The 53,712-nt window shown below is 60.8% G+C and carries 57 protein-coding genes and 2 tRNA genes (2 of these 59 only partly in view); 29 read left to right on the forward strand and 30 right to left on the reverse strand.

The annotated features are described in order from the left end of the window. Positions 1–247, reverse strand: the 5' portion of a protein-coding gene (locus SynA1825c_RS01305; RefSeq protein WP_186469957.1) for a folate-binding protein YgfZ. Its footprint begins 611 nt before the window's first position; the window shows 247 of its 858 coding nt (coding positions 1–247); it begins with the start codon at positions 245–247; its stop codon lies beyond the left edge, outside the window. Further along, positions 247–828 carry an orotate phosphoribosyltransferase gene (gene pyrE, locus SynA1825c_RS01310; RefSeq protein ID WP_186469958.1) on the reverse strand — a complete coding sequence of 194 codons (582 nt, stop codon included), beginning with the start codon at positions 826–828 and terminating at the stop codon, positions 247–249. The genes SynA1825c_RS01305 and pyrE overlap by 1 nt, the downstream gene beginning before the upstream one ends. 59 nt (positions 829–887) lie before the next feature. Between pyrE and SynA1825c_RS01315 the strand changes: the two genes are divergently transcribed. From SynA1825c_RS01315 to SynA1825c_RS01330, 4 genes are all read left to right on the forward strand, one after another. Further along, the gene (locus SynA1825c_RS01315; protein WP_255478427.1) at positions 888–1,397 is read left to right on the forward strand and encodes an occludin/ELL family protein; all 510 of its coding nucleotides are present in this window, start codon (positions 888–890) and stop codon (positions 1,395–1,397) included. A 14-nt stretch (positions 1,398–1,411) separates the two neighbouring features. Then, positions 1,412–1,484 (forward strand) — tRNA-Ile (locus SynA1825c_RS01320). A 13-nt stretch (positions 1,485–1,497) separates the two neighbouring features. Then, positions 1,498–2,811, forward strand: coding sequence for a hemolysin family protein (locus SynA1825c_RS01325; protein ID WP_186469959.1), 1,314 nt, complete (start codon positions 1,498–1,500; stop codon positions 2,809–2,811). A gap of 55 nt (positions 2,812–2,866) precedes the next feature. Further along, positions 2,867–3,871, forward strand: a complete 1,005-nt coding sequence (locus tag SynA1825c_RS01330; protein ID WP_186469960.1) for a Gfo/Idh/MocA family protein — start codon at positions 2,867–2,869, stop codon at positions 3,869–3,871. Between the two features lie 10 nt (positions 3,872–3,881). On the opposite strand, the gene SynA1825c_RS01335 is transcribed toward SynA1825c_RS01330, so the two are convergent. Next, positions 3,882–7,067, reverse strand: a complete 3,186-nt coding sequence (locus SynA1825c_RS01335; protein ID WP_186469961.1) for a glycoside hydrolase family 15 protein — start codon at positions 7,065–7,067, stop codon at positions 3,882–3,884. Positions 7,068–7,116: 49 nt separating this feature from the next. Here SynA1825c_RS01335 and SynA1825c_RS01340 point away from each other — a divergent pair, with 49 nt between their 5' ends. Next, positions 7,117–7,863 carry a WecB/TagA/CpsF family glycosyltransferase gene (locus SynA1825c_RS01340; RefSeq protein ID WP_186469962.1) on the forward strand — a complete coding sequence of 249 codons (747 nt, stop codon included), beginning with the start codon at positions 7,117–7,119 and terminating at the stop codon, positions 7,861–7,863. A gap of 4 nt (positions 7,864–7,867) precedes the next feature. Here the strand turns inward: SynA1825c_RS01340 and SynA1825c_RS01345 are convergent, their stop codons facing one another. Then, positions 7,868–8,011 (reverse strand): photosystem II reaction center protein K, encoded by a 144-nt coding sequence (locus SynA1825c_RS01345; protein ID WP_186469963.1) that lies wholly within the window; start codon positions 8,009–8,011, stop codon positions 7,868–7,870. Positions 8,012–8,040: 29 nt separating this feature from the next. Beyond that, positions 8,041–9,159 (reverse strand): tRNA guanosine(34) transglycosylase Tgt, encoded by a 1,119-nt coding sequence (gene tgt, locus SynA1825c_RS01350; RefSeq protein ID WP_186469964.1) that lies wholly within the window; start codon positions 9,157–9,159, stop codon positions 8,041–8,043. Positions 9,160–9,223: 64 nt separating this feature from the next. Here tgt and cobS point away from each other — a divergent pair, with 64 nt between their 5' ends. Next, positions 9,224–10,003: an adenosylcobinamide-GDP ribazoletransferase gene (cobS, locus tag SynA1825c_RS01355; RefSeq protein ID WP_186469965.1), complete on the forward strand. Its 780-nt coding sequence runs from the start codon at positions 9,224–9,226 to the stop codon at positions 10,001–10,003. Here cobS and SynA1825c_RS01360 read toward each other — a convergent pair. Further along, entirely contained in the window at positions 9,960–11,096 is a 1,137-nt protein-coding gene (locus SynA1825c_RS01360) for a sensor histidine kinase KdpD (RefSeq protein ID WP_186469966.1), read from the reverse strand. The genes cobS and SynA1825c_RS01360 overlap by 44 nt on opposite strands. Before the next feature lie 394 nt (positions 11,097–11,490). On the opposite strand from SynA1825c_RS01360, the gene SynA1825c_RS01365 reads away from it, so the two are divergent. Beyond that, on the forward strand, positions 11,491–11,859 hold the full coding sequence (locus tag SynA1825c_RS01365; protein WP_186469967.1) for a DUF3155 domain-containing protein: 369 nt from the start codon (positions 11,491–11,493) through the stop codon (positions 11,857–11,859). Between the two features lie 49 nt (positions 11,860–11,908). Here the strand turns inward: SynA1825c_RS01365 and SynA1825c_RS01370 are convergent, their stop codons facing one another. Then, entirely contained in the window at positions 11,909–12,517 is a 609-nt protein-coding gene (locus SynA1825c_RS01370; RefSeq protein ID WP_186469968.1) for an alpha/beta hydrolase, read from the reverse strand. Positions 12,518–12,575: 58 nt separating this feature from the next. On the opposite strand from SynA1825c_RS01370, the gene purH reads away from it, so the two are divergent. Both purH and SynA1825c_RS01380 read left to right on the forward strand, forming a co-directional pair. Beyond that, a complete protein-coding gene (gene purH, locus SynA1825c_RS01375) occupies positions 12,576–14,162 on the forward strand; it encodes a bifunctional phosphoribosylaminoimidazolecarboxamide formyltransferase/IMP cyclohydrolase (protein ID WP_186469969.1) in 1,587 nt (528 codons plus the stop codon). A gap of 79 nt (positions 14,163–14,241) precedes the next feature. Further along, positions 14,242–14,700 carry a DUF4079 domain-containing protein gene (locus SynA1825c_RS01380; protein WP_186469970.1) on the forward strand — a complete coding sequence of 153 codons (459 nt, stop codon included), beginning with the start codon at positions 14,242–14,244 and terminating at the stop codon, positions 14,698–14,700. A 100-nt stretch (positions 14,701–14,800) separates the two neighbouring features. Here the strand turns inward: SynA1825c_RS01380 and SynA1825c_RS01385 are convergent, their stop codons facing one another. The 5 genes from SynA1825c_RS01385 to sfsA all read right to left on the reverse strand — a co-directional run bounded on the left by SynA1825c_RS01385 (position 14,801) and on the right by sfsA (position 19,632). After that, complete coding sequence (locus SynA1825c_RS01385; RefSeq protein ID WP_186469971.1) at positions 14,801–15,208, reverse strand: hypothetical protein; 408 nt, start codon at positions 15,206–15,208, stop codon at positions 14,801–14,803. 6 nt (positions 15,209–15,214) lie between these two features. Then, a complete protein-coding gene (locus SynA1825c_RS01390; RefSeq protein ID WP_186469972.1) occupies positions 15,215–15,847 on the reverse strand; it encodes a DUF1997 domain-containing protein in 633 nt (210 codons plus the stop codon). A gap of 60 nt (positions 15,848–15,907) precedes the next feature. Next, a complete protein-coding gene (locus tag SynA1825c_RS01395; RefSeq protein WP_186469973.1) occupies positions 15,908–17,107 on the reverse strand; it encodes a 4-hydroxy-3-methylbut-2-enyl diphosphate reductase in 1,200 nt (399 codons plus the stop codon). Between the two features lie 146 nt (positions 17,108–17,253). After that, on the reverse strand, positions 17,254–18,717 hold the full coding sequence (locus SynA1825c_RS01400) for an ammonium transporter (RefSeq protein WP_186469974.1): 1,464 nt from the start codon (positions 18,715–18,717) through the stop codon (positions 17,254–17,256). A 150-nt stretch (positions 18,718–18,867) separates the two neighbouring features. After that, positions 18,868–19,632: a DNA/RNA nuclease SfsA gene (gene sfsA, locus SynA1825c_RS01405; protein ID WP_186469975.1), complete on the reverse strand. Its 765-nt coding sequence runs from the start codon at positions 19,630–19,632 to the stop codon at positions 18,868–18,870. Between the two features lie 82 nt (positions 19,633–19,714). On the opposite strand from sfsA, the gene murJ reads away from it, so the two are divergent. Beyond that, positions 19,715–21,322, forward strand: coding sequence for a murein biosynthesis integral membrane protein MurJ (gene murJ / locus SynA1825c_RS01410; protein WP_186469976.1), 1,608 nt, complete (start codon positions 19,715–19,717; stop codon positions 21,320–21,322). Here the strand turns inward: murJ and SynA1825c_RS01415 are convergent. Genes SynA1825c_RS01415 through SynA1825c_RS01425 form a run of 3 tightly spaced genes read right to left on the reverse strand, consistent with a single transcriptional unit; the run spans position 21,309 to position 22,172 of the window. Further along, complete coding sequence (locus SynA1825c_RS01415; protein WP_186469977.1) at positions 21,309–21,572, reverse strand: cytochrome-c oxidase; 264 nt, start codon at positions 21,570–21,572, stop codon at positions 21,309–21,311. The genes murJ and SynA1825c_RS01415 overlap by 14 nt on opposite strands. Positions 21,573–21,596: 24 nt before the next feature. Next, entirely contained in the window at positions 21,597–21,887 is a 291-nt protein-coding gene (locus SynA1825c_RS01420) for a DUF3181 family protein (RefSeq protein ID WP_186469978.1), read from the reverse strand. Between the two features lie 30 nt (positions 21,888–21,917). Continuing rightward, entirely contained in the window at positions 21,918–22,172 is a 255-nt protein-coding gene (locus tag SynA1825c_RS01425) for a hypothetical protein (protein WP_186469979.1), read from the reverse strand. Between the two features lie 92 nt (positions 22,173–22,264). Here SynA1825c_RS01425 and SynA1825c_RS01430 point away from each other — a divergent pair. From SynA1825c_RS01430 to SynA1825c_RS01460, 7 genes are all read left to right on the forward strand, one after another. Continuing rightward, positions 22,265–22,338: transfer RNA gene (locus tag SynA1825c_RS01430), tRNA-Arg, on the forward strand. 90 nt (positions 22,339–22,428) lie between these two features. Further along, a complete protein-coding gene (gene glyA / locus SynA1825c_RS01435) occupies positions 22,429–23,718 on the forward strand; it encodes a serine hydroxymethyltransferase (protein ID WP_255478428.1) in 1,290 nt (429 codons plus the stop codon). A 90-nt stretch (positions 23,719–23,808) separates the two neighbouring features. After that, the gene (locus SynA1825c_RS01440; protein WP_186469980.1) at positions 23,809–24,966 is read left to right on the forward strand and encodes a glycosyltransferase family 4 protein; all 1,158 of its coding nucleotides are present in this window, start codon (positions 23,809–23,811) and stop codon (positions 24,964–24,966) included. Continuing rightward, a complete protein-coding gene (locus SynA1825c_RS01445; RefSeq protein ID WP_186469981.1) occupies positions 24,959–26,233 on the forward strand; it encodes a competence/damage-inducible protein A in 1,275 nt (424 codons plus the stop codon). Before SynA1825c_RS01440 ends, SynA1825c_RS01445 begins: the two co-directional genes overlap by 8 nt. Positions 26,234–26,274: 41 nt before the next feature. Continuing rightward, complete coding sequence (gene leuC, locus SynA1825c_RS01450) at positions 26,275–27,678, forward strand: 3-isopropylmalate dehydratase large subunit (protein ID WP_186469982.1); 1,404 nt, start codon at positions 26,275–26,277, stop codon at positions 27,676–27,678. Between the two features lie 68 nt (positions 27,679–27,746). Then, positions 27,747–28,361: a 3-isopropylmalate dehydratase small subunit 2 gene (locus SynA1825c_RS01455; RefSeq protein WP_186469983.1), complete on the forward strand. Its 615-nt coding sequence runs from the start codon at positions 27,747–27,749 to the stop codon at positions 28,359–28,361. Positions 28,362–28,416: 55 nt separating this feature from the next. After that, complete coding sequence (locus tag SynA1825c_RS01460; protein ID WP_186469984.1) at positions 28,417–28,887, forward strand: pentapeptide repeat-containing protein; 471 nt, start codon at positions 28,417–28,419, stop codon at positions 28,885–28,887. 12 nt (positions 28,888–28,899) lie between these two features. On the opposite strand, the gene SynA1825c_RS01465 is transcribed toward SynA1825c_RS01460, so the two are convergent. Further along, positions 28,900–32,103, reverse strand: a complete 3,204-nt coding sequence (locus SynA1825c_RS01465) for a DUF3769 domain-containing protein (RefSeq protein WP_186469985.1) — start codon at positions 32,101–32,103, stop codon at positions 28,900–28,902. A 129-nt stretch (positions 32,104–32,232) separates the two neighbouring features. Continuing rightward, a complete protein-coding gene (locus SynA1825c_RS01470; protein ID WP_006042333.1) occupies positions 32,233–32,352 on the reverse strand; it encodes a photosystem II reaction center protein I in 120 nt (39 codons plus the stop codon). A gap of 60 nt (positions 32,353–32,412) precedes the next feature. On the opposite strand from SynA1825c_RS01470, the gene SynA1825c_RS01475 reads away from it, so the two are divergent. After that, positions 32,413–35,382: an alpha-mannosidase gene (locus SynA1825c_RS01475; protein ID WP_255478429.1), complete on the forward strand. Its 2,970-nt coding sequence runs from the start codon at positions 32,413–32,415 to the stop codon at positions 35,380–35,382. On the opposite strand, the gene psbN is transcribed toward SynA1825c_RS01475, so the two are convergent. After that, a complete protein-coding gene (gene psbN / locus SynA1825c_RS01480) occupies positions 35,370–35,510 on the reverse strand; it encodes a photosystem II reaction center protein PsbN (protein ID WP_011932239.1) in 141 nt (46 codons plus the stop codon). The two genes, SynA1825c_RS01475 and psbN, sit on opposite strands and share 13 nt — an antisense overlap. 86 nt (positions 35,511–35,596) lie before the next feature. Here psbN and psbH point away from each other — a divergent pair, with 86 nt between their 5' ends. Genes psbH through SynA1825c_RS01500 form a run of 4 tightly spaced genes read left to right on the forward strand, consistent with a single transcriptional unit; the run spans position 35,597 to position 36,950 of the window. Next, complete coding sequence (psbH, locus tag SynA1825c_RS01485) at positions 35,597–35,797, forward strand: photosystem II reaction center phosphoprotein PsbH (protein WP_006042330.1); 201 nt, start codon at positions 35,597–35,599, stop codon at positions 35,795–35,797. A gap of 22 nt (positions 35,798–35,819) precedes the next feature. After that, a complete protein-coding gene (locus SynA1825c_RS01490; RefSeq protein WP_186469987.1) occupies positions 35,820–36,056 on the forward strand; it encodes a TatA/E family twin arginine-targeting protein translocase in 237 nt (78 codons plus the stop codon). A gap of 4 nt (positions 36,057–36,060) precedes the next feature. Then, the gene (gene pth / locus SynA1825c_RS01495) at positions 36,061–36,693 is read left to right on the forward strand and encodes an aminoacyl-tRNA hydrolase (RefSeq protein WP_186469988.1); all 633 of its coding nucleotides are present in this window, start codon (positions 36,061–36,063) and stop codon (positions 36,691–36,693) included. Further along, on the forward strand, positions 36,693–36,950 hold the full coding sequence (locus SynA1825c_RS01500; protein WP_186469989.1) for a DUF3146 family protein: 258 nt from the start codon (positions 36,693–36,695) through the stop codon (positions 36,948–36,950). Before pth ends, SynA1825c_RS01500 begins: the two co-directional genes overlap by 1 nt. Here the strand turns inward: SynA1825c_RS01500 and SynA1825c_RS01505 are convergent. The 4 genes from SynA1825c_RS01505 to rph form a co-directional block, all read right to left on the reverse strand. Then, positions 36,934–37,365 carry a resolvase gene (locus SynA1825c_RS01505; RefSeq protein ID WP_186469990.1) on the reverse strand — a complete coding sequence of 144 codons (432 nt, stop codon included), beginning with the start codon at positions 37,363–37,365 and terminating at the stop codon, positions 36,934–36,936. The two genes, SynA1825c_RS01500 and SynA1825c_RS01505, sit on opposite strands and share 17 nt — an antisense overlap. Continuing rightward, entirely contained in the window at positions 37,362–38,567 is a 1,206-nt protein-coding gene (locus SynA1825c_RS01510; protein WP_186469991.1) for a DUF3084 domain-containing protein, read from the reverse strand. The genes SynA1825c_RS01505 and SynA1825c_RS01510 overlap by 4 nt, the downstream gene beginning before the upstream one ends. A gap of 58 nt (positions 38,568–38,625) precedes the next feature. Next, positions 38,626–39,360, reverse strand: coding sequence for a global nitrogen regulator NtcA (gene ntcA, locus SynA1825c_RS01515; RefSeq protein WP_255477019.1), 735 nt, complete (start codon positions 39,358–39,360; stop codon positions 38,626–38,628). A gap of 78 nt (positions 39,361–39,438) precedes the next feature. Further along, complete coding sequence (rph, locus tag SynA1825c_RS01520; RefSeq protein WP_186469992.1) at positions 39,439–40,161, reverse strand: ribonuclease PH; 723 nt, start codon at positions 40,159–40,161, stop codon at positions 39,439–39,441. A 135-nt stretch (positions 40,162–40,296) separates the two neighbouring features. Between rph and SynA1825c_RS01525 the strand changes: the two genes are divergently transcribed. Continuing rightward, entirely contained in the window at positions 40,297–40,905 is a 609-nt protein-coding gene (locus tag SynA1825c_RS01525) for a cob(I)yrinic acid a,c-diamide adenosyltransferase (protein WP_186469993.1), read from the forward strand. Next, the gene (gene dcd, locus SynA1825c_RS01530) at positions 40,905–41,498 is read left to right on the forward strand and encodes a dCTP deaminase (protein ID WP_186469994.1); all 594 of its coding nucleotides are present in this window, start codon (positions 40,905–40,907) and stop codon (positions 41,496–41,498) included. Before SynA1825c_RS01525 ends, dcd begins: the two co-directional genes overlap by 1 nt. A 20-nt stretch (positions 41,499–41,518) precedes the next feature. On the opposite strand, the gene thyX is transcribed toward dcd, so the two are convergent. Both thyX and SynA1825c_RS01540 read right to left on the reverse strand, forming a co-directional pair. Beyond that, a complete protein-coding gene (gene thyX / locus SynA1825c_RS01535; RefSeq protein ID WP_186469995.1) occupies positions 41,519–42,244 on the reverse strand; it encodes an FAD-dependent thymidylate synthase in 726 nt (241 codons plus the stop codon). Positions 42,245–42,313: 69 nt separating this feature from the next. Beyond that, positions 42,314–42,859 carry a thioredoxin domain-containing protein gene (locus SynA1825c_RS01540; protein ID WP_186469996.1) on the reverse strand — a complete coding sequence of 182 codons (546 nt, stop codon included), beginning with the start codon at positions 42,857–42,859 and terminating at the stop codon, positions 42,314–42,316. Between the two features lie 121 nt (positions 42,860–42,980). On the opposite strand from SynA1825c_RS01540, the gene SynA1825c_RS01545 reads away from it, so the two are divergent. Next, on the forward strand, positions 42,981–43,478 hold the full coding sequence (locus SynA1825c_RS01545) for a hypothetical protein (protein WP_186469997.1): 498 nt from the start codon (positions 42,981–42,983) through the stop codon (positions 43,476–43,478). On the opposite strand, the gene SynA1825c_RS01550 is transcribed toward SynA1825c_RS01545, so the two are convergent. Continuing rightward, positions 43,452–45,506, reverse strand: a complete 2,055-nt coding sequence (locus SynA1825c_RS01550; protein WP_370593765.1) for a transglycosylase SLT domain-containing protein — start codon at positions 45,504–45,506, stop codon at positions 43,452–43,454. The genes SynA1825c_RS01545 and SynA1825c_RS01550 overlap by 27 nt on opposite strands. Positions 45,507–45,555: 49 nt before the next feature. On the opposite strand from SynA1825c_RS01550, the gene SynA1825c_RS01555 reads away from it, so the two are divergent. Together SynA1825c_RS01555 and glmM are read left to right on the forward strand one after the other, a co-directional pair. Continuing rightward, complete coding sequence (locus SynA1825c_RS01555) at positions 45,556–45,759, forward strand: hypothetical protein (RefSeq protein WP_186469999.1); 204 nt, start codon at positions 45,556–45,558, stop codon at positions 45,757–45,759. Positions 45,760–45,845: 86 nt separating this feature from the next. Further along, positions 45,846–47,234: a phosphoglucosamine mutase gene (gene glmM, locus SynA1825c_RS01560; protein WP_186470000.1), complete on the forward strand. Its 1,389-nt coding sequence runs from the start codon at positions 45,846–45,848 to the stop codon at positions 47,232–47,234. On the opposite strand, the gene SynA1825c_RS01565 is transcribed toward glmM, so the two are convergent. Genes SynA1825c_RS01565 through SynA1825c_RS01580 form a run of 4 tightly spaced genes read right to left on the reverse strand, consistent with a single transcriptional unit; the run spans position 47,221 to position 51,510 of the window. Further along, entirely contained in the window at positions 47,221–48,204 is a 984-nt protein-coding gene (locus tag SynA1825c_RS01565; protein WP_186470001.1) for an N-acetylglucosamine kinase, read from the reverse strand. The two genes, glmM and SynA1825c_RS01565, sit on opposite strands and share 14 nt — an antisense overlap. Next, a complete protein-coding gene (locus SynA1825c_RS01570) occupies positions 48,201–49,499 on the reverse strand; it encodes an IctB family putative bicarbonate transporter (RefSeq protein WP_186470002.1) in 1,299 nt (432 codons plus the stop codon). Before SynA1825c_RS01570 ends, SynA1825c_RS01565 begins: the two co-directional genes overlap by 4 nt. Continuing rightward, positions 49,499–50,206, reverse strand: a complete 708-nt coding sequence (gene trmB, locus SynA1825c_RS01575; RefSeq protein WP_186470003.1) for a tRNA (guanosine(46)-N7)-methyltransferase TrmB — start codon at positions 50,204–50,206, stop codon at positions 49,499–49,501. The genes SynA1825c_RS01570 and trmB overlap by 1 nt, the downstream gene beginning before the upstream one ends. Continuing rightward, positions 50,206–51,510, reverse strand: a complete 1,305-nt coding sequence (locus tag SynA1825c_RS01580) for an FIST N-terminal domain-containing protein (RefSeq protein ID WP_186470004.1) — start codon at positions 51,508–51,510, stop codon at positions 50,206–50,208. Before SynA1825c_RS01580 ends, trmB begins: the two co-directional genes overlap by 1 nt. Positions 51,511–51,581: 71 nt before the next feature. Here SynA1825c_RS01580 and SynA1825c_RS01585 point away from each other — a divergent pair, with 71 nt between their 5' ends. Beyond that, the gene (locus SynA1825c_RS01585; protein WP_186470005.1) at positions 51,582–52,193 is read left to right on the forward strand and encodes a DUF3177 family protein; all 612 of its coding nucleotides are present in this window, start codon (positions 51,582–51,584) and stop codon (positions 52,191–52,193) included. A gap of 1 nt (position 52,194) precedes the next feature. Continuing rightward, positions 52,195–52,488, forward strand: coding sequence for a hypothetical protein (locus SynA1825c_RS01590; protein ID WP_186470006.1), 294 nt, complete (start codon positions 52,195–52,197; stop codon positions 52,486–52,488). On the opposite strand, the gene ileS is transcribed toward SynA1825c_RS01590, so the two are convergent. Beyond that, positions 52,473–53,712, reverse strand: partial view of an isoleucine--tRNA ligase gene (ileS, locus tag SynA1825c_RS01595; protein ID WP_186470007.1) — the end only. It continues 1,685 nt past the right edge of the window; only the last 1,240 of its 2,925 coding nucleotides appear in the window; its start codon lies beyond the right edge, outside the window; it ends in the stop codon at positions 52,473–52,475. The genes SynA1825c_RS01590 and ileS overlap by 16 nt on opposite strands.

Genomic DNA, 53,712 nt, shown 5'->3' on the forward strand with positions numbered 1-53,712 from the left:
CGAGATCGGCATCGCCATGCAGCACCAGCACATCGGCGCCTGCGTCATCCAGCCGAATCTCCAGCAGAGCTTGCACGCGACCCGTGGCATTCAGCCAGCACGCCGGAATCAGTTTTTCTTCGCTGGCACCGTTCACGCTTGCGCTGGTCTGGCCGTGCAAAAAGCCGGCGCAGCCGCTTCCCTCGAGCCGGAGGAGTGGGAAGGTGGCGTCCCAGATCAGGCTGTCCATCGGTGGCATCGCTGTCATCACTGAACCAGTTCTGAGGCTCGGGCCGCGATCTCGCTCAGGCGAAACAGGCTCTTCAACTCAAGGCCTGCGGCCTCCATCGCTTCGGCTCCACCTTCTTCTCGATCGACGATCGTCACCACCCGCTCCACGCTGTAACCGGCCTCCTTGAGTTGGTTGACAGCCTTGATGGACGACCCGCCCGTCGTAACCACGTCTTCAAGTACCGTCACCCGCGCCCCCGCTGCTGGCAACGGACCTTCGAGCCAAGCGCCGGTGCCGTGGCCCTTCGCTTCCTTGCGAACGATCAGGGCATCCAAAGCGCGGCCCTGTTGGGCAGCGGCCATGGCGACACCGCTCACCAGTGGATCCGCACCCAAGGTGAGCCCGCCGACAGCCGCGGCGTCCGCTTCCACCAGCGCCAGCATGGCAGGGCTGAGCAACGCCAGGCCACTGCCGCTGAGGGCCACGGGTTTGCAGTTCACGTAGTGGTCGCTGCTGCGGCCGGACGCGAGGGTGAACTGTCCATGCCGATAGGCCTCCTGGGCCAGGCGGTTGAGCAGAACATCGCGATCCATGGTCGTGTCGAAACGATCGGACATGGGGACTGGTGCACAGCGGATCCTCTGCCTAGTTTGCGCGCAGTGGTGACAGATCCCCTGTGAATCGGCAACGGCTGGCAGTGCCGCTCGTGTTGCTCACGCTGGGTGCAGTCCCGGCTGCGCAGTCACGACCGGTGATCTGTTCAACGACTCTTGAAGCGCCTCCATCTGCCGAGGAGCCCGGAATGCCGGTGGAGGTGACCTCTTGCGCAGCGGTGCAGACCACAACGGCTCTTATTGAGCGGCGTTTTTACACGTGGACAGCCCCTTTCTCCGCTGGTGTTGACCTCTTGCATCAGGTCACCGATGTGCTCGGTATCGCTGTCGGAGGGGTCCAGGGCAACCGCTTGATGGGCTTCGGCTTCCCCGATCAGACGATCATCTGGGACGGCACGGCGCTTCAGAACACCTATGCGGTTCTGCTTGAGGAGCAAAGCGACCCCGTGCCCTGGCGCACCGTCGACATCTACAACGGTTTTGATGGCAGCCTTGCGGATGAGACTCGCAGTTCCGTTCTGGTGGAAGCAATGGCTGACACCACCTTCCCGCCGGTGCGTGCCCTGTGGTAAGACCACCCATCAAGGGGGGTCTAGCAATCTGGTGAATGCAGCGAACTCATAATTCGCCTAAGGCGGGTTCGATCCCCGCGACCCCCATCATTTTGGATTGATGCGCACCCTGCTGCTGATCGCGCTGCTGGTTCTTCCGGCTCTGTTCGCAGCAGCCGAGGTGGCGCTGCTGCGACTCCGTCCCAGCCAGGTGCAGGAGCTCACGGACGAGGGTCGCCCAGGTGCCCAGTCGGTGCAGCGCCTGCAGCGGCGACTGCGCATCGCGCTGTTGATGACGCAGTTCGGAGCCTGCCTGTCTCTGGTGGCTCTGGGCTGGATCGGTCGAGGGTTCGGTCAGCGCTGGTGGCCTCTGGGGATGCCCTCCGGTCGCTGGTGGGATCTGGTCTGGTTTCTCTTGCTGGTCGTGCTGGCGACGCTGGTGGCGGGGTTGTTGCCCAGAGCTTGGGTGCTCAGTCGTCCAGAAATGGCCGCCCTGCAACTCGGTCCGGTGTTGGAGGGCGCTATCCGGGTGATGCGCCCGGTGCTCTCAGCGTTGAATGCCCTGGCCTCGTTGCTGTTGCGATTGGCCGGTCTGACCCAACGCTGGGATGAACCGGTGCCTGCTCTCACAGCGGGTGAGTTGGAGTCGCTGATTGAGAGCGGTGCTGTGACCGGTCTCAAGCCGGATGAACGCAACATCTTGGAAGGTGCGTTTGCTCTTCGCGACACCCAGGTGCGGGAGGTGATGGTGCCGCGCTCGGGCATGGTCACGCTGCCAGTGGAAGTGCGCTTCGCGGAGTTAATGGAAGCGGTTCATCGAACCCGTCATGCCCGATTCCCTGTGATCGGTCAGTCGCTGGATGATGTGCGCGGTGTGCTGGATCTGCGCCATCTGGCCGAACCCATCGCCCGCGGGGAGCTGCGTGAAGACTCATGGCTAGAGCCTTATCTCACACCGGTGGAGACCGTTTCCGAGACCAGCAACCTTGCTGATCTGCTCGCGATCATTCGGTCCGGACATCCCTTCCTACTCGTGGTGGATGAGCACGGCGGCACCGAAGGTCTTGTGACGGCGGCAGACCTGACCGGTGAGATCGTTGGCGATGAACCCGAAGATGAGACGGATGAGCCCGACTTGCTGCCGGTGGCGGAGCAGCCAGGAACCTGGTCAGTGGCTGGGGATCTTGAAATTGTCGAACTGAACCGGCAGCTGCAGCTGGATCTGCCGGAAGCCGACGACCATCACACGCTGGCCGGTTTTCTGCTGGAACGCCTTCAGCACATTCCATCCCCGGGTGAAGCACTCAGTCACGGTGGCCTCCAGTTCGAGATCGTGTCGATGGCCGGTCCAAGGATTGCACGGGTCTATCTCGTGCAAACGGAGGAATCCGAAGCGCCTCTGGATCCTCACAATCGGGCACAGGGCTCGACGTAAACCGCTGGGTTTCGCTGCGATCACCGATAATCAGCCGGTTCGCGTAGCCGCACTGATGACCGACCCCATGGTTCCGGTGAAGGTCGGCGTGATCGGGATTGGCAACATGGGCTGGCATCACGCCCGTGTGCTCAGCCTTCTCAAGGATGCGGAGCTTGTCGGTGTTGCTGACCCAGATGCGCAACGCGGGTCCCTGGCTACCGAACAATTCGGATGCCGCTGGTTCGCTGACTACCGCGACATGCTCAGCGAGGTGGAGGCGGTGTGCATCGCGGTGCCGACGCTTTTGCATCATCCAGTTGGTTTGGCCTGCCTAGAAGCGGGACTGCACGTCCTCATCGAAAAGCCGATTGCCGCTTGTCAGGAGGAAGCTGCGGCCCTCAGTGAGGCCGCCAGTCGGGTCAGCAGGCTGCTTCAGGTGGGACACATCGAGCGTTTCAACCCCGCCTTCCGCGAGCTCACCAAGGTGGTAGCCAATGAGGAAGTGGTGGTGCTCGAGGCGCGTCGTCACAGTCCCCACGCGGACCGTGCCAACGATGTATCAGTGGTGCTCGACCTCATGATTCACGACTTGGATCTTGTGCTCGAACTCGCCGGTTCGTCGGTGGTGCATCTGGCCGCGGCAGGAGGACGCAGCGCTGAAGGGCCGATCGATTACGTCAACGCAACTCTGGGCTTCGAGAACGGTGTGGTGGCCAGCCTCACGGCCAGCAAGATGAGTCATCGCAAGATCCGAACCCTCAGTGCGCACTGCCGCTCAAGCTTGGTGGAAACCGATTTCCTCAACCACAATCTGCACATCCATCGCAGGGCCCATGAGTGGTATTCCGCTGATCATGGGGAGCTGCTGTACCGCAATGACGGATTCATCGAAGAGGTAAGCACCACCTCCATCGAGCCGCTGTATGCAGAGCTTGAGCATTTTCTCCAGTGCGTGAGGGGCCGGGAGACCCCAGCTGTGGATGGGCAGCAGGCCTCGCGCGCATTGAAGCTGGCCGATCTGATCGAACAGGCTGTTGAGCAACCCGGCGTCGGTGTACCAATTCAGGCCCCGATCTGATCCGGATCCGTCAGTTCAGTCCTGATTGTTCGGCCAGCTCTCGTAAAGCCTGGATCTGCCACTGACGACAGTCCGCTGGGGAGGATCGGTAGAACTGTTTCCACGCCGCCGCCTTGTGGAGGGGATAGTCCTCTGTCTTTTGCTCAGGATGCGTGTTTCGCCAGCCCACCCGCACAGCATGTCCGATCACCACATCCAGGGCGATGTCGTCGTCGAAGCGCGTGGTCGGATTGGCCGTGGCGAAGGCCATCAGGGAGAGCAGGCTTTCGGTGCAGAGCTGGCGATATTCAGGAGCTCCGATGCGGCTGAGCAGGTGCTCCACCTGGATGGCGAAGTTTCGTTCTCCAGGGGTTTTTTCCAGTAGCAGAGCACTGGTTAGACGGTTTCGGCGTTCCAGCTTGTCGCCAATCACCAGACCTCGGCAGTGGTGGAGGAGTGACCAGATCCCGGCATAGAACTCTTTGGGCACCTGTTGGAGGGACCCCAGTCGAATGCGGTGCTGCAGCCAGTCGCTGCCGCCGGGGCGTTCGTCCAGGGGTTCCGGAATGTTCCATTGCACCTGTCCGCTCAGGTGAAGCAGCTCACGGCGTTGCAGTGCTGCACGGGCGTGATCGACATCAGCAAGCACCGTTCTCAAGCGCAGGCTGATTTGGTGAGGTGGCTCATCACACAGGGCCTCAAAGGCTTCGTCTTGGCTGAGCTGGCGTTCGCTGGCCAGCTCCGAGGTCAACAACAACATCAGCTGACCGAGCTGGAATGTCAGCGATCCCCGGATCATGTCGGGCTCGCGTCGCGCGATGCCGTCAAGGGCGAGCAGCAGCTCCTGCTGCAACATCCGCTCTCGGCTGTCGAGGCCGCAGGTGCGATCGATCAGGGCGGCAATGGCCTGGTTTGAGATGGGACTGACAAGCCGTGAGTCGCTGGTGTAATTGCGCCCCACCACCACTTGTTTCTGGCGGCTCAGCAGATCAATCACGGAATCTTCCAGCTGTGGATGGATCAGGCCCATCGCGCCGGCGCAGCGGCGGGCCACGTTCCAGTCCTCCTGGCTCAGTCCGCGCCGGTAGATCTCCTCCACAAGCGTGATCAGTCCGACAGGAGCGCCCTGAGGGCCCGTGAGGATGGCTTGATGCCCCAGCCGACGGGTGAGCAGTTCCAACACCTCCGCCTGTTCGCGCAGCGAGTGACTGCTCCACAGCCTGCGTCGAAGCTCCTTCAGTGGAACGTCGTCCAATTCCTGTTCCTGCGCTGCCGTGAGGTCACTCAAGTCGGTGGAGTCCTGCAGTAGCTCTGCAGCCTGGCCTTCAGCAGTCGGGCTGAAATGTTCAAGGTCAGCGGGTAGCTTTTGCCACTGGGCCTGTTGCGCCAGGGTCGCTAGGTCGCCGAACTGCACAGGCACTCCTTCCACGCAGCCGCTCTGCAGCCTTCCGATCAGCTCCAGTAGCAGGTTGCTGCTCCGCTCCAGCAGAGCGACCTGCACGGGAATCAGCAGCAGCGGTGCGCCAGGACCTTGCCAGTGCCGTTGCAGCAGATGCAATTCATTGACGACCGTGTCCACGAAATGACATGGGTCATGACTCAGGAAGAAGGTCCCTTCCTCCAGCACGGCAGGTAAGAACCCGAGTGACAGGTCGCCTTGGCGATACAGGCGGGCCGTGACAGTGGTTTCAGGTCGGAGTGGAGGGTGTCCCGTCAGGCCAAGTGCGGCATCAGCGCCGACGCGTTCCAGCCGTTCCCTCAGGGCATCGGAGGGCAACACCTGCAGACCGGCATGCTCTGGCTGACTAACAGGCAGCCCCAGGTTCAGCAGGCGCTGGGCGACATCTGCGTTGGCGGGGACTAGGGCCACCAGCACGGCGGGGCTCCCTAAGGCTCCCTGATGTCGCCGTCCGCACGGGTCAAGATCCTCGGCTTCGATCAACCCTTCTAGAAGCATCTCTCCAAGCCAGGCCAGGCTTTGGGTCCAGAGCAGTGGAACGTTCTCATTGGCAACCCTCCGCTGGCTGCCGGGGTTGCGGCGTTCCAGTGCCAGCAGCTCTTCAGGAACGAGATACAGCTCTGGGAAGAGTCGCTCACCATCGCGATCCACCTGGAGCGATTCCAGGCGATGCCGCCACTGCCTGGCGTCGTCCCAGCGTTGCTCGCAGCAGGCGGTCATCAATTCATAAGCCAGGAACAGGGGCCATTCCGATTCGATCCCTTCGAACTTGGCCAGTTCCTCCCGCTCGTAGTGCAGACGGCTGATGTCTTCCACCACGGTCTGATGGCCGTCGCGGCGGAAGCGCTTGTAGCCGTAAACGCCACCGAGTTCGCGCCGGATGCGTGCGTTGGTGCGCTCGATCAGGCCTGGGTCTTCGACGGCCCAGGCCGGGTAGCCGATTACCGAGAGGCAGGCGCTGTCGACTTCCTTGCTGGCGGATTCTCTCGGTAGCAGGCCCTGGAGAGCGCGTCGCAGACGCACGACGGCGCCATGGGGGATCAACACCTCGGTGCTGCCATTGCCGTGTTGGCCATAGAGATCGATGCCATCAAGGGCTTCGAGCGCCGCTTTGGCCATGCCTATGGAGCTGGCATTGCGCTCTGGCAGACCGTGATTGCCCTTGTCGCCTCGTTCCCAGATGCCGTAGTCCGGCACCCGGTAAGCCCGGGATATGTAGTACACCAGGTTCTGAACGAATGCCGCTTCGTGGCGGTTGTGGATCAAGGTGACTCCGCTGCGGGTCAGTTGCGCCAGCTGCAGCAGGAATAGGGATGTGGCATCGATCTGAAGATGCCCCCAGCCGTCATCCGGAACCACAGGCTCCCCGCTGGCGCTGTCGTATTTGGCATGTAAGGCATCGAGTGGATTCAGGCTGCGCTTAAAGCGTTCCACCTTCTCGGCCTGGCGCATCATTGCGTTGAGCAATCCGCGCATCAGGTCCACCACGCGCTGCTCCAGCTCCCAGCTGCGCTGGCAGGGGCCCTTCATTCGGCGATGCGCCATCGCCAGCCCCCACACACACTGGATGGAGTAAACACAGTCCCGCACCCAGGCATCGCCGTAATTGCCATGCACTGTGTGGGCCGTGCTGGCCGGCAGCAGTCCGCTGATCGGGTTTTGGCGCTGCAACACCACGGCTTCAATCGCCCGATCCAGGCTGTTCAGCTTCTCCAGTTGTTGGGCTTGGTCTTCAGCTGTCGGCTGCGACAGAACCATGGCGTCAAGCGCGACCAGACCTAGATTCTCTCGTGCTGGCGGTCCCTGGATGGAAGCAATCACCACTGGTCCTCGTGATCGGCGCCGGTGCCGCGTGCTCGGTATCCCCATTGATGTTTGCCGGGATGTTGCCTCCGCTGCCATCGCCCTGCACAGCGATGGCGGTGGTCAGATCGTCACCCTTAATGCCGAGATGACGATGCGTGCTCGTCGGGACAGCGATTTGGGTTCTGTCATCGAAGCTGCAGACCTTGTGGTGCCTGATGGTGCTGGCGTGGTTTGGGCTCTGGGACGGCAGGGCGTGAAGGTGCGCCGCAGTCCAGGGATTGAGCTGGCCTGGTCACTGCTTACCTTTGCCGCTGCCCATGGTTGGCGTGTCGCGCTTGTGGGAGCTTCTCCTGACGTGATGGAGCGTCTATTGGATCGCCTCCGTGCCCAGTTTTCCGACCTGCAGCTGGTGTTTGCAGAACACGGGTATCAGCAGCCCACCGACTGGCCGACGTTGGAAACACGGCTGCAAACCCTCAGGCCGGATCTTGTCCTGGTGGCACTCGGGGTGCCCAAGCAGGAGCTGTGGTCTTGCTCCCAGAGGCAAGGGTTACCAGGCATCTGGATGGGTGTTGGAGGCAGTTTCGATGTTTGGTCCGGCCTCAAGCAACGTGCACCCGAATGGACCAGTCAACTCCAGCTGGAGTGGTTTTATCGCCTCCTCCAAGAACCAAGTCGCTGGCGTCGCTACCTCGTGCTCCCACGGTTTGTTTGGGCTGTGTTGCGCTGCGGAGAACAGCGCCGCTAAAGACTTAGCGGAAGCCCACCGAGGCCTGCCAAACAAAGGCGAGCAGTAGAAAGAACACCGGGATGATCGGCAGGATATCGATCAGTGGACCGAAAGCTTGATAAGCCTCAGGAAGCTGGGCCAGCAGATCGAGGGAGAGTGCAGCCATCCCGGGAAACAACAGTCAGTCTGCGGACGCTACCACGTGTGATGAGCAGGCGAGGCCTCGTCCCAGGGAGCGAAATCCTCTGAAAAACAGCCATCCCGAATCGCCTGGCCCATTGCCGTCGTGAAACGGATCAGATGCGTGAGGTTATGCAGGCTGAGCAGGGTTAGCCCAAGCAACTCCTCACTACGAATTAGGTGATGCAGGTAGGCACGGCTGTGCTGGCTGCAGGCCGGACAGGGGCAGGTTGGATCGAGGGGCGTGTGGTCATGGCGGAAACGGGCATTACGCAGGTTCCAGCGCTCTCCGCCCACCATGGCGGTGCCGTGACGCCCCAGTCGCGTGGGCAGCACGCAGTCGAAGAGATCAATGCCGTTGGCGACAGCCACGCTCATCTCCCGAAGTGTGCCGATCCCCATTAGGTATCGGGGGCGATCATCGGGAAGCAGCGGCGTCACCTGGCGCACAATTTTGTGCATCTCTTCAGCGGGTTCCCCGACGCTGACACCACCGATGGCGATGCCTGGAAGATCAAAGCTGGCGATGGCGTGGGCGCTGCGTTCGCGCAGGTGAGGGAAGCAACCGCCCTGAACGATGCCGAACAGAGCCTGATCATCTCGCTGGTGCGCCTGAGCGCAGCGCTCGAGCCAGGCATGGGTGCGACGGCTCGCTTCCTCCACGTCGTTTTCTGAAGCCGGATAAGGGGGACACTGGTCGAAGGCCATGGCTACATCCGCACCGAGCGCCATCTGAATCTCCATCGAGCGTTCGGGTGTCAGCAGAATGCGGCTGCCATCGCGTGGGTTGCGGAAGTCCACGCCGTGGTCATCGATTCGATTGAGATCGCCCAGGCTGAACACTTGGAAGCCACCGGAATCGGTGAGCATTGGCCCGTTCCAATTCATGAAGCGGTGCAATCCTCCAGCGGCTTCGACCACCCCTTCTCCCGGTTGTAGATGCAGGTGATAGGTGTTGGAGAGCACCATCTGAGCGCCCGTGGCCGCGAGCTGATCCGTGGTCACGCCTTTCACCGTGGCCAGAGTGCCCACAGGCATAAAGCGTGGTGTGTTGACGGTTCCGTGGGGCGTTGAAAAGCTGCCGCACCGCGCGGCCGTGCGCTGGCACTGATTTGTGATTGTGAAGTCGAACACCCGCTTCTCCGACCAACCTCTGAACCTACGGTGAGCGCATCCCCGTGCGGTCAACGTCCTGCGGTTGAGCTCTCCTTCCTGGCTGCGTGATCTGGCCGGTGCCTGGGTCTTCTATACCGTCCTGCCCGGCTGGATCTGGCCGGCGCCCCGCTTTGAGCGCATCGCTCGGTTTGCCCCCTGGATTGGTGTGGTCATCGGAGGATTAATGGCGGGTCTTTGGTTTCTGCTTTCAGCCCTGAGTTGGAATCCTCTGTCGGTGGCGCCGGTCGTTTTGGCCTTTGGCTTATGGCTCACTGGGGGATTGCATCTCGATGGCCTGATGGACACAGCAGATGGTCTGGCAGCGGGGTCGGCTCGCGTGTTGGAGGCGATGGATGACAGTCGCGTCGGTGCCAGTGGCGTGCAGGCTCTCGTAATGGTGCTGCTGCTGCAATTCGCCGCCCTCGTGCGCTTGGACGCGTGGGCGCCGGCGGTGTTGATCCTCGCTGCTGTGGCGGGGCGAGTCGCGCCGCTTTGGGCGATGGCACGCTTCCGCTACCTGCGCAGTGAGGGCACAGCTGGGTTTCATCGTCGCCATCACCGGGGACTGCGGGAAGGCCGGCCAACGCTCCTGTTGCTGGCGGTGGTGATGGGGATGGCCCTGGTGCTGCAGCCAGCTCTGCTGCCGATGCTGCTGTTGGTTGTGCTGTTGGCCCTGGGTGCTGCCGTGTTGGTGGCGGAATGGCTGGGGCGTCGCCTAGGGGGACACACCGGAGACACCTATGGCGCCAGCCTGATGGTGACGGAAACTCTGATCCTGCTCATTGCAGCTGTGTTGTTGCCTGGGATGACCGCGGCAGTCTGAGCACAAAGGCATTGCCCACGGCAGGCAATGAAGCATGCAGAGTTTTTGGGGCGGTCTGCAGTGTGAGCGAGCCGCCAAGGTTGTCCGCCAGTTGTCGTGCCAGTGCCAGACCAAGTCCGGACCCTGGCCGGTCGGTGCTGCTGCTCCCTCGCTCCCCTTTCGCGAAGATGTGTTCTCTTTCTTCAGCCGGGATGGCCGGTCCTGCATCCCAAATGCAGATGTCGTGATCGAGCAGCGTCAGGCCCAGCTCGCATCCTGGTGGGCTGTAACGGAAGGCGTTTTCCAGCAGGTTGGCAACGATTTCCGCCACCACGGCATCGGGTGCGGCGCGGGGTGTCTGAGTCCATTCGGGCCACTGCGATGGCCCATTCCAGGGTCGGCTCTGCAGTGTTGCGGTGGCTGATGCCCTCTGAATCAGTGGAGATAACAGCTCCGCGATGGTGAGATCAGGAGCATCCGTTGGCACGGGCGGAAGCAGCAGAGGTGTCGCGTTGTCGGCTCCTAGACGTGGATCCGTCTGGCCGAGGCGATCGAGAGACTGCAGGTATAGGTTGAGCTGGGCCTGCTCCTGCATCAGGCTTTCCACCAGCGAACGATGCTGGTCGTCCGGCCCAAGGCGACGCAGCAACAGCTGGGCGTAGGTGCGCAGGGCCGTCAACGGGTTGCGCAGCTGGTGCACCACTAAATTCAGCTGATTTCGTTGCTGATCCAGCTGATCGTGCAGTCGTTGCCGGTCCAGCTCGAGGCCAAGGATGCAGGCGAGGGTGTCTGCGCAGGCCTGCAGACGCGGCGCCTCGTGGGCTTCTCGGCTGGGCAAGGCATGCTGCTCGGCACGCAAGACGCCCAGCAGGTTCTGGTCGTAGCGCAGTGGGTACCAGCGGCGTTCCGGTGCTGCGCTGCGCAGGCTGGGATCATCTGAAATCGCAGGGGGCAGGCTCTTGTCGTGAGGCCATTGCGCCACCAGGGTCAGCGTGGGCGTCTCATGCTGATCCCGTTCAGTGATGTAGAGCGCCAGGCGTGCGAGATCAGCATCAGCGGCCAGGAACTTCAGTTGCTGCTGCGCGAGTTCCAGAAACCGATCGGAGAGATGCATCGGCGGAACCGTGTTGCTGAATACAGACGAGAGGTCGGCAACTGACCCGACCTGCTTGCCAATTTTGGAAAAAGTCTTAAGATCAGATGAACGACAACAAGCACGCCCCTTGGGCGGCCGTGCTTCTTCGTTGCTCCAATTGAGGTTGCGCTTTGCGCTCAACCGAGGTTACAGCAGAGGTTGATGTATCCCCTGTTGACGTCGATGTCACGTCGGCGTGAGCCATGGAGTGTGTCCATATGCGATTCAGTGCCCCTGGATCCCTTCGATTCCAGTGCTGATGATTGCCGACGCTCGTCGCGAGGTGGTCACTGAAGAGCTGTGAGCAACAGCTCTGACGTTCAGCGCTCCCCCGTCCTCTTTCTTCACTCCCGTACGCGGGAACTTTTTTCTCATGTCCAAGAAGCGCAAGCGGATCAGTCGTCGTCGCCTCGCCGGCCAGCGTGTTCTCGCGCATGTGCCCACCTTCAATTTGGAAACCGGCGAACATAAGCCCGTGACGGCTGCGCGCCGTTTCATTGCTGAGGGTGCCCTCGTTCCTCCGGCGCTACTGTTCGTACGTCGTAATGAGCACACCACCGACCGTTTCTTCTGGGGAGAGAAAGGTCTGTTCAGCGCTCAATACGCCGAAGAGAACCACTTCTTGTTCCCCTCGCTCCGCAGCATTGTCGACAAGGTGGGTGAAGAGGTCATCTTCGAAGGTCTGGAGCTTGCTTCCGATGACTGGGAAGAGATGGAAGAGTACGAATACGCTTTCGTTTGACCCAGAAACTCTGTCACTGACGAACCCCTGGGATCCCCTCCAGGCTGATCTAACTCAGCCAGGAGGAGATCATCCAGACCATTGCCTGCTCCGCTTGCTGCGGGATCGCATGGCCTCCAGGAAAGTTCATCAAGTGACAGTCGACGGACGATCCCTCCTTCAGTTCCGCCTGCAGATTTGCGGATGCTTCTGGTGGAACCACCTCGTCATTCAGACCGTGCAAGAGCAGCACAGGGGGGCGCCATTGGGGAGCCTTCCAGTTCGGATGGCCGTAGGCGCTGCAACCAATCACGCCGGCCAACGGCAAGTTGCAGCCTGCGTGAACGGCCATGGCGCCTCCCTGTGAAAAACCGATCAACACTGTTCTTGATAGTGGAATCGGTGTTTGCTCGAGTGCCTCAAGACGTTGCTGTAGCTGCTCAACGGCTGGTGATACAGCCTGCCAATCGCCAGGGAACAATCCGTACCACTGTCGCCCCATGCCACCGGGATGCGGCTCGGGAGCAGGCAAGCCCAGGCAATCAATCGAGAATGGCAGTTGTGCGCTCAGTGCAGCGCCGAGGGGCATCAGATCATCTGCATCGGCACCCCATCCATGCAGAAGCACCAGTCGTGCCGTGGCTGGAGGCATGGTGGCCTGAAGCACGGAATCGGGCATGGGGGCGTGTCCTGTTGCTGCGTAGGTTGGCCCAAGGTCTGTTCCGTGTCCTGCTGCCATGGCTCCCATTGCGCTGCTGAGCGTTTCCGACAAGCGCGGGCTGGTGCCGCTTGCCGAAGCTCTGCATCACCGTTTTGGTTATCAGCTGTTGTCCAGCGGTGGCACGGCCAAGGTGCTTCAAGATGTCGGACTTCCCGTCACGAAGGTGGCTGATCACACTGGTGCACCTGAAATTCTGGGTGGCCGCGTCAAGACCCTCCATCCCCGTATCCATGGCGGAATCCTGGCCCGACGCGGCGATGCAGCCCATGAGGCTGATCTGGTCGCACAGAAGATCGATCCAATCGATGTGGTGGTCGTCAACCTTTATCCATTTCGCGAAACTGTCGCTGATCCCGCCGTCAGCTGGGATAAGGCCATCGAGAACATCGACATCGGCGGCCCCACCATGGTTCGCTCAGCTGCCAAGAACCATGAGCATGTGGCAGTGCTCACCGATCCTGATCAGTACGACAGGGTCCTGGCAGCGTTAGAGGCTTCAGGCGGCGTTCTTAGTCCCTCCGTCCGCCGGCAACTGGCGCTTGAGGCGTTTGCGCATACAGCGGCCTACGACGCGGCCATCACCCGCTGGATGCAAGCCCGACCGGAACTGGATCTGGAGCCAGAGACGTCGGACGCGGCTCTGCCCTGGCTGGAGGCGCTGCCTTTGCGTCAACAGCTGCGCTATGGCGAAAACCCACATCAGAAAGCCGGCTGGTTTAGCGCTGAGACATCAGGCTGGGGTGGTGCTGTTCAGCTGCAGGGCAAGGAGCTGAGCACCAACAATCTGCTGGATCTGGAGGCCGCTCTGGCCACCGTGCGTGAGTTCGGTTACGGCAGCGGGGGGCTCCATCCCGCTAGGCGTCCAGCGGCGGTGGTGGTTAAGCACACCAATCCGTGCGGAGTGGCCATCGGCGATGGCACAGCCATCGCGCTCACCCGTGCGTTGGATGCCGATCGTGTCAGTGCCTTCGGCGGCATCGTTGCATTGAACGGATGTGTGGATGCTGCTGCAGCCAAGGAGCTCACCAGTCTGTTCCTGGAATGCGTCGTTGCTCCTTCATTTGCACCTGAAGCCCGCGAGATTCTCTCTACCAAGGGCAATCTGCGCTTGTTGGAGTTAGCTCCCGAAGCCATTGATGTAGCTGGGCGCGATCAGGTTCGCAGCATCCTCGGTGGGGTGCTTGTGCAGGATCTCGATGATGAACTGGTCACACCTGACGACTGGACCGTGGCCACTGACCGGGCACCCACTGCGACGGAGCGGGATGATCTCTGCTTCGCCTGGCAGCTGGTTCGACATGTGCGCTCCAATGCCATCGTCGTGGCGCGCGATGGACAAAGTCTGGGGGTGGGAGCCGGCCAGATGAATCGGGTGGGCTCGGCCCGGATTGCCCTGGAGGCCGCTGGCGATCGGGCCCAAGGTGCGGTCTTGGCTAGTGACGGTTTCTTCCCGTTCGATGACACGGTTCGCCTGGCGGCTGAAAACGGCATTACCGCTGTGATTCATCCCGGTGGCAGCAAGCGAGATGACGATTCAATTCGGGCCTGCAATGAACTGGGGGTGGCAATGCTCCTGACGGGACGACGCCATTTCCTGCATTGATGAAACCGTTGCTGTGCTGCCCCGGGCATCAGTCCGGGCTGCTGCAGTTCTAGGGTCATTGGAATCCATGTGATTTTTGATGCCTGCGACTCTGTCTTTTGGCCTCAACTTCGTCCATCCCTTGATGATGTGGTCGCTGCTTGCCGCAGGCGGTTACGCCATGTATCTGGGCATCAAGGCCAAGAAGGTCCGGACCGGGACGGCCGAACAACGCAAGGCGCTGCTGCCCGGAAAGTTTGCCCAGCGCCACTACCTCTGGGGGAGTGCCCTGCTTGCTTTCATGGTGTTCGGCACCCTCGGGGGCATGGCCGTCACCTACCTGAATAACGGCAAGCTCTTTGTCGGCCCCCACCTCTTGGTGGGTCTGGCGATGACCGCCATGATCGCTGCCGCAGCGGCTCTCTCTCCCTTGATGCAACGCGGCAATCTGATTGCCCGCAAGGCCCACGTCGGTCTGAATATGGGCATGCTCACCTTGTTTCTCTGGCAAGCCGTCAGCGGCATGGAGATTCTCAACCGCATCTGGGAAAACCGCTGATTGAGGCCATTTGCAGAACGTTGTTGCAAAAGCCTTTTCTTCGGAGAAGGGCTCTTGGATGGCGTTCATGGTGCATGAATGGACCCGATTCACGGCTCCGCTAACTGGACTCGAGGCCGTTGAAGAGTTCGCGATGCACCGCAAAGGTGTGATACAGCGAGGTGCCATCTTCGGGCTGGAGTTTGCGGCCATCACAGGTGTAAGCGATGGAACAAATGAGATTTCCGTGCCAGGCGATTTGATCGTCACTTTGTGTTTGAGACCAAGACATCATTTCTGAAAAATCATTCGCAATGTGCGCCCCGATTTTTGTACAGGCTTTGCAGAGTTTGTAAAGAGCAGGAGGCTTGGAGGCCAGTGATAGTGACTGCCTTAAAGACAATTCATTAAACACACCGATGTAGCGAATGTGATCAATGATTTCCGCTTCATCCTCGCTGAGTTCTGCCTTCAGCAATGCCGTTTCAAAACGCTCTGGATCGAGTGCGGGTCTTGGCGCGACTGACATGGGCAATCAGAAGGCGGACCGACGGCGGGGAGGGCATGCCAATCCATGGCTGGCATGAAAGTCTTCTTGGACTTTCCAGGTGAGGCGACGTGAAATTTGTCGCACAATTTGGCGCAGCAAATGATCGCCGCTGGATTGGACTAGACGGTCGGGGAGCATGGTGATCACGCGAGGCAAGGCCACCCAGACCGTGAGATCCAGAGTCCAGCTCACCCATGTCTGCGTGAGGCCTGAAGGATTCAGTTGATCGTTCACCAGTCCAAGGCTGGCTTGGAAATCAACGTCATAGAGCTTGGCAAGGCTGGCATCCAGATTCGGCAGTGCCACCGTCTCGATGGCGTATTGGTCGTCGTTTCGTGGCAGGAGGCGCAAGCCGATGGTCGGCTCTACCTCGAATCCAAAGTTGCCGAAACGTCCCAGAGTCAGCGCATAGGCCTGAGCGTCGATGGCGTCCACCTCCATGGGAGCTGCACAACGACGAAACCAGCCTTCATGTTGATCGAGATAGGCCGAGACCGTCCGGGGATCAGCACGCATTTCCATGCGGTCACTGAAGTGGCTGCGGTAGCAGCGCACCTGGGGATCTTGGTCCTGGCAGGAGCGCAGGGTATCGGCTGATGGTCTCGACAAGAGCAGCACGGATGGGAGTCCCTGGCGGGTCAGTCGCACAAGGTGAACCAATGTAAAGCGCTTGGGTTGTTAGTTTTCATCGCTGAGAGCAATCAAGCGTTGAATCACGTGTTCAACCACGCGATCGGGTGTGGAAGCGCCTGAAGTGATCCCCACGCTGATGGGGCCACTGGGCAAGAAATTGTGGTCGCGGGTCAGGTCTTCGCCCAACGGTTTGTGCTCAATGCTGTTGTCTTCGCCGATCCGTTCTGGCGTGTCGATATGGAAAGAGCGGATGCCCCGACTGATCGCAATCTCCTGCAGGTGGGTGGTGTTCGAGGAGTTGTAGCCGCCGATGACGACCATGAGGTCTAGGGGTTCATCCACAAGCGAGAACATGGCGTCTTGGCGCTCCTGCGTCGCATCGCAGATGGTGTTGAAGGCCAGGAAGTGTTCGTTCAGCTGGGTCGGGCCGAACTTGCTAAGCATGGTTCGTTCGAACAGCCTGCCGATTTCCTCGGTTTCTCGCTTGAGCATCGTCGTCTGGTTGGCCACACCCAATCGCTCCAAATCGCGATCGGGGTCAAACCCAGGCGAGCAGGCCTTGGAGAAGCGGGCCATGAAATTGGCGCGGTTGCCCTTCCCAACGATGTAGTCGGCAACGATTTGGGCTTCCTCTAAATCAAGAACCACCAAATAAGTCCCGGCAAATGAGCTGGTGGCCAGCGTTTCCTCATGCTTCACCTTGCCGTGAATGATGGAGGTGAAGGTGTGCTTCTTGTGTTTCTCGACGGTGTTCCACACCTTCGACACCCAAGGACAGGTGGTGTCGACAATGTGGCATCCCCGCTCGTTGAGCAACTGCATCTCCTGCACCGTGGCGCCGAAGGCGGGAAGGATTACCACGTCGCCGTTGGTGACGCCTGAGAAATCCTTGACGCCATCTTCAACAGGAATGAACTGAACGTTCATCTCGCGAAGATGATCATTCACCGAAGGGTTGTGGATGATCTCATTGGTGATCCACAGGCGCTCGCTGGGGTAGTGCTTGCGGGTTTCGTACGCCATGGCGACGGCGCGTTCAACGCCCCAGCAAAAGCCGAAGGCTTCGGCGAGGCGCACACTGAGGCGGCCATGGCTGAGTTTGTAGCCGTTTTCGCGGATGGACCCGATCAGACCGCTCTGATAGGCCTGTTCAAGGCTCCCAGCCACTTCTTCGGCACGCCCGAATCCGCGTCGGTTGTAACGGTCGGAATGATGCAAGGAGCGCTTGAAGGCGTGGGTATCCATGGGCGCGGCGGCAATCCAGTGACTCTATGGGCTATCGGCCATGGTCGTCTTCATGGAACGACCAGAGCAGGTCATTGCCCTTAGGCGTGACCAAAAGAAAACCCCGACCCATGAGGGCCGGGGTTGATGGGTTCTCGTGATGAACCTCAGTTGCCGGCAGAGGCGAAGTCGGGATAAGCCTCCATGCCGTGCTCGCCGATGTCGAGTCCATTGAGCTCCTCTTCTTCGGTGACACGAATGCCTCCAAACAGAGCGCCAATGATGCTCCACGCAATCCAGCAGGTGATCAGCGTCCAGATGGCGTAAGCAGCACAACCGACGGCTTGGATACCGAGCTGGCTGATGCCACCACCGTTGAACAGGCCCAGGCCGGCTGCGCCGGGATCCATACCGTCAACGCCCCAAAGGCCGATCACCAGGGTGCCCCAGACACCGCACACACCGTGCACGGAGAAAGCACCAACGGGATCGTCAATGCCGGAGGCATCCAGAGCGGCCACTGCAAACACAACGATCACGCCGCCCACAGCACCAGCGACCCAGGAACCGACAAGAGTCATGTTTCCGCAACCTGCGGTGATGCTCACCAAACCGGCCAGGATGCCGTTGATGATCATTGTCAGATCAGGCTTTCCGGAGGTGATGGTGGAAACGATGGTGGCAGCGATGGCGCCACCTGCAGCGGCCAAAGTGGTGGTAACAGCCACGTAAGGCACGTACTGGTCCATGGCGAGCTCGGAACCGGGGTTAAAGCCATACCAGCCAATCCACAGGATCAGAGCACCCAGGGTGGCGATCGCCATGTTGTGACCAGGAATGGCTTGGGTGGTGCCATTCACATACTTGCCAATCCGGGGGCCAAGAAGCATGGCGCCAACCAGGCCAGCCCATGCGCCGACAGAGTGAACGATGGACGAGCCGGCAAAGTCGATGAAACCGAGTTCGCTCAACCAACCACCATTCCATTGCCAGGAGCCGGAGATCGGATAGATGAAAGCGGTGAGGACGAGTGCAAAGATTACGAACTCACCGAACTTGACACGTTCAGCCACCAGACCGGAAACGATGGTTGCTGCGGTGCCAGCGAAGGCAGCCTGGAAGAGGAAATCAACCGTTGGAACGAGAGCGCCATCGGTGATCATCTCGGCGGTGACAGCTGGATCAAAGAACAGACCCTTGAAGAAGAACCAGCCGTTGTCGCCGTTGCCGTACATCAGCGAGTAGCCGATGAACCAGTAGGCCGTCACGGCCAGGGCAAATACAAAAAGGTTTTTGGCGAGGATGTTGACTGCGTTTTTCTGACGGCACATCCCTGCTTCGACCATGGCGAAGCCGGCGTTCATGAAGATCACCAGGATCGTTGCGATGAACAGCCAAAGGTTGTTGGCCAGAAATACAGCGTTGAGTTCTGGAAGTTCAGCTGCGTGAACGGTCAGGTTGAAGAGGCCGAGACCCATGAGGGCGACGGGCACGCAAGCAAGCCAGGTGAGCGAGCGGTTGGTGCGGAAACCGCGAATGCTTTTCAGGAGAAGCATCGGTCCGTTCAGGAGGCTGGCCTCCTGAAGCCTTGACTTGCTCCGCCTGAAAGGCGAATGCAGAGCAGTTGTCATGAATGAAGAGCAGGGCTGCAGACACAGTGAGGATTCCCTCACCGCTTAATTAGCAATGTGCCAATCGGCGACCACCTGGCAAGTGTCTGTTGTTACACAATTGCTGCTGGATGTTGCCAAATGTGCATGGCTAGTAACGGACGCTGCATTTCAGTTGTTAAGCGGTTTTGGAAGCCACACATCCCTTCCTCCTTCCCAAAGAACGCGATCGGCCTCAAACCGGAAACAGCAGGGGAGCACTTCAACGCCGCAAGCCATTGCTTCGCGAAAAAGCTCTCCATAGCGCGGGTCGGCGCTGTCGCCCGGGGCGAAAGCCGTCACATCCGGCCGGCTTAGGCACGGCACCAGCACGCCGCGGGCATCTGGCAGCACATGCATCAGCTCCTGCAAGTGCTTCTGACCCCGTTCTGTGACCGTGTCAGGGAAGAGGGCCAAGGGGCCATCGCTCCAAGTGGTGTTTTTGACCTCGAGGTAGATCGGACGCTGATCCTTGGCGCTGGCATCCGGTGTGAGTAATAGGTCGATGCGGCTGCGGCGGTTCTCGCCGTAGGCCACCTCAGCCCGGATTTCGGCGATCGCACCGAGCTGCTCCTCCAAGCAGCCGGCTTCGATCGTTGCTCGGATCAAACGGTTGGGTAGAGCGGTGTTGATGCCCACCCAGCAAGGCGTCCCATCGGCACCGGGAACTTCCGCCTGCTCCCAGGTCCAGGCCAGCTTGCGCTTGGGGGAGGGGGCGTAGCGCAGCCTTACCTTGCCACCCGGATGTAGGACACCAGTCATGGGGCCGGTATTGGCGCAGTGAGCCGTCACCACGGTCCCGTCTTCGAGTTCAATGTCCGCCAGAAAGCGCTTGTAGCGCTTGATCAGCACTCCCTCCGTCAAGGGTTTAAACGAGAGCAGCTGGGTGACGGTCATTGGGGCGGGCTGGCTGCCGCCATCGTGCCTTGTGCATGCACCGAGAATCTCCGCATGTAATGGAGGAGGTCTGCGGGCGTCGATGGCGAGATCTCTCAAGCGCATTGCCCTGATGGTCACGTTCGGCACCCTTCTGAGCAAAGGGGGTGGGTTGATTCGCCAACTGGTGATCGCTGCTGCCTTTGGCGTTGGTGCGGCTTATGACGCCTACAACTATGCCTACGTGCTGCCCGGATTCCTGTTGATTCTCCTTGGAGGCATCAATGGGCCTTTCCACAGCGCCATGGTCAGCGTGCTGAGCCGTCGCCCTCGGGAAGAGGGAGCCCATATCCTTGCCGCGCTTAACACCACGGTGAGTGCCCTATTGCTCGCGGTGACGGCGGTTCTGGTGCTGGCGGCAGATCCGCTGATCACGCTTGTGGGACCTGGACTGTCACCCGAGCTGCATGGCATTGCCGTGGAGCAGTTGAAGGTGATGGCTCCGATGGCTTTGCTGGCCGGCTTGATCGGCCTCGGGTTTGGATCTTTAAACGCTGCAGATGAATTCTGGATTCCTGCCATTTCTCCTTTGATGTCGAGCCTCGCTCTCATCGTCGGGGTAGGTCTTCTCTGGTGGCAGCTGGGTGCCTCGATCGCCGAACCCATGCATGCGCTTTGGGGTGGAGTGGTGTTGGCATTGGCCACCCTTGTGGGTGCACTGTTGCAGTGGTTGCTGCAGCTGCCGGCGCTGGCCCGACAGGGCTTGGCTCGTCTGCGCCTGGAGTGGGACTGGCGTCATCCCGGTGTCCGCGAAGTCTGGCGCGTGATGGGTCCGGCAACCCTCTCGTCGGGGATGCTTCAGATCAACGTCTTTACGGATTTGTTTTTTGCGTCGGGAATCATCGGCGCAGCAGCAGGACTCGGCTACGCGAATCTCCTGGTCCAGACCCCCCTGGGCTTGATCTCCAATGCCTTGCTGGTACCGCTTTTGCCGACGTTTTCGCGCCTGACGGCTTTAGAGGATCGTCCTCAGCTGATTGCCAGAATTCGTCAAGGGGTGATGTTGTCAACAGCTTCAATGCTGCCCCTCGGAGCATTGTTTCTGGCGCTGGCGGCGCCAATCGTGGCGTTGGTCTATGAGCGTGGCGCCTTCGACCAGCAAGCGGTGCAGCTGGTGACTGGGTTGCTGATGGCCTATGGCATCGGCATGCCGGCTTATCTCGGTCGGGATGTGCTCGTGCGAGTGTTTTATGCCCTGGGTGATGCGACAACACCCTTCCGTCTTTCCGTGGCGGGGATAGGTCTGAATGTGCTCTTTGACTGGGCTCTGGTGGGCGGCCCAACGCCTTGGGGGTCGCAGCTGCCTTTCAATCTTGGGGCGCCAGGTCTTGTGTTGGCCACCGTTTTAATCAATCTGCTCACCTGTGTGGTGCTGTTGCTGGCGCTTCAGGTGCGTCTCGGTGGGCTGCCGCTCAGGGAATGGGGCTTGGACACGATCAAGCTGATTCTGGCTGCGATCGGGGCTGGTCTTCTCGCTTGGATACTCAGTGTTGGCCTCGCATGGCCGGAGGATCTGATCGGACGTGGTCTCCAGGTGGGTTTATCCGGGAGCCTGGGGCTGCTTCTCTTCGTCGGTTTTGGTCAGGCTCTGGCCGTTCCGGAAGTGAGCCAGATCAGTGGCGGTTTGCGACGCAGACTCATTCGTCGCTGAGCCGCACCGCCCGTTCCTCGCGCACGTGGATCGGTAGTTCGAGGTGTTGGCGTCCAATCACTTGCGGACCTTCTACAGAGAGAATCCGCGCCTCGATTCCGAATTCGCGGAAGGCAGTATCGATCTCCTGAATTAAGGCTTTTTCCACCTGCGCTTCGGGATCGACAACTTTTCCAATCAGCCGTTCACCCAGCCGACCAATTCTCTGGCGCACCACCTCTCTGGCGTTGGTGACCTCGATGATGAGCACGAGAACTCCAGGTACCTAGCAACTTTATCGGCAGCGGTCCTCAAGAATCTGCTCGAGTTCGCAAAGTTGAGAGGACGGCAACAGGCGTGCCAGGGGCAGACGGCTGCTGCCACCTCCAATCGGAACCTGGACGGCTTCAAGAGCACGCCTTGCACAGACGGCGGCGCCCTGGTCGAGGAAGGCGCTGCATTCAATGGCAAGGCTTTCGGCAAGCCCAGCGTCACCCAGATACAGATGCCAGCCCGCCACTTGTAAATACAGACGGTCGCCCAGGGCAGCGGTGAGGTCCTGCAGATCAGCAGCGTCCAGGGTCATGGCAATGGCGAGGTTGCCGTCATGTTGCTCTCAGGATGCGGAGCTGTCCGCATCTCCGCTTGGACGCAATCGCAGAACAATGACCAGATGGGTCATCAGTCCGGCGAGCCAGAGCTCGCTGAACAGGTCGAGATGATCCCAGGGGTGGCGCATTTGCTGGATAAACCACAGCCCACTGTTCAACGCTGCGAACACCATGGCGTGTAGGACGAAATTCACCACTCGGTTGAAGTGGCGATAGGTGGGATCGGCCGGGTCAGCGGGGCCGTACCAGCGGATGGGCATGGGGATGGGCCATTGCAATGAAGTGATTGTGGCGTGGGGATGGACCCCAGTTGACGAAGGGCACCTCCGTGGGGTCAGATGGTCTTACGCAAGCGCTTGTAGCTCAGCGGATTAGAGCATCTGACTACGGATCAGAGGGTCGGGAGTTCGAATCTCTCCAGGCGCGCTTTGAAACTGCCTTTTGGCAGTTTTTTTTTGACTTTTTCGACAGACAGAGCCTGTTGCCTACGATTCAGGCAACGCAACGTTGCAAGGCATGACGGATTTCGCTTCGGCCCCGATCAATGCATCCTTGGCCGCCAAGGATCCGGCCATCGCAGGCCTGATCGATCAGGAGCAGAGGCGGCAAGAAACCCACCTTGAGCTGATCGCTTCTGAAAATTTTGCTTCCCGCGCTGTGATGGAAGCTCAGGGTTCCGTGCTCACGAATAAGTATGCCGAAGGTCTGCCCAGCAAGCGGTACTACGGCGGTTGCGAGCACGTTGATGCCATCGAAGAGTTGGCGATCGGGCGAGCGAAAGAGCTCTTTGGTGCTGCCTGGGCCAATGTGCAGCCCCACAGTGGTGCACAGGCCAATTTCGCGGTGTTCCTGGCTCTGTTGCAGCCGGGCGACACGATCATGGGCCTCGATCTCTCCCATGGTGGTCACCTCACCCACGGCTCACCGGTCAACGTCAGTGGCAAGTGGTTCAACGTTGTCCAGTACGGCGTCGACAAGGACTCCCAGCGCCTCGACATGGAGGCGATCCGCCAGCTCGCGCTAAAGCACAAGCCAAAGCTGATTGTCTGCGGATACTCCGCTTATCCCCGCATCATCGATTTCGCCGCCTTCCGTGCCATCGCTGATGAGGTCGGTGCCTATTTGCTGGCCGACATGGCACACATCGCCGGTCTGGTAGCGGCTGGTGTGCATCCCAGCCCCGTGCCCCACTGCGATGTGGTCACGACCACCACGCACAAAACGCTCCGGGGGCCTCGCGGAGGTTTGATCCTCTGCCGCGACGCCGAATTCGCCAAGAAGTTTGACAAGGCTGTATTCCCCGGCAGCCAAGGTGGCCCTCTTGAGCATGTGATTGCAGCCAAAGCCGTTGCCTTCGGTGAGGCTCTGCAGCCGGCGTTCAAGCAGTACAGCCAGCAGGTGGTTGCTAATGCCTCTGCTCTTGCGGACCGTCTGGTGGCCCGCGGCATCGATGTGGTGAGCGGTGGCACTGACAACCATGTGGTGCTGCTCGACCTGCGAGGCATCGGCATGACTGGCAAAGTTGCCGATCTCCTGGTCAGTGATGTGCACATCACGGCCAACAAGAACACTGTGCCCTTCGACCCTGAATCCCCCTTCGTAACCAGCGGTCTACGCCTCGGCACCGCCGCGTTGACAACGCGTGGTTTCGATGTCGAGGCCTTCCGGGAAGTGGCCGATGTGATTGCTGATCGCCTGCTTAACCCTGAGGATGATGCGATTCAGAGCCGTTGCTTGGAGCGGGTGGCAAGCCTCTGCAGCCGTTTTCCTCTGTACGCCACGGCAGCTGAGCCAGCGCTTGTCTGACTGGACCACGGCCCCTTGGATCCCCTCCAAAGAGCTGCCTAGGATTGCCTCAACACGGTCCGTAACGGGCTGACACCTCCGGAGTTTGGTGTGACTCTCGCGAGCACTCCCCTCGCAGTCGCCATTGGGATCTTCGTCGTTTCGGCGATGATCACCATGGTGATTGCGCCGGTGGTGCGACGGCTCGGATTGCGCCATGGATTCACCGATACGCCTGATCCTCGCAAGCAGCACAGCGTTCCCATGGTGCGTCTTGGTGGAGTGGCCATGGTGCTGGGGTTTTGTTTGGCCCTGGGATTGACCTGGCTGTTTGGTGGATTCGGACTGCTGTCGCCAGCCCGCGATCAATTGATCTGGACGACGCTCGCGGGTTCGCTCTGTTTTTTTGTAATCGGCCTGGCTGACGATCTCTTTTCGCTCTCGCCATGGCCTCGGCTTGCCGGTCAAGTGGCTGTGGCTGTGGTGGTTTGGTCGCAGGGGGTTCAGATCGGCGCGATCGATCTTCCCTGGTTGTCGAGCAGCGCAGAGGCGGTGGTGCTGCCTGACATGATCAGTCTCCTGGCAACGGTGATCTGGCTTGTTGGCATTACCAACGCCATCAACTGGCTGGATGGGTTGGATGGACTTGCCGCTGGAGTTGCAGGCATCGCGGCCATTGGCCTCGTCTCGGTGAGCTTCTCTCTGCATCAAGTTGCCGCAGCTTTTCTCGCTGCTGCGCTCGCCGGATCCTGCTTGGGCTTTCTTCGGCATAACTTCAATCCCGCCCGCATCTTTATGGGAGATGGGGGGTCTTATTTCCTTGGTTTCAGCCTGGCTGCCATCAGCATCGTGGGCCCAGCTAAAGGGCTCACCACTGTCAGTCTGCTGCTGCCGCTGCTGATCCTCTCTCTGCCACTGGCCGACATGTCGGCCGTAATCATGGGTCGGCTTCGCTCAGGCCGGTCTCCTTTTTATCCCGATCGCCGCCATCTCCATCACCGGCTGCTGAGGGCGGGCTTCAGTCATCGCCGCACCGTTTTGCTGATCTATGTGTTCACCCAGTGGCTGGCAGCCATCGCGATGGTGGTGGCCAACGTGGAAATGCGTTTTCTCTGGCTCGGTTTGGCTACTGCGATTCTGGTCGGAACCGTGGTGGTGATTCAGCGTCAACGGAGCAATGATCGCGACCCTGAAGTGGAGCTCTCAGCGAGCGATTCATCAGTTCCGGAGGATTGTTCCCAGTCCTGCTGTTCCGACCCTCATGGCTGAGACCTCGCAGCCCTCCGGTGTGGAAATCCTCTGCATCGGCACGGAGCTTCTGCTGGGCAACATCCTTAATGGCAACGCCCGCTGGCTGGCTGAAGAACTGTCGGCTCTTGGTCTGCCGCATTACCGGCAGACCGTGATCGGTGATAACCGAGAGCGCTTGATCGATCAGGTTCAAGACATCGCTGGACGCTCTCGGGTGTTGATCACCACCGGTGGCTTGGGCCCCACTCCGGATGACCTCACCACTGAAGCGATCGCCGCAGCGTTCTCAACGCCCCTGGAGGAGCGGCCGGAGGTCTGGGCCGATATCACCGCGAAATCACGCAGTCGTGGTCGAGAGCCTAGTGCTGAGACCCGCCGTCAGGCCTTGTTGCCTCGTGGAGCTGAGGTGCTGCCCAATCCCACCGGAACCGCTGCAGGAATGATCTGGTCACCTGTTGAAGGATTCACGCTGCTCACCTTCCCTGGTGTCCCGAGCGAGATGCGGGCGATGTGGCAACAGACAGCAGCGCCTTGGTTCCGTCAGTCCGGACTGTCCCATGGCGCTTACGTCAGCCGCATGCTTCGGTTCTGGGGGATTGGCGAATCGGCGCTGGCTGCGCAGGTCGGCGATCTGCTCGATCAGTCCAATCCAACGGTGGCACCGTATGCAGGCCGCGGAGAGGTGAAACTGCGCATTACGGCACAGGCTGCGTCTCAAGCCGAGGCGCAACGTTTGGTGATGGCCACGGAAGACGATCTGCGCCGACGCACCGGCCAGCTCTGTTTCGGGGTTGATGATCAATCGTTGGCCACCGTGGTGCTTGAGCACTTGCGTCGACGCGGTCAAACTTTGTCAGTGGCCGAGTCCTGCACCGGTGGGGGGTTGGGTGCTGAGCTCACCGCTGTGCCTGGATCGTCGGATGTTCTTCTGGGCGGGGTGATTGCCTACTCCAATGCCATCAAGAACAAGGTGCTGGGTGTGCCGGAAGCTTTGCTTGAGCAGGTTGGCGCCGTCAGTGATCCCGTTGCTGAGGCCATGGCGGAGGGCGTTCGACGCCTGACAGGCAGTGATTGGTCTCTGGCCATCACAGGGATTGCAGGCCCAGGTGGTGGAACCGAGTCCAAACCGGTGGGTTTGGTGCATCTCGCGGTTGCAGGCCCGGACGGATGTGAGAGTCATCCCATCCGGCTCGGATCCAGCCGCGGTCGTGACTGGATCCGCATGGTCAGTTCCGGTGAGGCGCTCAACCGGCTGCGGCTGCAGCTGATGGCCACCGGATCCTGACGGCTGGCCATCTAGGGTTGGCTGTTCACAGCTGACCTGGAATGAGCAGCGGAACCCTCTACGACAAGGTCTGGGATCTGCATCGTGTCGCAGATCTGCCTGGCGGTGCCACACAGCTGTTCATCGGTTTGCACCTGATTCATGAGGTAACCAGCCCCCAGGCTTTTGCCGCTCTCGACGAGAAAGGTCTGCCGGTGCGCTGTCCTGAGCGCACGGTGGCCACCGTCGACCACATCGTTCCCACCCTCAGCCAGGCTCGGCCATTCGCGGATCCTCTTGCAGAGGAAATGCTCAGCACCTTGGAGCGGAATTGCCAACGGCATGGCATCACACTCAACGGCCTCGGTAGTGGTCGCCAAGGGATCGTGCATGTGATTGCTCCCGAGCTTGGCCTGACCCAGCCAGGAATGACCGTGGCTTGCGGTGACTCCCACACCTCCACCCATGGCGCCTTCGGGGCGATTGCCTTTGGGATCGGCACCAGCCAGGTGAGAGATGTGCTCGCTAGCCAGAGCCTGACGATGAACAAGCTCAAGGTGCGCCGAATCTGGGTGGAGAACCGTCTAAGCGAGGGTGTGTTCGCCAAGGATCTGATCCTCCACATCATCCGCACTCTGGGGGTGAAGGCAGGGGTTGGTTATGCCTATGAATTCGCGGGACCCGCGATTGAGGCCCTGTCGATGGAGGAGCGCATGACCCTCTGCAACATGGCCATTGAAGGAGGTGCACGCTGTGGCTATGTGAATCCCGACCAGGTCACGTTCGACTATCTCAAGGGCCGCGCTGAGGCGCCTGCTGAGGAGATTTGGGATCGTGCAGTGACCTGGTGGCGCTCGCTCGCTTCCGATTCGAATGCCTGCTTTGACGACGAGATCCGTTTCGACGCTGGCACCATTGCGCCCACGGTGACCTGGGGGATCACCCCCGGCCAGGGCATTGGTGTGGATGAGTGTGTTCCGGTCTCCGACGAGCTCGAAGTTGCTGATCGCCCCATCGCTGAAGAGGCTTATCGCTACATGGACCTCGCCCCCGGTCAGCCCATCGAGGGTGTTCCGGTGGACGTGTGCTTCATCGGCAGCTGCACCAATGGACGACTCAGTGATCTGCAGGCTGCAGCCGCTGTGGCCCGCGGTCGCCATGTGGCGCATGGCATCAAGGCGTTTGTGGTGCCTGGCTCAGAACAGGTGGCTCAGGCTGCGGTTGCTGAGGGATTGGATCAGGTGTTCCGTGAAGCCGGTTTCGAGTGGCGGGAACCAGGCTGCTCCATGTGTCTTGCCATGAACCCCGATCGGCTGGAGGGTCGTCAAATTAGTGCCAGCTCCAGCAACCGCAACTTCAAAGGACGTCAGGGTTCTCCCAGCGGTCGCACGTTGCTGATGAGTCCGGCCATGGTTGCTGCCGCTGCGATCGCAGGCCGAGTCAGCGATGTGCGTCAGCTGAACTGAGCCCAGCGCTCTCCAAATCCCCTCGTTTTTTCAATCCCGCTTTTTCGATCCCGTTGTCTGTTTCATTCATGACTGAAACCAGTGCCTTCCCCCAGGGTCAGATTTTGCGGGTGTCAGGCCGTGGACTGGTGCTACGGGGTGATGACATCGATACCGACCGGATCATTCCGGCCCGTTTTCTGAAATGCGTGAGCTTTGACGACCTAGGTGAGCAGGCGTTTGCGGATGACCGCACGGAGCTCGCCGGCGACCACCCCTTTGATCAAGAAGCGCATCAAGGTGCCTCGATCCTTGTGGTGAACGACAACTTTGGTTGTGGCTCCAGCCGTGAGCATGCTCCTCAGGCCTTGATGCGTTGGGGCATCCGAGCCGTGATCGGTGTGAGCTTTGCTGAAATTTTCTATGGAAACTGCCTGGCACTGGGCATTCCCTGCGCCACTGCTGGCGTGGAGGATATCCGCAAGCTTCAGGATGCTGTGGAGTCTGATCCGGCAGCTGAGTGGACTCTTGATTTGGAATCACTGACGGTCAGTGATGGGACAACGACGCAAGCAATGGCTTTGGCCGGTGGTGCCCTCGACATGCTGCGCAGCGGTCAATGGGATGCCACCGGGCAGTTACTTGCCAGGGATTTGGAGCTCAGCCGCACCATGGCAGCGCTGCCCTACCTCCATGGCTTCTGATTTCACGGCCGATCGTTGAGTGATTGTCTATGACTGAGATAGAGGCTCCTTAGCCATGACTCAGTTCAGCTTTGTTTCTTTGGCCGCTGCTGTGCTGGTGAACGGTCTTTCTCCTGTTCAACTGCGTGCCGGAACGGTCGAGCCCCTGCTGGTTGAGCCCTATGGATCGCCTCAGGAGCGCTTGATTCAGTCCGGAGCTTGTGCGGGCTGTGATCTTCGTGGTGCTCCTCTGGGAGGCGCGCATCTCATTGGTGCTGATCTGCGCGACGCCGATCTCCGCGGAGCCGATCTGCGAGAAGCCAATCTTGAAGGCGCTGATCTCAGCGGAGCCCGCCTAAAGGGGGCTGATCTACAGGGCGCAAGCCTGAGCAATGCCGATCTGTCCGGAACAGATCTTCGACAGGCTGATCTAAGAGGGGCCGTGGTGATCAATGCCTATGCACCTGATGTGCGCACGGAGGGGATGCGTTTTGCAGGAGCTGACCTCACCGGCAGTCATCTGATTTATGGAGGTGGCACGGATTGATGCTCTCAGGCATCAGAACGGTCGTTCCTCGAGTTCATTAGGCAGATTTCTGGGTGTGTAAGGAATGAAGGGTCGCCCAGTTCCTGTGAAGTTGAAATCATTCAGGCGAAAGCGGAAGCCGCCGATGCCTTCGTAGGGATTGAAGTAGAACCCGAGGTCGTAGCTGCGCCGTTGCCAGCGCAGTTCAATGTTGGAGTTGATCACGTTGCCGTAGAACTCCGAGCCAGGGTCGATGTTGACTCCCACGCCTGCATTCAGCAGCAATGGACCGGCAATTTGTTGTGTAATGCCGATGCCGAGGGTGGCGAGATCCACCGGCTGATCGAACTTGAAGGGGCTTTCGCCCTGCTTGAGGGTGCCGCCCCCTGAAACGGAGAGCTGGGTGTAGTCGAAGAATGGCTTGCTGAAGGTGCCCAGAGTCAGGGTCGGTCCACCGGTCAGGCTGATGGTGCCCTGGCTTCTTCCGTCACCGAAGGCCGCCATGGTGGTGTTGATATTGGTGCGGAAGGTGAGGCCAGGAACGATCGCCACCGGTGAGTAGCGATAGGCTGCTTCCGGTGTGAGTGCGGCAGGCCGTCCCCGCCAGAGCGGGTAGCTGCTGTTCATCGATCCATAGAAATTGGCCCGCATGGTGTCGATGAGCGGATTGTCACTTTGGTTGGTGGCAGTGAAGCTTTCGGCCTGATAGTTGCCGACCCCGATACGCCAGATGTAGTCGTTGCTGAGCTTGCCCCAGTTCCAATTGCCTTTCTGCTCTCCGAACACACCAAGAGCGCTGTAAACGTCGGTTTCACCCAGCGAGCCGTTCCAGGTGCGATAGCGGTAGGCACTGAAGAGACGGGCTTCCACTGCTCCCAGAAGGGGAAGCTCCACAAACCGAGTCACATCGCCCCAGAACCGACTGCCATTCAAGAAATTGCTGGGATTGAGCGTGCTGATGTCGGCTTCTGCCGATGCCGACCAGCCCATGACCTCAGCACTCAGCTCAGCTTCCAGGCCAAACAGGTCACCGAGGCTGTTCGCCTGGGTCACTTTGCCGCTGTCGATGGATGTGCCTGGGGCCACGTAGCTGGAGTTGTTTCCTTCAATGGCTCGCTGCAGCATGAATTGCGGTTCCAGCTCCAGGGTGACATCGCTGGAGAGTTCGATTGGACGGAGTAGTCGTCCGATATAGAAGCCACTGCGGTCTTCGTCATCGATGCCAAACACCCAGCGGTTCTCCACCTCTTCTTCTTGCTGGATGCGTTGCGTCCTCGAGACGGGGATCGGCAATCGTTCCTCGACGATCAGTCGGTTGCGTGCGCTCTTAATCAGGATGTCGCCATTTTCCACTTCCGTGGCAACCACGTCTTCGGCATCGATGCGTGTCTGTGCTGGCGTGAAGGGATCATTGGTGAACCCCATCCGATCGCTCGTCCAACCCTCAGGGGTGAGTTGCACGCGGGCGGCCTGAATGCGCCAGCGACTGATTTCACCCGTGACCAACTTTGTGTCTCCACGCTTGTTCAGTTGGGTGGGCTTCACACCGCCGTAGCGATTGGCCGCTAGCACCTCGCTGTTGCGGAGGTCGTCGGAACCTCCTTGGCTTTGTTCAATCACGAACCGTTGTTGCAACTGAATGCTGGTGATGCGTTGATCAAGGGCTGCGATGGCTTCGCTGCGCAGGCGTTCCTGTTCACCGGGTGACAAACGCGATTCGCGGGTTTGGGCGAGCGGTTCCGAAGCATTGGCTGTGGTCGCCCTGTGTGATTCCCGCACCGGGTTGCCAAGGGTCACATCCTCGAGCTGTTCGCTGAGCGTCTGTGGTGCCAGCCTCGACTCCCGATCGGGATCAGGACAGCCCAGCGGAGGCGGCACCTCCGTGCCGACCGAAGCTGGTTGGTCCTGACCCCAGCGGTATCGCACACCCACGAGGTAGGCGTTGCTGCCTTCCTTCACGCCGTTGTAGGTGCCGAAAGCTCCGGAGCGATGGTGGATGCGTCCCACCACTGAAAGCTGCTGTGAAACGGTGGCTTCGAGTTCGAAGCCGAGATAGTTGAGCAGTTGTGAGAAATTCTCTCGGTAGGTTTTCTCGTAGTTGCTGACGGAGGTGTTGTAGCTGATGCCTTCGACGAATCCAAAGCTCAGCCAAGGCTGCAGCCACAGGCGGGCGCCGATGCCCAGGATTCCTTCTCCAAAGATCTGTCCTGGGGTGTCAGCGTTGGGGACGTCCTGGTTGAACGGTCCACCCTGTTGCGGGTAGGCCTGGTGCCCAAAGAAATCCGCTTCGAGTTCCAGCTGCAGCGGCCCTGCCCGCCAGATGCGTTTCTGCAGGCTGACGCCAAGCAAATACTCCGGTCGCATCCTGCCGTTGAACAGAAACGTGTCGCCGAAATTCGAGTCGATCATCTGCCCGCCCCAGGCGGTGATGGCCCACGGATGCGGATGCCAATCGGGAATCGATGGCAGCACAGCCGGGCAGGCCATGGAGTCGTTAGGCGCTGGAGTGACTTCAGGCTTGTCGGGTACTGCCCACTCCGTTGCCGGCATGGGTAGCTCGGCTTCCCAGAAGTTGGCACCGTCTCCCTGGGGACTGATGCGATTGGCCGTGCTGGATTCCAGCTCGATGTCGATCGATGTGGGGAAACCAAGCCCCGTGCTTTCGATGACCGGCAGCAGTGTGTTGGGATCCCGGCTGGGGTTCTGAGATTGACCCCCTCCCGGGCTCACGGAATCGCCCCGGTTGGTGTCACCCGGATTGTTGGGGAATGGGTTGAAATCAGCTGCCGCTGAGTCGAGGTCGAGAATGCCGTAGACGTCCTCCATGGCGCCGTTGCGGTGCACCAGGCTGAACCGCAACGTGCTCGCTTGGAAATATTGAACGCCTTTGCGATAGCGAACGCTGCCTCGGGCAAAAAGGCTGTTGAAGTCACTGTCGAACTCCAGCCGATCAGCCTGTAAAAGGCCGCCATTCAGCAGCAGACGCACATTGCCTTCAGCGATGAACAGCTGTCGCCTCACGTCGTAACTCTGACGATCGGACTTCAGCCGTAATTCGAGGGGCGGCTGAGGAATGGCATCTGGAGCGAGTTCAGCTTGTGGAACTGCTCTCGCTAAGGAAGCACTGTCTGCTGCGTTTCCAAGTCGAGTGACCTCACTCGAACGGCAGGGGGACCCCAGAACTGCAGCAACCGCCAGGAGGCCGGTGAGCGTGATCGAAGTCCGGGACGCTGACAAACCTGCTGCGCAGTGGCCGGTGATCCTCACATGGTCACCAGCAGCAATGGGCTGGAGATGACCAGTGCGCGTCGTGACCCTTCAACACTGAGTTGAACAGATCCGTCTTGGATCAGATCCGATCGTGAATCAATCTTCCAAATCTTTCCGACTGGGTGTTCGGCTGGGATCACTCGCCAGGAATCCGAACACGAAGATCCCGAGAAAGAAGAAGACGACCGAGTAAACGGAGATCTTGAGGGCGAGCATGGAGACCGACCGGCGTCTTTACAGCGCCATCATCTTATGGGTCAAGGTTGGGAAATCACGATGCAGGCCCCTCCGCAAGCCCGACGATTGGCGTGGATTGAAACGTTTCGACGTCGCAGCCGGGTGGATCTGCTGTCGTTTTGGCATCGCCATGGCGATCGGCAGCAACGGGCGGTTGTGCGGGAGCCATGGGGGCAAAGCAACCGTCCTGACTGGGCTGAGAGGGGTCTGTTGATCTGGCCCCGCGGAGGTGTCTGGCTGCAGATCGAGCAGAGGATCACCTGGCCTGAGCACTGGAGTGCTTGTCCTGATAGCTGTGAACGTCTCGAATTGAGCTGGTGGGCCGATCAGGTGCGTCTTTGGGTAGACGGCGATCTGGTTCATGAAGGAGATCTCTTCGATACCCGCTGTCGGTGGGCGTTGCCGGACCACTGGGGTGAGGGGCCGGGAGTGCATGTGTTGCTGGAGCTGCGCAGTCCTTGCCACGACGATGGTGCGCTGATCACCAGTGCGCTAACGCGTGAGCCGAGGCATCCCGATCGGGATCCCCAGGGATGCCTGCTTCCTGAGGCTTTCCGCTTGGCTGGCACGGATGTTGATGCCATGCCTGAGAGCTGGTTGGCGTGCCATCCAGAATCCGAGGAAGCCGTGGAGCTGGTGCGACAGCACCTCGCTCTCCAGCCCAAACCCGTTGGTGGTTTGCATTGGGTCGGACACGCCCATCTCGATCTGGCTTGGTTGTGGCCTGTGGCCGATACCTGGCAGGCGGCGGAACGGACCTTCCGTTCCGCCTTGCAACTGATGGGGCAAGCCCCTGAATTGCATTTCGCTCATTCCACCCCAGCCCTCTATAGCTGGATGGAGCTCCATCGTCCTGAGCTGTTCGCACGGATTCAGGAAGCCAGTCGTCAGGGACGTTGGGAACCCATCAATGGACCTTGGGTTGAAACCGACTGTGTGCTGGTCAGCGCAGCGTCGCTCTGGAGGCAGTTTTTGCTGGGCCAGCAGGCCAGTCGCCGACAGTTTCCGGAATGGCGCCATGACTTGGCTTGGCTCCCCGACAGCTTCGGTTTCGGGGCTGGATTGCCAGCGGTCGCTCAGGCCACGGGTGTGCGTTGGTTTTGCACTCACAAGCTGGCCTGGAATGCGGAGAATTCCTTCCCCCATCGTTTATTTCGCTGGCGCAGCCGGGGCGATGGTGAGGTGTTAGCGCTGATGCTTCCTGCGATCGGGACCAATGCCGACCCAGTGGCGATGCAGCAGGAACAGCGTTGCTTTAAGCGGGCCACCGGCGTGGATCAAGCGTTGTGGCTGCCTGGTGTTGGTGATCACGGTGGTGGGCCAACGCAGGAGATGCTCGATCAGTTGCAGCTCTGGAACCACCACCCCCAGTCGGTGTCGCGCAGTGGCGGAACGGTGCGTGGCTATCTGCAAGTGTTGGAGCCGTGGACCGCGTCGATGCCGATCTGGCGAGACGAGCTTTATCTGGAGTTGCATCGCGGGTGTGCCACCTCGCGTCCGGATCAAAAACGCCACAACCGCACTTTGGAAAGGCTGCTACGCGAAGCGGATCTCCTTGAGGCGCTTGGGGCTGAGGCGATTCCCGCCAGGGATTGGTCCACGCTTCTGTTTCAGCAGTTTCATGACATCCTTCCTGGCACCTCGATTCCTGAGGTTTTCGATCAGGCGGAGTCACAGTGGCGTCGTGCACGCCGTCAGACGGCAGCTGCACGGACGGAGGGTCTGCGCTGCTTGCTCGATGGCAGGGCTTCTGATGCGGCGCAAGCCCCCGCAGGTGTTGAACGTTGGGCCTGGTGTGGCCTGCAACCGCTGCGGCGTTGGTCCCCGCTTCTGAGGCTGCCGAGCGGCGATTGGCGTTGTCAGGGACGCGATCTGCCGGTGCAGCAGGCTTCCGGTGGCGGCATGTGGGTCCAGCTTCCAGAAGCCGCAGGCGTCGTTGCACTGCCGCTCGAGCGCAGGATGGCTGCGATCGCCAGCTGTCCTGCGCCGAACGCGATCCGCCATCCCGTCTGGGTGAAGACCCTTGCCGAGCAGCATTGGCGTCTAGGCAATGGCTGTCTTGCGCTTGAGGTGGATGAGCGCGGTCTGATTCGTTTGCAGGATGCCCAGGGCGTGGATCAGCTCTCTTCTCCTGTGCAGATCAAGCGCTATCAGGACCATGGCGAGTTCTGGGATGCCTGGGATCTGGCGGGCGACTATCAGCAGCATCCGCTGCCGCTACCCCAGCGATGGCAGGTGGAAGCGCAGGAACAGGGGCCCCTATTGGCGCGGATGGTTCTGCGTGGTTCCTTCGGTAACAGCACGCTTCGGATGGATTTGATCCTGCGCGCTGACACGCCGTGGCTTGAGCTGCAGCTCACGATCGATTGGCGTCAGACCCATGAACTACTCCGGATGATCTGCCCGCTGGCGGCCCCAATCGTGCGCTGGGCGGCTGATACCAGTGGAGGGGTGATCGAACGACCTGCCGTCGCCATAACGCCTGGTGAACAGGCGCGATGGGAGGTGCCGGTGATTTCCTGGATGGCCAGTGAGGCGCCAGCTCCAGGTGGCGGTCTGGGGTTGCTGCTTGATGGGCCCCAGGGTGCGGATGCCGGACCCCATCATCTTGGAGTGTCCTTGCTGCGTGGTCCGACTTGGCCGGATCCGTCGGCCGATCAGGGGCGACATCGGCAGCGATTGGCCCTGATGCCATCGCCGCAGGGTTGGACGCGGGAGGGTGTGCCCCAGGCCGCCATCGCTTTTCGTGAACCGGGCTGGCAAGGGCCAATGAACTTGGCGGAGTGTTGGCAGGGCTTCCCGGCATTGCCCCAATCGCTCACAACGGTCTCCATGCGCTCCGATCCTGAGCGGGCTGGGACAGTGCTGCTGCAGTTACATAACCCTGGGGCGTCCCGCGTGGTCTGGTCACTCCGCGACGTCGGCTGGGAACTTGAGGGAGGGGCCGATGCAGGCCTCGTACCACCAGGTGTCCTGCGTGAGTTCAGGCTGGTGCGTCAGTCTTCGTGATCATCAAAGGGATCGTCCAGTCGCTTGGAGGGCGGACCGAAGGCTGTGTAGACCCCAAAACCGGTGAGTCCAAGCAGGGCAGCCAGAACCGCAATCGCCACGGACAGGGCCGGGGAGGAGCTTTCCATCACATCTCTCGACAGGATTGGCCCTCTTCTGGGCCAGGGCCTCTACAGTATCCAGACTGAACTTCACCCGAGACCTCAGCGCCGCTATGGCTCAACGCACCCGTCTGGGCGATCTGCTCCGTCCCCTCAACTCCGAGTACGGCAAGGTTGTCCCCGGCTGGGGTACCACCCCAGTCATGGGCATCTTCATGGTGCTGTTCTTGGTCTTTCTTCTGGTGATCCTCCAGCTGTACAACCAGTCGCTGATCCTGGAAGGCATCAATGTGAACTGGAACGGTGCCGGCTGATCCGGCTGCATAGGTTCCTTTCATGAACATCTTTGGTATCGGCCTGCCTGAAATGGCGGTCATCGGCGCTGTTGCGCTGCTGGTGTTCGGACCCAAGCGTTTGCCGGAACTCGGCAAAACGCTTGGGAAAACATTGAAGGGTTTTCAAACGGCGTCCAAAGAGTTCGAGCGGGAGATCAGCAAGGCCATGGCTGAACCCGAGGAGCTTCCTGCTGCGAAGACGGAGCCTGAGTCTTCGTCCAAGGATCACGAGGACTGAACCCTTGACTCAAAGCGGAGAGCTCCGATTGGTGGTCGGGTTAGGCAATCCCGGCGAGAAGTACGCCTCCACACGCCACAACGTTGGGTTCATGGCTCTGGAGCAGTTGGCTTCTCGCGAGGGAGGCCGCTTCAAAGTGATGGGCAAACTGCAGGGGGAACTGGCGGATGTCGGTACCGGTGACGCCCGTCTCCGCTTGTTAATGCCGCAGACCTTCATGAATGAAAGCGGCCGCTCGATCCGTGCGGCTCTCGACTGGTTCGGTTTCGACATCCATCAGCTGATCGTCCTTGTGGATGACATGGATCTACCGCTGGGTCGGCTGCGGCTGCGTGCTGGCGGTGGAGCAGGAGGCCATAACGGCTTAAAAAGCACCATTCAGCATCTGGGAACGCAGCAATTCGCCCGGTTGCGCATCGGGATTGGAGCCCCTGGCCGCACCCCGGAGGAGCGTCGTGCCCGCACTGTGTCCCACGTACTCGGTCAGTTCAATCGGGACGAAGAGCCGCTTCTCAAGGATGTGCTGAACGAGGTTCTTCGAGGACTGGAACGCATCCAGCGCCAAGGTCTGGATCGTGCTGGAAATCACCTCAACGGGTTGAATCTGGCTCCGTTGACTGAAGATGAAGCGGTCTGATGGCGCGGTTGCCAGCTACCACAGCTCACTTGCGTGTGCTTCATCAGAGCTTTCGCGATCAATGCCTTCAGGGTGAAGTCCAGGCGGGTGGATTCATCTGGGAATTTCAGTGGTTCTTCGATCGCGGTGAACTTTGCGTTGAACCTTCACTGGGTAGAGCCCTCATTCAGGACGCGCTTCAGCGCTTTTTGGTGAAGTCGGATTATCGGTTGGAGGCCGGTGGGGATTACACCTTTACGGTCAGGGCCCGGTTTTGATGGAAGGTGGTTCCGGCCAATCCAGCGGAAACCCGAGGGTCTTTTCCAGCATCACCAGCGCTGCAAGCGCGTCCAGTTCACCCGGGGGCAGTCGCAGTCCGAGAGGCACCAGCCTGCGCCAACCTCGCGGTGGCCACAGCTGCCAATACCGGGTTCGTGCCGTCAGCGTCGTGCCCCGTTCATCCACCAAAGTCACTGGCAGAACGTTGGAGAGTTGCGCTGTCCAGTGAGCACTTGAGGTGCCGTTGCCCACGATCAATCGTTCCGGCGGTGTGGAGCGTTGCCAGCGTTCCAGGGTGTTCAGCACAGCATCGGCAGGCAGCACATGCCCTTCGATCACGCAGCGTTGATGGAGGGACGCGAGCACCAGCCCGCACTTGCTTCGACCAGGATCAAGGGCGGCAATCCAGCTCATGGGCTCGCAGCATTGGAATTGGATCCGGAGCTTCGCTTGATTCTGAGCTCGATCGCCACCGGATCGGCCGTTTCGCTGCGGCGTGCCGCTACCGCCTCGAGTTCAACGCGTCCCTCTCCCTGTTCGATCAGTTTCTTTGCGAGGCTGTTGAGGGAGTTGCCATCAAATTGAAGGCCCTGGCTGAGGGAGCCGCGGCGCTGAGCCTCTGCCAGCGTCGATGCCAGCAGCAGATTGAGGCGGTTGCGGATGGCTTGCGGATCGCGTTCGTTGCTGTTGATCGCTGTTGTGGCCAGCACTTCACCTTCGATCGTGACAGTGACATTGGGACGGACATCCGGGAAGGCATAGACCACGCGTTCACCGCGAAGCACATTGGCGGCGGAGCGCAGGAGAACCACCCAGGTGCCAGGCTTGCGAATGGCCTGTTCCAGCCGGTTGATGTCCTGTCGCGGCACCAAGAGAATCTGACGATCCGGGGCTTCCCCCGGCAACACCTGTTGATAGGCCAGTTGATTGGCTTCTCTGAGAATTTGGTCGATGACCTGGCGTGCCTGATCCGGTCGATCGAGTTTGAGGGTGACCGTGGCAAGGGGCTGGCCGCTGCTGATAGCCACGTTGCCCCGTCTTAGGGCCAGGAGATTTTCCTCAAGTTGCAGCAGTTCGTTTTCGCCATCGCGAATTTGTTGACGAACAGCCTGGAGCTCTGCATCCGTGCGACGGATTTCGGCATCACGATTGCTGACGTCTTGGCTGAGGCGCTGACGTTCCGCTTCTAGGCGAAGGGTCTGTTCCTGCAGTGGTTGCAGCGTGCTTCGTAATTCGCTGGCGCGGGCTTGCGCGTCAGCCAGAGTCTGTCGAGCTGCGATTTCATCGCTGCGAGCCTGCTCGAGCTGCTCGCGTGACTCCTGCTGCGCCTCTCGACTGGCCTTCAAGGCGGTGCGGCTGCTGCGTAGACGCGCCTGGAGTTCATCGAGTTCGAAGAGACCGACCCGCAGTTGGCGACTCACCAGCAGCATCAGCCCGAGCGACAGAACACTGATGAGGCTTCCCGTGAGCACAGTGATCACCACGGCGGTCTGTCGGGGGCGTAAGCCAAACAGACTCAATCGGGCTTTGCCCACCTTTGAGCCCAGGCGATCTCCAAGCGTTGAAAGCACCCCTCCCAGGATGAGGAGGCTCAACAGCAGCAGCCAGCCTGTCACGTGCTTTCAACCCTGCGGCAGGCCGCTGAAGTGGTGCCCATCTTCACCCGTCGAGCGCTCAGCTGAACCGCTTGGCCAGGGCGATGGGGTCAAGAACGGTGATCTTTTTGCGGTCGATCTCCACTAAGCCGGAGTTGCGCAGGTCTCCGAGCAGACGGGTGATTGTGACCCGCGTGGAGCCGATGGCTTCGGCAATGGCTTGGTGGGACAAACGCAGGTCGATCGTGATGCCCTGAGTGCTGGGAATGCCGAAATCGCGGCAAAGCACCAACAGAAAACTCACCAGCCGCGACGACATGTCGCGGTGTGTGAGCGTTTCGATCATGGTTTCGGTCTGGAGGATGCGGCTGGACAGACCCTGCAAAAGGAGAAGACCGACGCTGGTGTCGGCTTCGATTGCTTGCCTCACAGAGCTCGCCGGAGCTGTCACCATCTCCACCCGCGTAAAAGCAACGGAGTGATAGAAGCGATCGGAACGATGACCAGTGAGCAGTGAGAGCACCCCGAAGAGACTGTTTTCTCGCAGCAGCGCCACGGTGATTTCTTCGCCGGACTCATAGACCCTGGAAAGACGCACGGCGCCGCGGCGAATTAAGTAAACGCGTTCCGCCGGGTCGCCAGGGAAAAAGATCGTTTTGTTGCGCTCCACCAGTTCGGTACTGGCGCCCTCCAGATCACGAATCACCTCCAGCAGCGTGCGGCTGGAGGGCGTGGGAGCGTTAGTCAGGCTGGTTTCAGGCAACCGACCAACGTGTGGGACGGTCCGGCTGAATCCGCGTATCGCTTCTGCCATCTACAGCCATCTGATGGAGGGAAGTTACGGAGCGATGCGGGGTCACCCTGTAGCAATCAACACGTTTCAGGCTGCTGGTCAGTTCTGGAGTGCTTGCCCTTGGCATGCCATCAGCTGCTTGAGGCCAGGTTCGGCTAAGTCCAGCAGGCTGTTCAGCTGTTTGCGGCTGAAGGCTGCACCTTCAGCTGTGCCCTGCAGCTCCAGAAGATCTCCGGCGTCGTTCATCACGACATTCAGATCCACATCGGCACGGCTGTCTTCGCTGTAGTCGAGATCCAGTTGAGGGGCGCCATCGATCAGACCCACAGACACGGCGGCCACCTGTGCTTGCACGGGACTATCGCTGAGGAGGCCTTGCTCGACTAAGCGTTCGCAGCCTTTCTGCAAGGCCAGCCAGGAGCCGGTGATCGCCGCGGTTCGGGTGCCCGCATCAGCCTGAATCACGTCGCAGTCCACGAGCAGGGTGTTTTCCCCAAGCACGTCCATGTTGAGGCACGCCCGCAGGCTGCGACCGATCAAGCGCTGAATCTCCTGCGTGCGGCCGGAGAGTTTCATCAATTCGCGCCGCTGACGTTCTGGAGTGGATCCCGGCAGCAATCGATATTCAGCACTCAGCCACCCCAGACCTTGATCCCGACGCCAGCGGGGGACCCCCTCTTCGTGGCAAACGCTGCAGAGCACTGCGGTTCGGCCGGTGCGCACGATCACGGAGCTCAGGGCAAAGCCCATGGGGTCCCATTCCACGGAGAACGCCCTCAGGTCGGCGGGCGAGCGGCCATCGTTGCGAGCGGTTTCGCCCATCAGTTATTTGCGGATGTTGATGAGCCTGACATTCGGCATGAGACACCAGGGATGGTGTCGAAGATCTTGTGGATCGCGTTTTCACCGCTAGATTCGAAGTCCGCTGGCTGTTGTGGGCCAGCCAAGACGAACGCGATGACCGCAAGCCTGAGCTCCAGCCATCGATCCCGCGACACACGCGGTGCCGATCATGGGGTCGTGGAGCGCTCGCGTCTCCAGCCTTTACCAGCACTCGACCCCCGTCCGCCACTGCATCTGGTGGCTCCCGAAGGCCAGCTTCAGGTCCACACCGCGCCCTACCGCGGCAGTTTTGGCACTGTGCTGAGTCAGGCGTTGCGCAGTGCTGGTCTGGGAAGCCGCGTTGGCGTGGCGCAGTTTCTCAAGGGCGGTGTTGCCCAGGGCCCTGAGGCTGCGCTCACTTTGTGTGACCGCATGACCTGGATGCGACCAGCGGTGATGGAATGTTTGTCGCAGCCCGCCAGCGCATCCCTGCCCTCCACCATTGAGGCGGTCGAAGCGGTCTGGTTGGTGTGCCGTGCTCATCTCGCCTGCGGCGATCTTGATCAGCTGGTGCTTGATGAGCTGGGTTTGGCGATTGCGCTTGGATACCTCGATGAAGAGGATGTGCGTGCGAGTTTGGAAGCCCGTCCAGGATCCATGGATGTGATCATCACAGGGACTTCCATTCCTGAGTCTCTGATGGGGCTCGCGGATCAGGTCACCGAACTGCGCCGGGGTTTCTGATGCTTAAGAACGACCGCTGGATCACGGAACAGGCTGCCTCCGGCATGCTGGAACCTTTTCAGGGTGGCTTGGTTCGTCACCTCGATCCCGATCACCGACAGCATCCTGTTCTGAGTTTCGGATGTTCGTCATATGGCTACGACCTGCGGCTGTCGCCTCAGGAGTTTCTGATTTTCAAACACGTGCCCGGCACGGTGATGAATCCCAAGCGATTCAACCCCGCCAACCTCGAACCCACGGAACTGCACCGGGATGAGGACGGTGAGTATTTCATTCTTCCTGCCCATTCCTACGGGCTTGGTGTGGCGCTGGAAAAAATGAAAGTGCCGCCGAACATCACCGTGATTTGCCTTGGCAAAAGCACCTATGCGCGCTTGGGCATCATTGTGAACACCACGCCGGCGGAAGCAAGCTGGGAAGGTCATCTCACGCTGGAATTCAGCAACAGTTCCGGAGCTGACTGCCGGATCTATGCCAATGAAGGGATCTGCCAGCTGTTGTTTTTTGAGGGTGATCCCTGCGACACCACGTACAGCGATCGTCAGGGCAAATATCAACATCAGCCTGAGCGGGTGACCCTCGCCAAGGTCTGAATGTCTTCAGGTCTGAAATCTCAGGGCGCCAGCCTTGCCCTGTGAAGCCTGGTTTTTTCATACCAAGCGGCAAATTCTGGAGCCCACTGCTGCAGATGCGGCCACATCAGATCACAGAGTTCGCGGATCTCCTGCTGGGCGTCGAGTTTTGCTCTGAGATCCATGAAGTGGAGAAAGGCTCGAAGGCTGAAACTCACCACAAAGTGCTGCCGGTAGTCGAACGGCAAGATGCCGCGGGCGTGCTCTTCGGCAAATCCTGAACGCAGCAGGTCCCGGTAGCGCTCCGCGGCCTGCCGGCACAGTGTCAGGTCGTTGTCTCTGAGGGTGTCGCTGTAGGTGTACTTCTTCCCCTGGCGATCGCTGTAGTCCCCAACGGGGCGCAAGTAGAACACCTCCTCTAGGTCCAGCTCCCCGTCAGCGGCACGGCAGATGCGTTCGCCTGTGTACCGCATCGACTGCACATCGAAGCTCACTCCCACGCGGTGCGTGCGTGCCTGCTGCATCACGGAGTGAGGGAACCAACCCACATTCAGCACGATCTGGGCGTGTTCCAAAGGGCCATAGTGCCCACGCTCACCAGCCAGGAGACGTTTCACGCAGATTTCGCCAGCCCGGGTCTCGTCTGGCCATTCCTCCCGGTCACCGGCGACGAATCCTTCGCTGTAGTCCTGATGCATGCCTGCGTAGACACACTGCTGGGGGTTGGGTGTGGCGGAGATCAGGTCAACCCTGAAGCGGGAGTCCATGGCAGCGGTCAGGTCGAGGGAACGGGATGTCGGCTGATCATGGCCGCATCGAATGGCAACAGGCGGACTCTATGCATGGCTTCGTGGTCCGGTGGCATCAAACGCGGCGGCTTCCGGCACGGGACTGGTGCTCCCGATCCCTGCGATCACAGGCAAAGGGGCGTCGTCGAGCAGTGCGCTTGCGATGGCATTCAGCTCATCAGCCTTGCGGCCGCCGAGTGACCGTCCCCGCATGCTGCCATCGGCAGCAAACAGATTCAGCTGGGGAATCCCGGTGACGTCGTAGCGGTCGGTCAGATCCAGCCAGCGAGGGTTATCGATGTTGACCAACACCACATCCAGTGCTGAGCCGTGCTGCTGTTCCATCGCGAGCATGGCTGGTGCCATCTCGCGGCAAACCTCACACCAATCGGCGTAAAACTCCAGCACGGTGGGGCGACCATTGCTGAGCGCTACTTCTGGAGGCAGGGATCGACGCGCCAATTGATCCAACGGTGATTCCAGGCTTCCACCATTGCGAAGCAGGAAGAGACTCACGGCCAAGGCGATGGCTGCCACCAGCAACAGCCCCTTCTGCAGAGAGGAGAGTCCAGCGTTTGGAGAGCTGTCGGTCATGGTCGACTGACATCAGGATTCCCACTCTGACAGGACAAACCGCTTGCTGTTGCTAGCGTCTTAGCGCAGAAGACGAAGCCGAATTACGGCATAAGTCCGCCGCCAGTCCGCCATCAAGCTGATGTCCGTTCTGCGATTTTTGTTGCTGCCGTTACGGGCGCCCTTGCTGCTCGTGTTGTTCGGTGTGTCGCTGTTTCTCGGGCATCACTGGGCCATTCAGGAAACTTGGCTGGCGGAGGCGCACTCCATTTCGGTGAATGCGTTCTGGGCCATTGAGCTGATTCAGGCACTGGTGGTTGTGATCATCTGCACGATGCCCGATCTGCTGCTGCGCCAGCTCTCGCTGCTGATGGCCTCAAGTCGGGTGCTCAGCCTTGTGGTCACGCTGACCCTGGTGATCACGGTGGGGCTTTATGTGTTGAGCCTCAGCCTGTTGTCGGATGTGCTCATCCTGGCGTCTGCCACCTTGTTGGCCCGACTTGACCTGAGTCGCATCAAGGTGGTCCCTCCTCCGCAGCTGTTGGCCTTCTGGTTGGCAGTAGTTGTGGTCACGGGTATCTGGGTGGGTCATGGCCTACCCAATCCCGACACCTCACTCAGTGCAGCGATCGCCGCTTGACGTCAGCTGGTGATAGGCCCAGAGATTGCCAAGCACTTTCTTGGTGTACAAACGTGTCTCCGGGTAGGGGATGCGCTCGGTCCAAAGCTCAGGGTCTTCCTCCAGTTCTGGGCTTACCCATGACCCTGCAGCACCAGGGCCAGCGTTGTAGCTGGCGGCGACCAGCCAGGGATTGCCATCCCATTGCTGCAGTAGGAACGCCAGGTAGCGGGCGCCCAGCACAGCATTGAGATCCGGCTGGCGCAGTTGCTCGGTGCTGAGCTCCTTTCCTGCCATTTCAGCGGCCGTTGAGGGCATCAGCTGCAGCAGCCCCTGGGCGCCGACGGGGGAGGCCACGGTTGGCGAGAAGCGTGATTCCTGGCGAGCGATCGCCAGGAGTAGATCAAGGTTGACCTGCTCCTGTTGGGCTGCGTCCTGGAACTGCGTCAGCAGCGGTTTTGGATGTTGGCTGTTGTGCAGGAGGAAACGGGTTGGGCAGTCGGGATCCACCAGGCGCAAGCTGGATTTCCAAAGCCGACTAAGGCCGTTCCAATAGTCGTTCACGCTCATCAGCAGCCGACCTTCCACCAGGAGGTTCTGTGGGGATGGATCGCCCGCAGGGTCGCGGCTTTGCCAAGTTTCCAAGGCTTCGCGGTTCCAACCCAAGCGCCACAGCTGATCGACCAAGGGATCCCCGCTGTCTAGTGCCGTCCAGTGTTGGGTGCGATCCGCTGTCGTGCCATCCGCCTCCAGCCCGTTGGTGGCTTGCGTGCCAGATAGCTCCGGCAGGTCTGCACTCTCCAGCCGTGCACTGGCTCTCCAGGTGTAGTAACCGGGTGGTTGCGAGGTGACCAATGTTTGCCAGATCTGCTGGGCGTCGTCGTCATTGCCGCGTTTGAAGGCACTGAAGCCTCGCCAGAATTGCTGGCGGGCCCTCAGGGGGTCGGGCAATTGCTCCTCGGGGATGGCGCCGAGCCACGTGTCTGCTTCATCCCATCGGCCTGCGAGTAAGGCCTCACGCGCCAGATCCCAATGCAGTTGCCAGCCACTTGGATGGTCGGGCCAGCGTTGCAGCACCTCCAATCCACCTTCGCCGCCGGCCAGGCGGACCCGCGCTGCGGCCACATCCACGGAGGCCGTTTGCACGGACTTGGGCAGCGCATCCAGCAAAACGGGGTCGGGACGCAGCGGCTCGCTCAAGAGTGCGGCGGCAGCTAGGGCTTCCGGGCTGTTTGGATGGTCGTGAGCGAGTTCCAGCAGGATTCCCTCCCCGCGGCCTTGCTGTTGACGATTGCCCCGCAGCAGGCTGCGCCCAATCGTGAGGGCTTGCTCAGGAGCAAGGGGGGTGCCCTGCAGGCAGAGCTCCGCAGCATTGCTATCACCGAGTTCCGCCAGAGCGCCGGCCAGTTGAAGGCGCTCTTGTTGCGTCATACCTTGGCCGGTGATCGCCCCGCAGGCCTCACGCAGTAAGGATTGCGCCCCTGGCCATTGGGGACCCCAGCGGGCGAGGTGCAGGGCGCTTGTGAGAATGCGCTGCTGATCGGCATCCTTCGGCAATTCCGCTGCAGCGGCCAGGGCCGCGGCATGACGGGGTTGTTGGCGCAGCAGCTCACGGTGCAGTTCGGCATGGTCTTGGCCGAGGTGATATCTGGCATCAGCACTGGCTGCCGTGGCCGGAAAGCGTTGCAGCAGCGCCAGCCAGAGCTCCTGCTCCTGCACCTCCAACCCCAGCGCACGTGCCGTCAGCGCTTGCTGTTTCAGCGCGACAGCTGCGAGGGGATCAGGTCCCCATCCCTGGCCGCCCAGGAGACGCCATCGACGGTCGGGGGACGCGCTGCTGCGGCTGGCGAGCAGGAGGGCTGCTTCCCGTCGTTGCTGAGGGTCGCCAGACCAGCGGTAGTGCTGCCAGAGTTCAGCGCTGCTCAGCTGGGGTGTGATCTGAAACTCCTGGCGCAGCAGTTGTCGGCCCCCTGTGATTGCCAGCACGGCAGACAGGGAGGTGCCTCCGAGCAGCAGCAGGCCGCGAATGCGGGTGAGTCGAGCGCCCAAGCCAAGGCTCTGTACTGCTGGCATTCTGTGGCCAGCGAGGCTGATCTGGATGGTTGCGCAGCGACGGAGGCCTCGACCGGTCCAGCATCAGCAAGTGCGTTGTGTCGTGGTCTGTGGCCTGGCTCTGCTGCTTTGGGGCTTTCGGTGGCTCTGGCCCCTGCTCTGGCTGCCTGGCTGGTTGCTGTTGCTGGTCGTTGCCTGGGCCCTGCTCGAATTGACTGCTCTGATGCTGATTCCAAGGCGTTGGCGCTGATCACCATCGTGCAGCTGAGGGCCTGGCACCGATCGAACGGACCGGTGTCTCAGGGCTCTTAAGGTTCTGTCCACAAATGAGACCTCATGGCCTCCTCTGCTGCCCATCCGCTCGGTTCCCTTCCGTCGCCTCAGATCAGTTTCGGAACGGATGGCCTGCGTGGTCGGGTCGGCGATGCCATCACGCCAGCCCTCGCCTTGCAGGTGGGCTTCTGGTGTGGCCGTGTGCTGCCGGCTGATGGTCCTGTGCTGATCGGGATGGATTCGCGTTGCAGCGGATCCATGGTGGTGGCTGCACTGACTGCAGGCCTCACATCAGCGGGACGGGACGTGTGGACCCTCGGGCTGTGCCCGACGCCTGCCGTTCCTGGGCTGATTCGTCGCCTTCAAGCTGCAGGTGGTCTGATGGTTTCTGCAAGCCATAACCCCCCGGAAGACAACGGCATCAAGGTGTTCGGTGCTGACGGGAGCAAGCTTGGCACTGATCTGCAATGCCGGATTGAATCCGGTCTGAAGGGTGAAGTGGAGACCGTTCCTCCGCTGGGTGCCTGCGGTGCTGCCCTCCATCGCTCAGAGCTTCTGGAGCATTACCGCGACAGTCTTCTGAGCAGCGTTCAGCATCAGAGTCTGGCGGGTGTCCCCATCGTTCTCGATCTTTGCTGGGGCTCCGCGACAGCCTGTGGTGCTGAGGTGTTCCGCGCTCTTGGTGCTGACCTCACCGTGCTCCATGGTGCTGCCGATGGAAAGCGCATCAATGTGGGCTGCGGGTCCACCCATCTCGAGCCGCTGCGTCGTGCGGTGGTCGAGCGAGGGGCCTCCATGGGCTTCGCGTTTGATGGCGATGCCGATCGCATGCTCGCGGTGGATGGGCATGGCCGCATCGTCGATGGCGATCACGTTCTTTACCTCTGGGGATCAGCGCTTCAGGAGAATCACGCGCTTCCGGATCACCGTCTGGTGGCCACGGTGATGTCCAACCTGGGGTTTGAACGGGCTTGGCAGGCACGGGGCGGGCAGCTGGAGCGCACACCCGTGGGCGACCAGCACGTGCACGCCGCGATGGTGAGTAGTGGTGCTGCACTGGGCGGTGAGCAATCGGGCCACATCCTGTCGTCTGCCCATGGCCTCGCCGGCGATGGAGTGCTGACAGCGCTCCAGCTCGCCACCCTCTGCCATTCCCAGCAGATCTCTCTCGCCGATTGGTTGGACCGCAGCTTTCAGGCCTATCCGCAGAAGCTGGTGAATGTTCGCGTGCCCGATCTGGCGCGACGCAAGGGCTGGACCGATTGCGAGCCGTTGCGCGAGTTGGTGGAGGAAGCCGAGCAGGCGATGGCTGACGAGGGCCGGGTGCTCGTGCGTGCCAGTGGCACAGAGCCGTTGTTGCGAGTGATGGTGGAAGCGGCGGATGCCACGGTGGTGGACCGCTGGACATCACGGCTTGCCGAGGCTGCCGATCAGCACCTCAATGCGGCCTGAGGCCGGAACGGTCTAAGGCGAAGACCAAAGCGCCATGGCAAGCATCTCCGCCAGTGGCCTGCCAATGACAGTCGGGGAGCTGTTCGCGCAGCGATGTTTCCACCAGTTGGCGGAACAGTGGCATGTGCTCCAGGGCTCCGCCTCGGGCCTCCAGACAGGGGGCCTGGAGATCCAAAGCGTGCGCGGTGGCCACGGCTGCTTCGGCTAACGCTGCGGCGGAGCGTTGCAGGATCATGCGAGCGGCCGGGTCTCCACTCACGGCGGCGTCAGTCACCAGGCTTGCAAGTTTGGCTTCGTCGGCAACAGCGTGGCTTTCTCGCACCACACGCGCTTTGAGCTCGGCAGCAGTGCAGCACTCAAGCGCAGTCCAAAGCTTGTGGCGCAAGGGCCCGTCAGGAACCCGGCCATCGGCCATGCGCACGCTCAGTTGCAGGGCTTGATGCCCGATGTCGAAGGCGGATCCAGCGCCATCCAGTCGCCAGCCCCAGCCCCCACAGCGATGTTCTCGCCCGGTGGCATCGCGGCCCACCACAATCATTCCGGTGCCGCTGATTATTACGATGCCGGCGCGATCTGGGAAGGCCCCACGCAACGCTGTGCGTTCATCGCCGGTGGCCAGGCAACGGTGCTCAGGGAGTGCCAAGGCACTGGCGAGCAAGGCAACGCCGCGTGTCTGCAAATCCGTGTCGGCTTCGATACCGCTGGCCCCGATCGCGGCTGCAGACAGATGCTCCCTGCCGAGAGATTGTTCTTGGGATCTAGCTCTGCTTTGTTCCAGGGCAGACGCCAAGCTGGTGCCAACGGCACGCCGGAAGCGTTCTTCACCATCAGGGGCATCCAGATGAGACACGCCGCTGCCACGTCCCTCGCCCACCACCTGCAAATGCTCGCCGTCCCAGCGACTCAGCCGACAGCGGCATGTGGTTTGTCCGGCATCGAAGCCAGCCAGTAGGAACGGCTCTTGGTTCACGGCGTGCGGGTCATCAGACTGAGGGTGGCCAGGCAGAACCACCCGCTGATCTGCACTTCCGGTCGAAAAAAGATCGTGTCTGCAGCACCTTGCATCATCAGGCCGGCGATCGCCGCCAGGCAGCCCAAACAGGGCAGCGCCAGATCACTGTCGGTGCTGAGCGCCCGCACACCGCGACGCAAGCTGGCGATGGCCAGACCGACGCAGGCCAGTAGGCCTGGAATGCCAGTTTCCACGAGGATTTCCAGGGGTAAGGAGTAGGCGCTGAGTGCGTTGAATTTCGGTTGCTGATACAGCGGATAGATGCTGTTGAAGGCGGCGTTGCCAGGCCCGATGCCCAGCCAGGGGCGGTCCTGGATCATGTCGATTGCCGCCAGCCAGACGTTGATGCGGAAGTTGTTGGAGCTGTCACCGCGTCCTGCCAAAAGGCTGGCCACGCGGGTTCGGATGGGCTCCACTTGCGTGGCGGCGAAGGCGATCGCCACACCCGCCAGCACGAGTAGGGCGAGTGGCAGTAGGCGTCGCCAGAGGAGCGGCCAGTGGCGGATCTGCCGCAGCACCAGAAGCAGCATCAGCACGCCGAGGGCTGCCAGCATTCCCAGCCAGCCGCCACGGCTGTAACTGAAGAGGGTTGATGCAGTGCCAAGCACCAGTGCAGCGGCGGCATAGAGCTTGGATCCCCAGCCGCGCCACCGGAGCATTGCCACCATGGCAATCGGCAGGATCGGCACCAGGTATCCAGCCAGCAGATTGGGATTGCCCAGAGGGCCATAGATGCGGATCGTGCCCTCCGCTACGGAATTGGGATCCGCCCAGCGCGCCAGTTCTTCCGTGGGGCCGTAGAGCTGACGCAAGGCCAGCACGCTGCTCAGCAGAGACCCGCCCAGCAGGGCTGCCACCAGGCGATCCCACCACTGCGGGGCTTCAGCCAGCAGCTGCCGCATCAGGGCGTAGACACCCAGATAGCTGATCAGTTTCACGAGACCCTTGGCTGCGGCAACCGGAACGGGGGAGACGCCCGTGGCCAGCACCGCAACGGCAAGAAACAGCAGCACCCAGCCGCTGATCGGACCGATCCGTCCTGGTGCCCGCGTCAGTGACCACAGCACCCACAGGGCTCCGCAGGCGAGAACAATCAGTCCGAGCCCAGCTCGGGTGAGCACCGGCAGAAATCCCAGCAGCAAGATCAGCACCAGGCCAGCAAGCGTGCTCAGGCGGTGCTGCTGCGCGGACGACCCCCCCAGAAGCCCCTGCCAGCGCAGCAACCATGGAGTCGGGGCCGAAGCCTCAGGCATCAGGAGATGAGAGCGGTTTCAGCGGGATTATCGACCCGTTGCCAAGCCTCCTCCAGGGCTTCTAGCTCCGGCACCGACCGATTGTTGCGTCTGTACAAAACGCGATAGGCCGGCAGGCCCTGCTCCTGCACGTAGCGCTCGCGCTCGGTTGGCACGGGCAGTGGATTCTCTGCCCGCCAGGGACGGGCGTCTTCGTCTGGGCGTTCAAAGCAGTCGCTGAGTTCTGTGAGCGCCACCATCGGTTCGATGACTTCAAGCACATCGCTCTGCAGGAACAGCTCCCGTCCAGGGGTGAGGGCTGTGGCGATGGCTTGCAGCAGCGACGGTTGCATCACCCGGCGCTTGCGATGGCGTCGTTTGAACCAGGGATCAGGGAACTGAATGCTCACGAGTCGCAGTTGATCCTCGGGAAGAGCAGCCAGCCAGCCCTCAACACTGATGTTTGCGTTGCAGAACAGGTAATGCAGGTTGTGGCGTTCAAGCCGATCACGATCGCGCTGTGCCGCCAACACCAAAGGACGTCGGATCTCCACACCGAGATGATTCCAGTCGGGCCTTAGGGCCGACAGTTCCAGCAGGCAAAGGCCGCGCGCGCAGCCGATATCCAGGTGAAGGGGTCGCTTGGGGTCATCGAACAACTGGTCGGGTCTTGGCAGCTCCAGGGGCAGCTGGAAGAAGCGGCTCAGAGGATTGACGTGCTGACGCATCAGGACTGTCTGTCGCTTTCAAGGGGATCGCGTCGCAACAGGCCCCAGCAGGCGGTGTAGCCGTGCAGATGAGTGGCGCCGCCAAGCGGGCCGAGCTCGCCGTTGCAGAAGCTGCCGGTGACGGGTAGGTCGGGAAAGACGTCGCGGGCGATGCTGATGTCGCCGTCTGGGCCGCCGAATAGGCCGCTTCCACGTCCCAAGCAGGCGAACAGTATGCCCATGAAGGGTGCGGAAGCCGGATCACGATCTCGACTGTCGGCCAGCAGCTGTCGGGCTTCCTGCCGGGAGGCCTGGGCTTCACGCAGTTGGAACTGCACGTTCTGACCCGCGCGCACTCGATCTGCCACGGCGACGGCCCCATTGCGGGGATCCACGCCGATCAGGTTGCGCACCAGGAATGCGCGCTCAGGCTGCTTACTGGAACGCGCGCGGGATTGGAGCCCCGCGAGCGCAGCACCTGCGTTGAGCTCCTGCCGTTCCACACCGAGGAACAGTGAATGCTGCACGAGTTCGCGGTCTGCATCGCTCAGGTCGGCCAGCACTCGTTGTAAGCAAGCCACGGGGCTGGCGCGGCGATCACCATCACTGAGTTCGAGCAACACATTTCTCTGGGCTTGCTCGATGGCAAATACGGGGCCGATCGGGCGGCACCCCTGCGCCACCACCGGATCGAGACGCCAGCTGCCGCCAATGCTCAGTCCCACTGCGCCACTGACCACTTGATCGCCCAAGAGCAGCGAGCCGTGGGCGGCGTTGTGGGGCACTGCGATGCCGCCGACTTTGGCGAGACCTGGATAGGCGTAATCCAAACCGCTCACCAGATCATTGATGTTGTTGCAGCTTGGGTCCATCAGCAGCAGCAAGGAGCGGCTTCGCGATGGTTCAACGCCTACCCAGTCCTGCCAGTGTTTGGCAGCTCCGTCGAGATCTGGGAGCTCGGTGCTGTCGAGGTGGAAACTGGTGAGTTCAGCACCAGGAAGATTGAGCAGGCTGACGCTAAGGGCCGCTGAGCGTTCCAGTTCATGGGCCTGACCCGCGCTGGTCGTGCCCACCACGCCGCCGCCGAGGCATCCAACCCAGTGCTTGGCCTTCAGGCGTCTCTGCAAGAGCGGCAGCAGGCGAGTCAGATCGCTGGCGAAATGGCTGGATACAAACACCAGTGCCAAGTCAGATTCACCGAAACCAAGGCCGCCGATCACCTCGCGCGCCGCCTCTTCCATCGACGACTTGCTGGAGAGCGCATGGCGGCAGCGCGCCACTTGCCCGCGGCTCCTGAACCAGTCGAGGGGATTGAGCGGAACCATGAACTGGACCCTACCAATCCTGTGAACCTGACGGAGGACCGTGATAATGAGCCTTCCATCGACCCTGGCCGGTGCCCGACCTCACGACTCGCACCCTGGTGTGGCTGACTTATCGCTTGGGAGCTGCCATCGCTCTCGGGTTGCCTTTGGTGCTGCTGATCTGGTCAGGCATGAAACGGGAACCGGCTTTGATGCGGCTGCTCGGCATTTATTGGAAGGTGGCCAGCCTGCTGGCCATCAGTGTTCTGCTGCTCACGGATCAGAGGCCCATCGGTTATGTCACGGCGTTCCTCGCGCCTTTGCTGATGGCGGCCTCGCTCTGGTTCTGGGTTGATCTCAACGAGGAACTGGCCGATAGCCCTCCCGGTCGGGCACTGCCCATGACCGTTCGGATCTGGCGCTGGGCACTCACCTTTTTTGCAGTGTTCGCGGCGGTGATGTCGGCTTCAGCTCTCGGATGCACGCGCCAGCTGGAGGCGCAAAGTTGCCGGATCTGGTTGGAAGCGCCGCAGGGACTGCATCGTGTTGTGGAACGGGTGTTTGATTTTGTTTTTGGCGGTGAATGGACCATGGCCGTGGCCGCCTTCATCGGCTACGCGGCATTGGTGGCTTACGCCGTGGGATTGCTGCAGTGGGCGTTGGTCCGCCTTCCCCGTCAGGGTCGGGTGGCCGGCGATTTTTGAGATGGAGCCATTGGTCTTGGTGCAGAAGCTGGAAGAACGCACCCGGCTCCAGCCCGATCGGGTGGTCCGTTTGCATGGAGCGGTTGGCACCGAGCCCTTTGAGTTGCTGATTTTCCGTGGCTTCAGCAGCAGCACGACCCATCCAACGGCCTTTGATCCAGATGCCACCGTGTTGCCGGATGGCATCCACTTGCAGAGCGCCGAGCTGCTCCAGGGTCCGCTCAACCCGGAAGCAGAGATTGTCCTTTCCGGGCCGATCTCTGCAGATGAATTGCTGGCTCAGACCAGCTGGTGAGTCCGGCGCTCCAGCACGCCAACGCAGCGACCACAGATGTGGGGATGATCGGCATGCCGACCCACATCGCCTTCGTAGTGCCAGCAACGCTCGCACTTGCTGCCGCGTGCGCGGCTCACTTCGATCACAGCAAGTTCGTCGTCCTGGCTGGCCAGCAGCTCGGCCCAGGGTTCGCCACCGATTTGCAGTTGCGAGACCAGTAGCCAGTCCCGCAGGCCATCCACTTCTGGATCGCCGTTTTCGCTGAGCCAAGTGAGGGCGGTTTGCAGCTCAGGACTGCGGGCTTCCAAGCGAACCGAGGCTTCCAGTGATGCGCCGAGCTCCTGACGGCCGCGGCAGTCTTCCAGCACTTTGTTGACGGCGGCGCGCAACTCACGCAGTTGCTGAATCGGAGCGCTGAGCTCGGTATTGCGCCAATCGGATGGCACTGTGGGCCAGCCGCGGTGGAAGACGGAGGTTTCCTCCACTTGGTAAGGCAGGTTCTGCCAGATGTCCTCGGCCATGTGACATAACACTGGAGCGATCAGCCCGGCCAAGCGTTCAATGATCAGGGCCATCACGGTTTGACAGCTGCGCCGGCGCCGGTCGGCCGGGGCGCTCACATACAGCCGGTCCTTGGCGATGTCGAGGTAGAAGTTCGAGAGATCAGTGACGCAGAAGTTCTGCAGCAACTGGAAGAAGCGGAAGAATTCGAAGCTTTCGAAGGCTTCCGTGATCTCATCCATCACCTCGGCTGTGCGCTGCAGCATCCAGCGGTCGAGCAACGGCAGTTCCGCTACGGGGATGGCGTCGGACGCTGGATTGAAGTCGTGCAGGTTGCCCAACAGATAGCGGCTGGTGTTGCGCACCTTGCGGTACACATCGGCCAGTTGGCGCAGGATTCCGGCTCCGATTGGCACATCGGCGGAGTAATCCACCGAGCTCACCCACAGCCGCAGCACATCGGCGCCGTAAGGAGGTTCCTGTTTCTGGTTCTTGCCCCCCTCGATGATCACCATCGGGTCGACCACATTGCCGAGGGATTTGCTCATCTTTCGGCCTTTCTCATCCAGGGCGAAGCCATGGGTGAGCACCCGCTTGTAGGGGGCGTGGCCATTGACGGCGACCGAGGTGAGCAGTGAACTTTGGAACCAACCGCGGTGCTGGTCAGATCCCTCCAGGTACAGATCGGCGGGATAGCTCAGGTTGTCGCGCTGACTGGCGACAGCGGCCCAGCTTGAGCCG

The organism is Synechococcus sp. A18-25c, from assembly GCF_014280035.1.
In the GTDB taxonomy this organism is placed as follows: domain Bacteria; phylum Cyanobacteriota; class Cyanobacteriia; order PCC-6307; family Cyanobiaceae; genus Synechococcus_C.

What these genes read in the sequence shown, in the direction of transcription:
- psbH (WP_006042330.1), top strand. Translation starts at nt 35,597, where the DNA reads ATGGCTCAACGCACCCGTCTGGGCGATCTGCTCCGTCCCCTCAACTCC.
- SynA1825c_RS01490 (WP_186469987.1), top strand. Translation starts at nt 35,820, where the DNA reads ATGAACATCTTTGGTATCGGCCTGCCTGAAATGGCGGTCATCGGCGCT.
- trmB (WP_186470003.1), bottom strand. Translation starts at nt 50,206, where the DNA reads ATGCGTCAGCACGTCAATCCTCTGAGCCGCTTCTTCCAGCTGCCCCTG.
- dcd (WP_186469994.1), top strand. Translation starts at nt 40,905, where the DNA reads ATGCTTAAGAACGACCGCTGGATCACGGAACAGGCTGCCTCCGGCATG.
- SynA1825c_RS01370 (WP_186469968.1), bottom strand. Translation starts at nt 12,517, where the DNA reads ATGCCCGATTCCGTGCTTCAGGCCACCATGCCTCCAGCCACGGCACGA.
- SynA1825c_RS01545 (WP_186469997.1), top strand. Translation starts at nt 42,981, where the DNA reads ATGTCCGTTCTGCGATTTTTGTTGCTGCCGTTACGGGCGCCCTTGCTG.
- rph (WP_186469992.1), bottom strand. Translation starts at nt 40,161, where the DNA reads ATGGGCGAAACCGCTCGCAACGATGGCCGCTCGCCCGCCGACCTGAGG.
- SynA1825c_RS01385 (WP_186469971.1), bottom strand. Translation starts at nt 15,208, where the DNA reads ATGTCAGTCGCGCCAAGACCCGCACTCGATCCAGAGCGTTTTGAAACG.
- SynA1825c_RS01340 (WP_186469962.1), top strand. Translation starts at nt 7,117, where the DNA reads ATGGAAGCAATCACCACTGGTCCTCGTGATCGGCGCCGGTGCCGCGTG.
- glyA (WP_255478428.1), top strand. Translation starts at nt 22,429, where the DNA reads ATGACGGATTTCGCTTCGGCCCCGATCAATGCATCCTTGGCCGCCAAG.
- SynA1825c_RS01455 (WP_186469983.1), top strand. Translation starts at nt 27,747, where the DNA reads ATGACTGAAACCAGTGCCTTCCCCCAGGGTCAGATTTTGCGGGTGTCA.
- SynA1825c_RS01330 (WP_186469960.1), top strand. Translation starts at nt 2,867, where the DNA reads ATGACCGACCCCATGGTTCCGGTGAAGGTCGGCGTGATCGGGATTGGC.
- SynA1825c_RS01460 (WP_186469984.1), top strand. Translation starts at nt 28,417, where the DNA reads ATGACTCAGTTCAGCTTTGTTTCTTTGGCCGCTGCTGTGCTGGTGAAC.
- SynA1825c_RS01470 (WP_006042333.1), bottom strand. Translation starts at nt 32,352, where the DNA reads ATGCTCGCCCTCAAGATCTCCGTTTACTCGGTCGTCTTCTTCTTTCTC.
- psbN (WP_011932239.1), bottom strand. Translation starts at nt 35,510, where the DNA reads ATGGAAAGCTCCTCCCCGGCCCTGTCCGTGGCGATTGCGGTTCTGGCT.
- SynA1825c_RS01400 (WP_186469974.1), bottom strand. Translation starts at nt 18,717, where the DNA reads ATGACAACTGCTCTGCATTCGCCTTTCAGGCGGAGCAAGTCAAGGCTT.
- SynA1825c_RS01445 (WP_186469981.1), top strand. Translation starts at nt 24,959, where the DNA reads ATGGCTGAGACCTCGCAGCCCTCCGGTGTGGAAATCCTCTGCATCGGC.
- leuC (WP_186469982.1), top strand. Translation starts at nt 26,275, where the DNA reads ATGAGCAGCGGAACCCTCTACGACAAGGTCTGGGATCTGCATCGTGTC.
- SynA1825c_RS01500 (WP_186469989.1), top strand. Translation starts at nt 36,693, where the DNA reads ATGGCGCGGTTGCCAGCTACCACAGCTCACTTGCGTGTGCTTCATCAG.
- SynA1825c_RS01345 (WP_186469963.1), bottom strand. Translation starts at nt 8,011, where the DNA reads ATGGCTGCACTCTCCCTCGATCTGCTGGCCCAGCTTCCTGAGGCTTAT.
- SynA1825c_RS01475 (WP_255478429.1), top strand. Translation starts at nt 32,413, where the DNA reads ATGCAGGCCCCTCCGCAAGCCCGACGATTGGCGTGGATTGAAACGTTT.
- SynA1825c_RS01325 (WP_186469959.1), top strand. Translation starts at nt 1,498, where the DNA reads ATGCGCACCCTGCTGCTGATCGCGCTGCTGGTTCTTCCGGCTCTGTTC.
- SynA1825c_RS01505 (WP_186469990.1), bottom strand. Translation starts at nt 37,365, where the DNA reads ATGAGCTGGATTGCCGCCCTTGATCCTGGTCGAAGCAAGTGCGGGCTG.
- SynA1825c_RS01380 (WP_186469970.1), top strand. Translation starts at nt 14,242, where the DNA reads ATGCCTGCGACTCTGTCTTTTGGCCTCAACTTCGTCCATCCCTTGATG.
- glmM (WP_186470000.1), top strand. Translation starts at nt 45,846, where the DNA reads ATGGCCTCCTCTGCTGCCCATCCGCTCGGTTCCCTTCCGTCGCCTCAG.
- pyrE (WP_186469958.1), bottom strand. Translation starts at nt 828, where the DNA reads ATGTCCGATCGTTTCGACACGACCATGGATCGCGATGTTCTGCTCAAC.
- sfsA (WP_186469975.1), bottom strand. Translation starts at nt 19,632, where the DNA reads ATGACCGTCACCCAGCTGCTCTCGTTTAAACCCTTGACGGAGGGAGTG.
- SynA1825c_RS01540 (WP_186469996.1), bottom strand. Translation starts at nt 42,859, where the DNA reads ATGACCGACAGCTCTCCAAACGCTGGACTCTCCTCTCTGCAGAAGGGG.
- SynA1825c_RS01425 (WP_186469979.1), bottom strand. Translation starts at nt 22,172, where the DNA reads ATGCCCATCCGCTGGTACGGCCCCGCTGACCCGGCCGATCCCACCTAT.
- SynA1825c_RS01360 (WP_186469966.1), bottom strand. Translation starts at nt 11,096, where the DNA reads ATGCATCTCTCCGATCGGTTTCTGGAACTCGCGCAGCAGCAACTGAAG.
- SynA1825c_RS01570 (WP_186470002.1), bottom strand. Translation starts at nt 49,499, where the DNA reads ATGCCTGAGGCTTCGGCCCCGACTCCATGGTTGCTGCGCTGGCAGGGG.
- SynA1825c_RS01590 (WP_186470006.1), top strand. Translation starts at nt 52,195, where the DNA reads ATGGAGCCATTGGTCTTGGTGCAGAAGCTGGAAGAACGCACCCGGCTC.
- murJ (WP_186469976.1), top strand. Translation starts at nt 19,715, where the DNA reads ATGGCGAGATCTCTCAAGCGCATTGCCCTGATGGTCACGTTCGGCACC.
- thyX (WP_186469995.1), bottom strand. Translation starts at nt 42,244, where the DNA reads ATGGACTCCCGCTTCAGGGTTGACCTGATCTCCGCCACACCCAACCCC.
- SynA1825c_RS01420 (WP_186469978.1), bottom strand. Translation starts at nt 21,887, where the DNA reads ATGACCCTGGACGCTGCTGATCTGCAGGACCTCACCGCTGCCCTGGGC.
- purH (WP_186469969.1), top strand. Translation starts at nt 12,576, where the DNA reads ATGGCTCCCATTGCGCTGCTGAGCGTTTCCGACAAGCGCGGGCTGGTG.
- SynA1825c_RS01555 (WP_186469999.1), top strand. Translation starts at nt 45,556, where the DNA reads ATGGTTGCGCAGCGACGGAGGCCTCGACCGGTCCAGCATCAGCAAGTG.
- SynA1825c_RS01525 (WP_186469993.1), top strand. Translation starts at nt 40,297, where the DNA reads ATGACCGCAAGCCTGAGCTCCAGCCATCGATCCCGCGACACACGCGGT.
- SynA1825c_RS01365 (WP_186469967.1), top strand. Translation starts at nt 11,491, where the DNA reads ATGTCCAAGAAGCGCAAGCGGATCAGTCGTCGTCGCCTCGCCGGCCAG.
- SynA1825c_RS01335 (WP_186469961.1), bottom strand. Translation starts at nt 7,067, where the DNA reads ATGGTTCTGTCGCAGCCGACAGCTGAAGACCAAGCCCAACAACTGGAG.
- ntcA (WP_255477019.1), bottom strand. Translation starts at nt 39,360, where the DNA reads ATGGCAGAAGCGATACGCGGATTCAGCCGGACCGTCCCACACGTTGGT.
- SynA1825c_RS01580 (WP_186470004.1), bottom strand. Translation starts at nt 51,510, where the DNA reads ATGGTTCCGCTCAATCCCCTCGACTGGTTCAGGAGCCGCGGGCAAGTG.
- SynA1825c_RS01395 (WP_186469973.1), bottom strand. Translation starts at nt 17,107, where the DNA reads ATGGATACCCACGCCTTCAAGCGCTCCTTGCATCATTCCGACCGTTAC.